This window comes from Helicobacter pylori Shi112 (assembly GCF_000277405.1).
GTDB lineage: Bacteria > Campylobacterota > Campylobacteria > Campylobacterales > Helicobacteraceae > Helicobacter > Helicobacter pylori_C.
Map to the genome: position 1 here is coordinate 1554755 of NC_017741.1, position 57671 is coordinate 1612425.

Consider the following 57671-nt stretch of genomic DNA (forward strand, 5'->3'; position numbering starts at 1 on the left):
AGGTGTCATTGTCATACAACACCGATTGCACCCTAGCATAAGGGCATAAATAAATGCAAAAACGCTCCGCAACCACCACTATATCAAACAGCACCACAGCCGTGCTAAAAAGCCAAAAACCCATAGCAATAGGGTGATCGCTAGGGTTTTTAAGATACATAAAAAAATCTTCAGGGGCGATGAAATAAAAGAAAAATAACATCATTAGCCCCGCCACAACAGGAGCGAACAACAAAACGCTCAATACTTTACGCGCCTTATAGCTTGGGGTGTTTTTAGGGCTTTCTTGCTTGTTGCTGATCTTTTTATGGAGTTTGAAAATCTTAGTTTCAATCACATCTCTATAAAGCACCCTTAAAAAGGTTTGCGGGCAAGCCCACCCGCACCACACACGCCCAAGGCTAGTGGTGATGAAAAAAATCCCTATAAAAAGCAAAATAACCATAAAAGGCATGACTTGCAATTCTTCAGCGCTAAAGATCTTGCCTAAAAAATGCAACTGCTTATGCTCAAAGGAGATCAAAAACAAATGCGCCCCATTAATGCGAATGAAGGGCGTGATTAATAGCGCTAAAGAAATCAATAAAAACCCAATATAGCGCTTCAAGCGAAACGATTTTAAAAAATGGCTAGAAGATTCAAGCATTCTCAATATCCTAAAATTTTTAACCCACTATACCCTAACAACTTAACGCTTTCACTTAAAAAGCAACATGTTATAATGATCGCTATTTTATTTGAAAGGGTACTTATGGAAAGCGTTTTAAATTTCCTAACCAATATCAATGTGATTTTCACCCTTTTGGGCTATCTTATTGGGGGGATTCCTTTTGGCTATGCGTTAATGAAAATCTTTTACGGCATGGATATTACTAAAATCGGATCGGGGGGCATTGGTGCAACGAATGTCTTGCGCGCTTTACAAAGTAAGGGCGTGAGTAACGCTAAACAAATGGCGCTATTAGTCTTAATCTTGGATCTTTTCAAAGGCATGTTTGCGGTGTTTTTGAGCAAATTGTTTGGGTTGGATTATAGTTTGCAATGGATGGTCGCTATCGCTAGCATTTTAGGGCATTGCTATTCGCCTTTTTTGAATTTCAATGGAGGTAAGGGCGTTTCTACGATCATGGGCTCTGTGGTGTTGCTCATTCCTATTGAAAGCCTGATTGGTTTAGTGGTGTGGTTTTTTGTGGGCAAGGTGCTTAAAATCTCTTCACTCGCTAGCATTCTAGGGGTAGGCACAGCGACTGTTCTTATCTTTTTTGTGCCTTATATGCATATCCCAGATAGCGTCAATATCCTTAAAGAAGTCGGCACGCAAACGCCTATGGTGCTTATTTTTATTTTTACCCTTATCAAGCATGCGGGCAATATTTTTAATTTATTAGCCGGCAAAGAAAAGAAAGTCCTATGAAAACCCAACAAGGCGTTCATATCCATAACCTTGTGTTTGAAACGATTTTGGGGATTTTAGAATTTGAACGCTTAAAACCCCAAAAAATAAGCGTGAATTTGGATCTTTTCTACACGCAATTACCCAATAAGGCTTATTTGGACTACATAAAAATCCAAGAGCTTATTCAAAAAATGATGCAAGAAAACCAATACTTACTCATTGAAGACGCCCTGAAAGATTTGAGCCATGCTTTAAAAACGCGCTATAGTGAAATCTCTGAGCTTCATTTAAGAATCAGCAAGTTAGAAATTTCTCCAAATTCTCAAGTGGGAGCGAGCGTGAAAATTCGCTATGAAAACGATCTTTAGCTTCTTTTTCCTTCTTATTGTTTTAAAAGCAAACCCCATAAACCCTTTATTAGAGCCGTTATATTTCCCAAGTTACGCGCAATTTTTAAATTTAAAACCTCATTTTGTCATTAAAAAAAAGCACGCTTATAGACCCTTCCAATGGGGGAATACCATTATTATTAAACGCCATGACTTAGAAGAGCGCCAAAGCAACCAGCCAAGCGATATTTTCCGCCAAAACGCTGAAATCAATGTGTCTTCTCAAACTTTTTTAAGGGGCATGAGCAGCGCTTCTTCACGAATAGTGATCGATTCAGTCGTTCAGTAAAATGCTAAAACTTTTTTAATCATATTTTTCTTGGTATTTTCTTAATCCTAAAACAAATTTAAGGTATTATTAAATAGAATAATGTAATAATAACTTCAGGTTTAAAACTTGACTAAATTTTTAGAAAAAAGTGAATAGAAAGGCTAAAAGAAATGTTTAGAAATAAATTTCGTATCGTGTTTGTCTCTTGTATTGTCGCTAGCAGTTTGCAAGCTGAAGAAAAAACCCACACTTTGGGTAAGGTAACCACTAAGGGTGAAAAGACTTTTGAATACAACAATAAAATGTATATTGAAAGAAAAGAGCTCCAACAACGCCAAAGCAACCAAATCCGTGATATTTTTAGGACCAGAGCGGATGTGAATGTGGCCAGTGGAGGCTTGATGGCGCAAAAGATCTATGTTAGGGGGATTGAGAGCCGTGTCTTAAGGGTAACGATAGATGGCGTCGCCCAAAATGGTAACATTTTCCACCATGACGCTAACACCGTGATCGATCCTAATATGATTAAAGAAGTGGAAGTGATTAAGGGGGCAGCGAACGCTTCAGCAGGCCCTGGTGCGGTGGCGGGTAAATTGTCTTTCACCACGATTGACGCTAACGACTTCTTAAGAAAGAATCAAACTTATGGGGCTAAAGCGGAAGCGGCCTTTTATACCAACTTCGGATATCGCATGAACGCTACGGCGGCCTATCGTGGTAAAAATTGGGACATTCTCGCTTATTACAACCATCAAAATATTTTTTACTATAGAGATGGGAACAACGCTTTTAGGAATCTCTTCCACCCTAACTACGATTTACAAGATCCAAGCAATAGCGAAATGAGCGTAGGGACTCCGAGCGAAGTCAATAGCGTTTTAGCTAAAATCAATGGCTATATCAACGAAACCGATAGCATCAGCGTGAGCTACAACCTCACACGAGACAATTCTACAAGGCTTTTACGCCCTAACACCACTTCAGCGCTCTCTAAAGCTAACGACCCAGGAAGCCAGCCAGCCCCCTTTGTGATTGACTTTGGGAAAGAATTAGCCCATACGATCAACTTCAACCACAATTTGAGCCTGAAATACAAGCATGAAGGCGGCCCTAATTTTAACCAGCCGCACGTTGAATCCACCGCCTTTTTAGGGGTAAGGGGGGGGAATTACAACCCTGTGGTGAATCCCTTCGCTTACAATTCTAACGAGCCAGCCAACCCGGATTATATCCCTGAAGTTAAGGAGTGGTGTAATAACCCGGACAATATCAGCCAATGCACGCAAGGGGCTATCAGGCCTTCTAATGGAGGGTATCAAATAGGCTATGGCGCGCCTAACTCTATTAGTTGGCAAGGGGATAGCGATTCTAGTGGAGGGGCGCAAGCAGGGTATGGGCAGCTTAACGCTACTATGCTTTCTACAAGCGCGAATGTTTATCATGGGCTTGTCCCTAAAAATCCCGATTATGACATGACCCCCCCTAACGCTCAAAACCCTAGTGCAAACGATTGGACTTTAGGGAATGCGGACGCTGAGGGGACTTTAGCCAGAAGGATTTTTCTAATCAACTCGGGCGTTAATTTTAAAGTAACCCACCCCATTAGCGAAGATTATGGGAATGTGTTTGAATACGGCATGATTTATCAAAACCTGAGCGTTTTCTCTGGATTAGATAAAGGCAAAAACGGCTATTATAAAAACAATATTGATCCTAACGACCCTAATGGGCCGGGCTTGCCTTACCGCCATTACTACACTGATCAAAGCTCTCAATACCCTCAAAATCTAAACACGCCTAACCCGCTCTATCGTAACATGCCCCAAAATTCGCATGCGATCGGGAATATCATCGGTGGGTTCATGCAAGCAAACTACAATATTTTAAGCAATGTGATCGTGGGTGCGGGAACTCGTTATGATATTTACACCTTGCTAGACAAAAACGGCCGCACGCATGTAACTTCTGGTTTCTCGCCTTCTGCAACCGTGCTTTATAACCCCATTGAAAGCATTGGCTTGAAAGTGAGTTATGCGTATGTAACTAAGGGGGCTTTGCCTGGCGATGGCGTTTTGATGCGCGATCCTACGGTGATTTATCAAAGGAACTTGCGCCCTGCGATCGGTCAAAATGTGGAATTCAATGTGGATTACAACAGCAAGTATTTCAATGTGCGTGGGGCAGCGTTCTATCAAGTCATCAATAACTTCATCAACAGCTACGGGCAAGACACTTCTAAAAACGGAGGGGGTAATGCGACCGCAAAAAACATGTCAGGGAATTTACCCGAAACCATTAATATCTATGGTTACGAAGTTTCAGGGAATGTGAGGTATAAGAATTTCTTAGGGACTTTCTCAGTGGCTCGCTCTTGGCCAACGGCTAGAGGGCATTTATTAGCGGACACTTACGCTCTAGCTGCAACGACTGGGAATGTGTTTATCCTAAAAGCCGATTATGATATTCGCAGATGGGGGCTTACTTTAACTTGGCTCTCACGCTTTGTAACTAACATGTATTATGAGGGCTATTCTATCTATTACCCGCAATACGGCTTGATAAAAATCCATAAACCCGGGTATGGCGTGCATAATGTCTTTATCAATTGGACTCCTCCTTCTAAAAGGTGGCAGGGTTTGAGGATTTCAGCCGTGTTTAACAATATCTTAAACAAGCAATATGTGGATCAAACTTCTGTGTTTCAAGCGAGCGCGGACGCTCCAGCGAGCGATATGATCCCCAAAGGCAAGCGCATGGCGCTCCCTGCCCCTGGATTTAACGCGCGTTTTGAGGTATCCTATCAGTTCTAAAATTAAAGAAATCCTAGGATTTCTTTTTGAATTTTGAACATGGAAACAAGCATGAATAAGCCCTATAGAAACCGCCAAACTCTATGGAAAAAGTTCCGCTCACTCAATAAACTCATTAAGATACTCTTAAGGATTTTAAAAAAGTAGTTTTATCAAAAATTTAGCGAGTTTAGTTTAAGATAACGCTTTATTTTAACTCTCAAAAAGGAATCAAACGCACTCCACTATGGCTAAAGAAACGCTCCCAATAACCCCGGATCTTTTGAAAAGCCCTTATCAAAAAATCATCAATGCGAGCACGAGCGTTTTTGATGAAAACCATGGGCGATCGTTTTTTAGCGCGCAATTTTATGAAACAATTGAACCTTATTTAAAAGAAGTTTTAACCCATCCCATTGATTTAGAATGCGATTTAAACACCGCTAAAAAAAAGAACCGCTTAACCCCTTTAAAAAAGCTTTTCAAAGCGTGTTTTGACACCGAAGAAATTTTGGTTGTCAATAACAACACCAGCGCGATATTTCTCATTGCTAACGCTTTAGCGCAAGAAAAAGAAATCGTTGTTTCTTATGGCGAATTAGTGGGGGGGGATTTTAACCTTAAAGACATTTTGTTAAGTAGTGGGGCCAGGCTGCATTTAGTGGGAAACACCAATCGCGCTTATTTAAGGGATTACCGCTTAGCCTTGAATGAAAACAGCAAAATGCTATTTAAAACCCACAACCCCCATTTTAAAAAAGACACGCCCTTTAAAGATTTACAAACTCTAGCTAAAGAGCATGATCTCATTGATTATTACAATTTAGGGGATGTGGATTTGTTAAACAGAGCGGCTTTAGAAGAAATTTTAGCTCTCAAACCATCGCTTTTAAGCTTTAGCGCAGATAAACTCTTTAACAGCGCGCAAGCGGGCATTATTATGGGGCAAAAAGAATGGGTTGAAGCGTTAAAAAACCACCCCCTTTATAGAGCCTTAAGGGTGGGTAAAATCACGCTCACCTTGCTTTTTCACAGCCTAAAAGCATGGGCAAGTCATCAAGAAGACATTACAATTCATGCGTTATTGAACCAAACTAAAGACGCATTATTGCAAAAAGCCCTCAAACTCTACGCCCTTTTAAAGCCTTTAGAATTGAATGTGAGCATAGCCTCTAGCTTTTCTAAAATAGGGAATTTGCCCGATAGAGAATTAGAATCCTTTTGCGTGAAAATCCAGCCCAAAAACACCCGCGCTTTAAATGGTGAGAAACTTTATTTAAAGCTTTTTCAAAAAGGCATTATCGCAAGGATTTCATGCGAATTTGTATGCTTGGAAGTCTTTAGCCTGAATGAAAAAGATTTTGAAAAAATCGCTCTAATCTTAGCAGAAATTCTTAACAAAGCTTAAAAATTCGCTATAATAAAATTCCTTTTAAACGCGCCATACCCCCCACAAATAGAGAATGATAGAAAATAAATTTAAAGGAACTTAAGAATGGAAAAAATCAGCGATCTTATAGAATGCATTGCGTATGAAAAAAATTTGCCTAAAGAGATGATTTCAAAAGTGATTCAAGGCTGTTTGTTAAAAATGGCGCAAAATGAATTAGACCCCCTAGCGCGCTACTTGGTGGTTGAAGAAAACAAGCAGCTCCAGCTTATCCAGTTGGTAGAAGTTTTAGAAGATAATGATGAAAGATTGATTAACGACCCTTCTAAATACATCAGCTTGTCTAAAGCCAAAGAAATGGATCCAAGCGTTAAGATTAAAGACGAATTGTCTTACAGCTTGAGTTTGGAGAGCATGAAGCAAGGAGCGATCAACCGCCTTTTTAAAGATTTGCAATACCAGTTAGAAAAAGCGTTAGAAGACAGCCACTTTGAAGCGTTTCAAAAGCGTCTTAACAGCGTTTTAATGGGGCAAGTGATTTTAGTGGATAACAATCAAAACACTTTTATTGAGATTGAGCAGCAATTTCAAGGCGTTCTTTCCATGCGCCATCGCATCAAGGGCGAGAGTTTTAAAGTAGGCGATAGCCTTAAAGCGGTTTTAACGCAAGTCAAACGCACGAAAAAGGGTTTATTATTAGAGCTGAGCCGCACCACCCCTAAAATGCTTGAAGCTTTATTGGAATTGGAAGTCCCTGAAATTAAAGATAAAGAAATTGAAATCATCCATTGCGCGCGAATCCCAGGCAACAGAGCGAAAGTGAGCTTTTTTTCCCATAACGCTAGGATTGATCCCATAGGCGCGGCTGTGGGGGTTAAGGGCGTGCGCATTAATGCGATCAGTAACGAACTGAATAAAGAAAATATTGATTGCATAGAGTATTCTAATGTGCCTGAAATTTATATCACTCTCGCGCTCGCTCCAGCCAAAATTTTAAGCGTTGAAATTAAAAAAATCCCTATAGAAGAATTGAGCGCTGAAGAAAAAGAGTCCATTCAAGAGCGTTTTATTGTCAATAACCATTTGCAAAAGGCTAAAGTGCGTTTATTAGACATTGAAAAATCTAAAGCTATCGGTAAAGGCGGGGTGAATGTGTGCTTAGCGTCCATGCTTACAGGCTATCACATAGAGTTTGAAACCATTCCTAGCGTCAAAGAAAACGCAGAAAATGAAAGCGAAAAAGAAACGCAAAAAGTAGGGGTAGAAGCTTTAGAGTCTTTGTTTAAGAATTAAGGGTATCTAAAATTCAATCTCTAAAAAAGTTTTTAAATGAGTGGTTTGCAGCTTTTATAAAAATCGTTTTTGTAAGGTTAGGATACAATCACCCCCTAGTTTTTGCTAGAGATTAGGGGGGTAATCACCTTCAAAGGATTGTCCAAAAAAGCTCGTATTATATTTAAAAATACTTTTTTAAGTATAGGGTTAAAACCGTTGTTAAAAAACCCATTAAAGGTTTCCCCTATTTAAGGGGTTTTTCTTGCCCCTCTTCAATGGTTTTAATTTCTTCATCGGTGAGGTTGTAGATCTGATAGACTAAGGCGTCAATTTCTTTTTCTAATTTTTGGGTGTTGGCTTTAGGGTCTTTTTCTTTTAGCGCTAAAATCTTATCCACTAAAGCGATAATTCTGTCTGCTGTAGGTTGGTTTGATTTTTCAAGTTCAAACATTGGCAGTTTTTCTAAGTTACCTTTATTTAATCCAAGATAGCCTCCTGACATATGTTTGTCTTTAAAGTTTTCTCTTGCATACCAACTCATAAAACTACTATTCAAAACCCCCAAAATAAGTAATGGATTGATACCACAAAAATCGTATATGGCATATATTCCAACGCCTAGGGCTAATGGAGTTTTTGTGTAATATGCTTCTATAACTTTAGTCATACCGGCGATAACTATTTTTTCATTAGTCCAAAAATCAATTTTTGTTTTAGCAACTGGAACCTTTATTGAAATATGTGGATATTTGAAGCATTTTCTCATATATGGAACTCTTGATGTATCACAAACATATTTATCTATAGATCCACTTACAGCAAACGGAATTGAATCTTGTTGAGAACCACTTTGAATATAACTAAAAATTTTTTGAGCTTCAAATCCTGTTGTTCCTGATTGAAATTTTAAACCATATTGTGCCATTGTGATAAAACGGAGATTAGCAATACTTAGCGTTCTTTCCTTTAGGTTGTTATCACTTAAATCATCTTGGCTTTCTATATAATATTCAGAATATACAGAATTGTTTTTTCCAATCAATAAAATTGGGTAAACTGATGCACTTTCAAATGTCTTTATATACGATACATCTACAATACTTCTGATCTTGTTTTCTGACTTTAATTTCTCAAAAATTGGTCTCCCATATTCTGTTGAAGTGAATTTGTTTGGGATAATCCAAGCAAAATTAGATACTTTTTGTAACCGAAGTCCCATTAAGATAAACAATATAAAAATATCATATGAACCACTAACTTCACGATATATCTGTCTATATTTCTCTTTAGTAACAGAATTATTTTTACTCAATTCACGAGTATTTATATAAGGCGGATTCCCAATGATGCAATCAAAGCCTAAAAAATCCCCCTCATCGTTCAACACTTCAGGGAATTCAAAGCGCCATTCAAGGGTTTTGGAATTTTTTAGATTTTCTAGCGTTTCATAGCATTCTTTGATTTTAATGAGTAGTCTGTTCGCTTCAACGCCTATGGGGCTTGGTTGCTTTTTTGTCAGTGTAGGATTAAATCTATAGTTATTTTTCCTTGCGATCTTTAGCATTTCCATGCCAAAAGCTGCGCTAATATCAAAAATCCCATCGCCGTATTCACTTATAAAAGCCTTGAGCGTTTCTTTAAGGTGTTTGTTTGCTTGGTGTTGCTCGATAAAATAGTTGATGATAAGGGATTTGAGTTTAGCGATATTTTGTAAGATTTTAGCTTTTTCTCCTAAACCTTCTTTATAGAACATTACAGAATTTTTGTATTCTTTGATTTCGGCTTTGAGATTTTTAGAAAACTCTAGCGTCTGTCCTATGGTGAGCTTAGAATTTAAGGGGAAGTTAAAGATCAAGCTGTTACCGCACTTAATGTTAATATCAATGTTGGGGAGGGTTTCAAGCGCGTTAGTGTTTTTGCCCTCTTCAAAAATATAATAGCTGTATTTTAAAAGCTCTATCCATAGCCTGAGCTTGGTGATTTCGCAAGAATTGGGGTTAATATCCACGCCAAAAAGGCAGTTTTCAATGATGGATTTTTTAAGTTCAAAAAGTTCTTTTTGGATGTGGTGGTGGGGGTCGTTTTCGCTATGCGCTTTGGTGTAGTTAAAGATTTCACCCGTTTGCGTGTAATGAATGATGATTTCATCGTTTTCTAATCTGAGAGAGTGGCGATACAAGGAAGTAATAAGCTCTAGCTCATAAGCAATCCACACCATTTCATTGAGCGCTGAAACCAAGAAATGCCCGCTCCCCACCGCCGGATCGCAAATGCGTAAAGTGAGAAGAAGTTGCAAGTATTCTTTGCGTTTATCCTTTTTATAGCTTTTGAGGTAATTTTTTAATTCTTCTAAATCTTCACATTCTATATTATATTTTTGATTGAATTTATCCAACACGATTGGCGTGATACTCTCTTTACACATGTAGCTTGTGATAAAGCTTGGGGTATAAAAGCTCCCCTCTTTATAGCCGTTGAGTTTTTCAAAAACAAGCCCTAAAACGCTAGGGTTAATCAAACGGCTTTCGCTGGTATCCTTATTATCTTTAATGTCTTCAAGGGTGGTGGTGAATTTATAAAAATGCAAAAATTCAAAAAGGTATTCCAGCAAGGGCAAAGGTTTTAAATCTTTTTGATAATTTTCATGTTTTTTGAGAACGGATTTAGGGTGAATCTCTAAAGGCTCGTTATTGAGCAATTTGATTTCATGCCCATTTGATTCTAAAGGCGTTTTATCAAACAAACTGGAATTCAAATAAGGGATTTTTCCTGAAATCTTGTCTTCTTTTTCTAAGGAACGCTCGTTATTTTTCTTGGCTAAAACTTCAAAAAAGAGGGTGTTTAGGGCGTTGAAATCTTTAAAGTTTTCTATGGTTAAAAAAGGTTCTTCAAAATGCTTGAAAGAAATTAAAAGGCTTTCTAAAAGCCGTAAAAACAAGATGCGGTTATTCCAAGCGATGAGTAACGCCATGACTTCTTCATCGTCTAAATTATTGTATTCTTTTTTTAAAGCATCGCTTAGGGAGTTTTCGGTGCGGCTGGGCTTGATTAAAATTTTCCCTTTGTCATTTTGCTCCTCTAACCCTAAAATATAGAGCAATTCTTCATAAAAATCTTTGTTAAGCGTGTTAGCGTCAAGGGTTTTCCTTTGCTTTAAAAGGACTTCGTGGCTCAAAACTTGGTAAATCAAAGGGAGTTCTTTAGGATTATAGCTGCTCAAATTAAAGTGAGTGTAGCGGAGTTCGCCTTCAAAATCCTTTTTTAAATATTCCTCTAAATCGCTGTAGAATCTTTTGGTGCTAGAGTCTGTGCCTTCTTTTTTAACGCAATCTTTATGGAGTTTTTTGATTTTTTTATCGTTTTGGAAAAGGTTGAGCAAATCCTTACAATCAAAGAGGAAAAATTCATGCGCGTTGCAAATAATGGCGTGTTTTAGGGAGTTGTTGTTTTCTATTTCTTCTAAAAAATAAAAAACCATTTGACAAAAGGCTTTACTGAGCGGGTTTTCTCTGTCTTTGGGGAATTCGTTCTTATTGTTTAGGGCTTTGGCTTCAATAAGCACCCAAGCTTCTTTACCCACATAGATCGCGCTATCCACTTTTTTATTGGTATTGCATTCATAGCCATAGGTATTTTCTAAAAACTTATTGATTTTATTTTTTTGAAATTCTTCACTCTCTTGTTTTTTTGCGTTTTCTAATAAGCTGTTTATTTCTTCTTCAAAATTTTCTATAGTTTCCTTTTTGGGTTCTTGGGGATTGTATTTTTTAATAAAATCCTTGAGCGAGATGCGAGCGAACTCAATCATAAAACGCCTTTAAAATGGGATAAAAACGATTATAACAAAAGCGCCATGAATTTTAAATAAAACGCTTTTCTTTAAAATTGTTCCATGTGAAACATTAGGGTAACTCTAATCTTTACGATTTAAAACTTCATTAATCAACGCGCTTAATTGATCTTTTTTAATTTTGGTTTTGTATTCAATATTCACGCCTTGCTTTTTTAAAGCTTTAAAAAATTTCTTAGCGGTTGAAATTTTCCGCTTTTCTTCTTCGCGCAATTCGCTTTCATTTTCAACCCCCTTAGTTTCTACCACTAACAACACTTTTTTATCGTTATTTTCAACCACATACCCAAAATCAGGGCTATAAGTTTGATTTAACCCTATCGGTATCTTAACCCTAGGGAGCTTGCCAAAAACAATGATTTTAGTGTCGTTAGATTCTTCAATCGTGTCTTTTTCAATCTCGCTCTCCACTTGCATGAAATTTTCATACAGGCATTTTTCTTGAGCGCTTGAATTTTTAATTTCATATTTATCCCCCCTCAAACTCCCGTCTAAAAATTCTCTAATTCCACCTTTTTCATCATAAAACGCATCGTTTTTTCTGTTTTTAATCGTCGTTTCGCGCATTTGATAGGAAATTTTATCTTTAATATTTTGATAAATAATTTCCAAAAACAGCTCTTCTAAACGCCTTAAGCTCTCTTGTTCGTTTTTTTTAATTAGCTCAAACTTGTTTTCATCAATGTTTTCCAACACTTTAGCCACGCTTTTAAAACTCAATTTCACCTTATTAGACAAGGCGCTGATAAATTCATGCAAGCTCCACACGCATGCGCTTTTTCGCTCAAAACTCTCTGTTTTAGCGTCATTTCCCATAGTTTCTACTTTTTTATGAGTCGTAACCGAAACGATTTTTGATTTGACATTAAAAGAAGAATCGATCTTTTTGACAATCTCATCAATCAAGCTCTCGCTATCAATGGCATAAGCGATCCGGGCTTGATGATTCAAACCCTCCCATAAGGTTTCAAATTTTTTAAAATTTTCTTTATTGATTTTGATTTTTTCACTCTTTCGCTCGTTTTTGTTCCTCACTCTAAAATGGCCCACTAAACGATCTTTTAAAAAATCTTTTAATTTTTCAAGATTCAGGTATTTCTTGTCTTTTAATTTTTCAAGTTCTGGCTCTTTTTCTAAAAATTCGTTTTGATTGAGAGTGAGTTTAAAGTTTTCATCATCTGTTTTTTCTCCAAAACCCAAACCCTCTAATGTTTCCAATAAAAACCCGTAATACCCTTTTCCAACAATGCCGCTTTTTTCTAACTCTTCTGCACTAAATGCTTGTTTAATCAAGCTATGTTCGCTTATCTCTTGCTGGATCGCTCCCACAAAATCCCCCTCAACTTGCGGCACGATCACCACCAATTCATTGACAAAATCAAAATCAGCATGCTCTTTAGTGATGCGTTCGCCCTTATCATTCACAGCGAGCCTTAACCCCCTACCGATTTGTTGCAATTTAGTGATATTGGAATGGCTAGGGGCTAATTTGCAAATCGTCATCACATTAGGGTTATCCCACCCCTCTTGCAACGCCCATTGCGAAAAAATAAACCTGAGATCGGATTCAAAACTCAGCAATTTTTCTTTTTCTTTTAAAATGAGAGCGATCACTTGGGCTTCATCGCTCTCTTTCTTGCTTTTAGCAAAATACCCTCCATGCACTTTTTGAATATTGTCTTTGGTGCGTTCTAAATACGCTCTATAATTTTCATCTAAATCTTCTTTTTTTAAGACTTCTTCAAGCTTTTGCTGGTAGAGTTTTTCAAATAAAAGGGCTAATTTCGCCGGCTTTTCATTCTCGCTTAAATAGCTATTCACCCCGCTAATAAACACCATGCACAAGGCTTTAATCCCCTTTTTAAAAAGCCCTTCTTCTCTTTCAAAATGGCTTTTTATCGCTTCTTTCAGCATCACTTCTTGCTCGCCCTCTAAAAGATGAGAAAAAGGCTCTTTTTGATCCAGTAACAAATTAAAGCCATTGAGAAAACGAATCTCAGTTTTAGTGATGTTTTCTACAATGCAATCTTCTAAAGCGCTGATTTGAGTTAGCGTGCCTAAATTATCGTGCCTTTTGACCTTGACGCTTTGAGTTTTATTTTCTAAATTCGTGTAGTTAATTGCAGCTTCATAGTCGTTTTGTGTCTTTACAACCCCTTTAAGCTCTAAAAAATACTCGTTACTCTCCCCCACAGACGCCACGCTAATGCTTTTCACTAGGGCGCAATCAAACGCTTTTTTGCTATCTAGCGCGTAAATCAAATTCTTATAATCATCTTTAAAAGTCGCCCCAAACCTGAGCGTGATTAAAGCGTTTAATTGTTCCAAATATTTTTTTGTTTTATCGCCTAAAAATCGGTGCGGTTCGTCCATGATCACTACCGGGCGGATACTCGCTAAAGCTTGCATGTAACTTTTTGCGCCATTGAATAGATGCGTGTTTTCTAAACATGATTTATTAATAACATTACCCTCTTTATTGAAGGCAGAAAAAGTCATCACCAACACGCAGCATTTGTGATTGCTCGCTAGAATAAAGCTCCTTATATCTTCATAGCTTTCCAAATGCGTAGAATACTCGCTTTTAAAAAATTCTCTGGTGATTTCAACGCTCTTTAAAACCCCTAATTTAATGGCGTTGCTTGGCACTAAAACGATAAATTTTGACAAATGGTAGTTTTGGTGCAAGGCATAAACGCCTTCCAAAAAGCAAAAGGTCTTCCCGGTGCCTGTTTCCATTAAAATATCGCAGTTTAACGACTTGTCAATCCCCACGCTTTTCTGGGTTATTTTTTGCTCTGATTGCAAATTTTGGATATTTTCTAATAAAAGATCTTTGAGTTCCCCTATTTCAAAAACAGGGTTAGAAATCCTTTGAGCGTCATTTTCTGGCTCTCTCAAATAGATCCCCTTAAACACCCCTAAAATTTGATTCAAGCATTTTTCTTGATAATCCAATCGTTTGAATTTGATTTTCATCTCTACCCCCTAATCTTTAAATCGCCACTCTCTAATTTCAAATCCAACAAATTACTGCCCAATTCCAAACACAGCCTATCGTTACTGATAGCTGGCATATACACGCTAATTTTTTCCACCCCTTTATCTTTCAAGTTTTCTAAAACTTCGCTCATTTCTATATCCCCCACAATGAAAGCCGTATTTTGAGCCAGATACAAGGCGTTTTCAATCAAGCAAGTTATAGGGGTGGTGAGCTCTAAATTCTCACAGCATAAAAGATTGGTTAAAATCGTTTGAGTTTCTCTTTTTTTTGGGTTAGAATAAGCGAATAAATCCTTTTGATTGGCTTCATCGAGATTTTTATCGTTCGTTTCATCATCAATGATTTCAAACGCTCTAAACCCCACATCTAAATACGCGCAAGCTTCTTTGATTTTGGCCCCCGCTCTTTTAATCCTTTCTTCGGTGATGTCAAAAATGCTCGGGGAGGTGGATTTTAGGGTGTTTAAACAAAAATCATGCGCACTTTTGTTTTTCTTGGGATCAATTTTTTCATCTAATTGGACGAGAATGAACTGTCTTTCTTTAAATGCAGCGTTCAAGCCATTAAATGACCCCCCCCCTCACTTAATTTTTGATAATCGCTCTTATTACTCTCCAACACGGCATGCGCGGTTGTCCCGCTCCCGGCGAAAAAATCTAAGATGATGTCGCCTTTTTCGGTAGTTTGATCTATGAGAAAACTTATCAATTCAACAGGTTTAGAATAATCAAAAATATTCTTAACATTAAAAATTGATTGCAACTTTTTATTTGACATATCATTAGAGTATTTATTATCTAAAAATTCTATACTTGAAATATTTTTAGTGCGGTTAAAATATTCTATTTTATAAGGCTTGCTATCAGATATTTTAGCCTTTGTGTAAGTTTTTGTATAAATTCTATTGTTTTTAACTTCTACAAAACCATTAGCCAATCCAAAGTCAAATTTTGCTTTGCTCCAACGCCAAACCCAATCAATCGTTCCAAAATTACCTTTTTGTCTTTCAGTATAAGTTTCCAATCCGCCAGCATAAAACTTTTCATTACTAATTACAATTTCATAATCCATTTTTTTATTATATTGAAGTGAATTGTAATCCAAATTTTGATTTAATTTATACCCACCTCTTTCATTGTAAAATTCATCTTTTAAAGGGTAATCGTTTTCATCAATATCAATCTGTTTAAAATTGATATTATTCTTTTGATAACACAAAACATAATCATGATTTTTAGCGATTTGATTAGTGGATTTTCCTGCTTTCTTTGTTAATCTTGGCATTTCAGCCACAAAATTCCCCTCCCCAAAAATTTCATCGCATAAAAGTTTGAGTTGGGCGGCTTCGTTATCGTCAATAGAAATGAAAATCACGCCGTCTTGTTTGAGCAAATCTTTAGCGAGCAACAATCTAGGATACATGAAACTAAGCCACCCGCTATGGCATTTTGACCCAAAAAGATTCTTGATATAATCCAGCTTTTCTTTAGAATAATCCAATGTTTTTAAAATTTCTTCGTTGGATTGCGAAAAATCATCGCCATAGATAAAATTCTCATTTTTAGTGTTGTAAGGCGGATCAATGTAAATCATTTTGATTTTTTCGCTATAACTTTGTTTTAAGATTTTGAGAGCGTCTAAATTATCGCCCTTGATGAGAATGTGCTTGCTAGTGGATTCGTTTAAGGGCTTTAAAATCTTATTATTTTTCTTAAAAGCTTGATTTAAGGCGATTTTCTTACCCACAAAATCTAACCCATAGCCCTCTTCTTTTATCTCGCTAAAATCCCCTAGTAACGCTTTTAATCTTCCCACATTTAGCGTGAGCTTGTTATCATTTTCCACACTCAAGCAACCGGGAAAATAACGATTAAAAACCTCTAAATTTTTTTCCTTAACGCTTTTTTCTCCATAAATTTCTTTATTTTGCATCTCTATCCTTTTTTTAAATGATTTAAATTACCCGATTCCACCTTAACTTTCAAATGTTCCCCGTGAAACGCTTCTCAAAAAATCCCGTTTCACTTCAGCGATAATGTTTTCATCTTTGGCTAAGTCAATGTATTCAAAACTATTCCCGCTCTGCTCCCCGCCCTGGAGCAAGTCCCCGCTTTTTCTGTATTCTAAATCCAATTCAGCGATTTTAAAGCCGTCTAATTCATCAGCAAATTTTTCTAATCGTTCGTTTTCTTCTTGGATCGTGCATAAAAAACAATAGCCTTTCAATCCGTTACGAGAAACGCGCCCTCTTAACTGGTGTAAAGTCGCTAAGCCTAACCTTTCGGGCGCTAAAATCACCATCACGCTCAATCGTGGTAAAGAAATGCCCACCTCAATGAGCGTAGTCGCTAAAAGAATGCTCCCGGACTCTCTAAATTCTTCAATCACTTCTTCTTTATTTTTATCCTGCCCTGAAGTGGTATAAACCTTTTTAAAGCGTTTTTGCCAAAAACTCGCCCCCTCACTGAGCGATAAATACGGGATTTTTTCGCTTTCATTCACCAGCGGATAGACGACAATGACTTGATGGTTTTTAGCGATTTCTTCGCTGATTTTTTCCATCACTATTTTAAAATCTCTTTTATGCAAAACTAAAGTTTCAATCTCTTTAGGATAAGGGATTTCTCTAATCATGGTCGTTTTCACGAACGCGCTTTTGGCTAGGGCAAGCGTGCGAGGAATGGGGGTAGCGGAAAATTGCAAGGAATGGGGTTTATTGCCCTTACTGCTTGCCATTTTTTCTAATTGGTAGCGTTGCTTTGTGCCAAATCGGTGCTGCTCATCAGTGATCACTAGAGCGAATTCATTCAAATCGCGCTTATCAAACAACAACGCTTGCGTGCCTATAACCACATGCGTGATTGTTTCAAACAAATGATTGGATCGCTTCTTGTGGCTCCCGCCAAGCAGTAATTCCACTTCAAAATAAGGGGGTAAAAATTTTAAGGCTTCGTTATAAAGCTGTTTAGCGAGAATGGAAGTGGGCGCCATTAAAAGGGTTTTATTAGGGTAAGCTAATACCATGCTCGCTAAAATCACCATCGTTTTCCCGCACCCCACATCGCCTATAATCAAACGCTTGCACGCTATAGGGCTAGCAAGATCGCTTTGGATTTCTTTAATGGCGTTTTGTTGGTCGTTGGTGAGTTGAAAGGGTAAAGAAGCAATAAACGCTTTCAAGCGCTCGCTGTTATTGGGGCATGCGATTTTAGCATTGAATTGCAATTTTTTGCGCTCTAAATTTTTCATATAAAAAAGCATTTCAATGTATTTTAATGCGTTTAAATGTTGTGAAGAAAAATTTTTATGAGTTTCAAAATCCTTGACAAAATGCGGCGTGGGGAAAAAGATTTCTAACAATAAATGCGCGATATTCTCTTTAATGCCTTCCTTTTTTAAATTCTCTAATGAAATGAGTTTTTGTAAATTTTCTTGTATTTTTTTATGATTTTTAACTTTTTTAAAAATTAAAGAAATTTTTCCAAATTCGGTAAGGACTTTAGGCGTGTTAATGATATAAGCCTGATTAAAAGAGCTTTGCTCTAATTTACCATAAATGAACAAACTCTCGCCGGTTTTAAACTGGTTGTGATGGAATGCGCTGTAATTGAAAAAAACAAGCTCTAAATTTTTGTAAAATCGTTTGGAATAGGCAAAAATCTTTAAAACTTTGGCGTAGTTTCTTTTATCTAAAATATCCACTTCTAAAACGCCACTCAAGCCCAGTTCAAAATGTTTTAACAGATTTAAATCTTTATAGCCTTTGGGCGTATAAACAAGCAAGGCTTCTAAGAGCGATTTCACATTCAATGTTTTTAATAAATTAGCTGTTTCTTGCAATTTGTTCTTACCCTAGCCAATCCTTAATCATTTTTATGATAAGATAATCAAATTATACATTGACTTAAGGAAATTTAATTGATGAAATCTAAAATCACTCATTTTATCGCCATCTCTTTTGTTTTAAGCCTGTTTAGTGCATGCAAAGATGAGCCTAAAAAATCGTCTCAATCGCACCAAAACAACCACCAAACCACTAAAAAGACGCAAAACAATCAAGCTAATAACGATGTGGAAAAAATTGAACATGAAGAAGATAATGAAAAAGCCACCAAAGAAGTGAATGATTTGATCAATAACGAAAATAAAATTGATGAAATCAATGAAGAAAACGCTGATCCTTCGCAAAAAAGAACGAACAATGTTTTGCAACGAGCCACTAACCACCAAGACAATCTCAACTCCCCACTCAACAGGAAATATTAAAGTTTGAAATTTTTTTCAAAGGATTTATTTAAAAAAGTAACCCCCTTATTTTTAAGCGTTTATTTTTTAAACCCTACCATTATGCAAGCTAAAAGCCGTTTTTATGTGGCTTCTCAATATCAGGTAGGGAAAATGATCATGAAAAAATACAACGATCTTAAACGCACGATTGAAGGGGCAAGCTTTTCTTTAGGCTGGGAGATTAACCCCACCAATTACTGGTTTTATTCTCGCTATTACTTTTTTATGGATTATGGGAATGTCATACTCAATAAAAGAACAGGCGCTCAAGCGAACATGTTCACCTATGGCTTTGGGGGGGATTTGATCGTGGAATACAATAAGAACCCCTTGTATGTTTTTTCCCTTTTTTATGGCATGCAAGTTGCCGAAAACACATGGACGATTTCCAAACACAGCGCGAATTTCATCATTGACGATTGGCGTAGCATTCAAGGGTTTTCGCTCAAAACTTCCAATTTCAGGATGTTGGGTTTAGTGGGGTTTAAATTCCAAACCGTGCTATTCCACCATGACGCTAGTATTGAAGTGGGGATCAAATGGCCTTTTGCTTTTGAATACAACTCAGCCTTTGTAAGGCTTTTTTCTGTCTTTATTTCGCACACTTTCTATCTTTAAACCAATTCTAACCCTACCGGGCAATGATCGCTCCCTAAAATATCTTTATAGATTAAAGCGTCTTTTAAGCGCGTTTTTAAAGGATTAGAGCATAAAAAATAATCAATGCGCCAACCAATGTTTTTATCCCTTGCTTGTTGCATGTAACTCCACCAGGTGTAAGCCTTTTCTTTGTTAGGGTAAAAATAACGGAAAGTGTCAATAAAACCGGCGTTCAAAAGCTCGTTGAATTTCCCTCTCTCTTCATCGCTAAAGCCCGCATTTTTTCGGTTTGTTTTAGGGTTTTCTAAATCAATTTCATTGTGAGCCACATTCAAATCCCCGCACACAATGACAGGTTTTTTTAACTCTAAAGCTTTTAAAAATTTTCTAAATTCCACTTCCCAACTCATGCGATAACTAAGCCTGGATAGGGCTTGTTGGGAATTAGGGACATAAACATTCACTAAATAAAACGACTCAAATTCGCAAGTTACCACGCGCCCCTCTTTGTCATGCTCTTCTATATTGATACCATAGCTCACGCTTAAAGGCTCTTTTTTAGTGAAAGTTACCACCCCAGAATAGCCCTTTTTAATCGCGCAATTCCAAAAATCAAAATACCCTTTAAATTCAAAGGTGTTTTGATCTTGTTGCATTTTAGATTCTTGAATGCAAAAAACATCCGCATCAACGCTATTGAAAAAATCCATAAAGCCCTTAGTCATGCAAGCTCTTAACCCGTTCACATTCCATGAAATCAATTTCATTGTAATCCTTGTTCCTTTTTGAGTAAATTATATTTTTTAGTCATTTTTTAAAAATTAAGCTTTATTTTACCTTTTTTATGTAATAATTGTCTTTTGCTTGGCTTGATAGCTCAGTCGGTAGAGCAGAAGACTGAAAATCTTCGTGTCGGTGGTTCGATTCCGCCTCAAGCCACCATCTTAAACTTCGTTGAATAAATAATTCCCCTTTTTGACACAAACAACACGAGAGTTTTCAATACTCAAAGGCGTGCTTTTGGCTCGTGGTTGCTCTTCTATTTCTAAAACCATGCACACCCCTTCTTTAAAGCGCACATGGTTTTTAACCCATTCTTTGTATTCACTGCTTTCTTTGACTATATCGTTTAAATAATGCCCCTCATACACTTCCACAAATTCCATGAACTTTTCATTCAAATTCAATTCATTGCGCGTTATTTCGCTTTTTCGTGTGGAAGAATAAGCTAGTTCGCTGGTTTCATAGAAAGTCGGCTCTGTTTGATCGTCTTGTTTGGGGCGCTCATATACAGCTTTCACTAATTGCGTGGTGATTTCATACTCGCTCTCCCACGCTTGTTTTAAAGGCTCTTCTATCAGATAGCATTGCCTAGTCGTGCCGTCTTTTCGCGCTCTGGCCCTTTTGCATTTTTCTGTAGAGCTTCTGGCTTGGAGGATGGTAAAATTGTTTTTAGCTTCAAAAGTTTGCGGCTCTTCTAAAGGCTCTGTTTTTTGAACAGAGATTTTAGTATAGGGGGTAGTGATTTTACCGCTTTTATTTTCAGCGTTGCTGTAATCGCAAGGGGTAATGTCTGTCGCAGTCTGTTTGTTTTCATCAACGCGCTTTAAAATGCTTGGGCGATAGGCTTGTAAATTTTCATCATCATAGACCCACTTCCCGCACGCAAATTCTCTAACATTAGGATCTCTAACGGCTTGTTTTTCCGCATTATCCCTATTCTCATTGCTTTCATTGTGTTCATTAATATCAGCGTTAGGGGTGTTGTTAGGGAGCGTTTTTTCAGTGGGTGGCGTTACAAAGAGGTTGTTTTCTTGATCTTGTGAAGAATGCTTTAAAGGGGGTTTAGTGTCGTTTGTTGGCGTTTTAACTTCATTAGCGGAACTTGTTTTATTAGGAGTGGCTAAAGGCTGTAAAAGGCTGTTTTTAGGGTTTTTAGAGTCTAGTTTGGACTCTGGGTAAGAAAAGTTTTGAAGAGGTTGTTGCGATGGAGTGGGTTTGTTTTGTGGTTTTTGTATGGGCGCGTTTAAAGAAGGCATTTGGTGTGACTCTTTCAATTCTTTTGAAGAAAAAACAATTTGGGTGTTTCTGGGAATAGTAGGGCGGTTGGGGTTTAAGGTCGTTTCTAAAGAAAGTTTTTCATCAAGGGGTTGATAGACAATTGCAGTGGATATGTGGGTGATAGTGAGCGTGAGTTTTTTGTGTGGGGAGATATTATAAACGCCTAAAACTTGTCTTGGTTCTTTAGAATCAAGGACTTTAGCTTTAAAAGTGCCTTTATGCGGCGAAGTTTTGATTTCTTCTAAAAGCTCGATCACAAGGGCTTGAAGAGGGTTAGAGAAAGTCAGAAAGAAAGACAGACAAAGGGTTTTTTTCATGTTGATTCCTTTTTATTTTGGATTATAGCTTAAAAAAGGGTTTAATAAAAGTTATAAATAAGTTATAGATAGGTAACGCTTTGATTAATAATAGTTAGTAACAGTAGTAGGGGCGTGAATGAATGGAATGAAAAATGAAAAAGCTTTAAAGACGCGCGTTTTTAGGGGGGTTGTGGGATGTAAAAAAAGTGAATGAAACGCTTTTTGATAAGCCTTTTTTCATTCACTTGAATTGAAAGCGGTTTTTTTGTCGTTCAATTCGTTCAGGCGGTTTTTGATTTCTTCTCTAAGGCTTAAGATAAAGGGGCTTTTTTCTTCTTCAAGCATTTTTTTAACGCTAGAATGCATTTTAGAAATGCTTGAATGATCCTTTAAATCCAAAAATTGAGCGAGCGAGAGCGTGGGGTTAGGGGTATAAAGCCTGGCGAAATACACGACTAATTTTCTCGCTAGAGCGACATTTTTTTGGCGCGAAGAGATTTTGATTTCACTGGATTTGAGATTTAGGCTTTGCGCGACAGCGATCAAGATATTTTCTAAGCTTGAGCCTTCAGCATGATCTTTTTGCAAATCTTCTAAAACGGTTTTAGCGAGGTTCAAATCAATGGGAGCGTTCATTAAGTTCGCATTCACGCTGATTTTAATGATCGCGCCTTCCATTTGGCGGATATTGTCGCTGATGTGTTGGGCGATGTATTCCATCACTTCTTCAGGCAAAGTGATTTTATTGAGCTGGCATTTTTGTTTGACAATGGAAAGTTTGGTTTCTAAATCAGGGGGCATGACTTTAGCGGTTATCCCCCATTCAAAGCGCGATTTTAAGCGATCTTCTAAGCCGGCGATGTTTTTAGGCGATCGGTCTGAAATCAATACGATTTGTTTGCTGTTGGCGTGCAATTCGTTAAAAGTGTGGAAAAATTCTTCTTCTAGCTTGGGTTTTCCTTGCAAAAATTGGGCGTCATCTAACAAGAAAAAGTCGCAATGGCGGTATTTTTTTTTAAAAGAATCCATGGTTTTGTTGTCTAAATGCTTCAGGAAGTCTGTCAAAAAATCTTCTGAAGTGACTAACACGACTTTTTTATGCTTTTCTAGGGCATGGTTACCGATAGCGTTTAAAATGTGCGTTTTGCCTAACCCTGTGCCGCCATAAAAAAGCACCGGGTTATAAGGGGGGGTATCGCTTTGGGCGACTTTTTTAGCGATTTCATAAACGGTGTTATTGCATGAGCCTACGACGAAATTTTCAAAAGTGTAAGAGTCTTTGACGCTCGTTTTTACCGCTTTGTAATTGATGTTAGGTTGAGCGCTAATTTGGATTTTAGGCGCTACTTCAATACGCACATCCACGCTATGGGCTAAATGCATGCCGACTTTATTCTGACTTAAAATTTCTTTAAGCAACGCGCCGTGTTTAGCCGTAATCCAATTGCATAAGAGCATGTTAGGGGCATAAAAAAAGGCAATGTCGCTCTTGCTCGCATTAGGGTTGTATTTGAGCTGGCTCAAGCAATTTTCATACTCTATGAGGCTAACTTTTTGTTTGATTAGCGCCAAGATTTCTTTTTCAATATTGTTGTTGGTATCCATGGCGTTATTATAGCGTGAATAAGTTGTGAATGAAAAAGGAATAACATGTGAATGAAATGTGAATGAAGCCTTAAAATTAAGGTGTTTCTTTTAAGGGTTTGTCTATAATGCTTACTCATAATAATCTAATAGATGCGAAAAAAAGGATTTTCATGCTGCTTTGCGCTGGAAGGAATGAAACTTTAAAGGGAGCGATTCCTATTGGTGTGGGTTTGATAGAGAGCGCGATTAATTTAACGAGAATGTGCCTAAAAAACCCTGATACAGAAAGCCTTATTTTTATAGGGAGTGCGGGGAGTTATAGCCCAGAAATTGAGCTTTTAAGCGTGTTTGAAAGCGTTTGTGGCTATCAGGTTGAAGAGAGTTTTAGCCATTTAAACAGCTACACGCCTTTGGATAATTTCATTCAAATAGAAACCAAAGAGGAGGCTCTTTTTAAAAGGGTGTGCGTCAATAGCAGTAACTATATCCACACCAGCGAAATATTTGCTAAAAAAATGGCTCAAAAGGGCGTTTTATTAGAAAACATGGAGTTTTTTAGCGTCTTAAGCGTGGCTAGGGCGTTTTCTTTGAAGGCTAAAGGGATTTTTTGCGTGAGTAACTATGTAGGGCTTAATGTGCATAAGGAATTTAAAGAAAACCACGCTAAAGTCAAACAAATTTTAGAAGACACGCTCAAAAGCTTATAAGAATACTTTAGCTATCATGGAACATTCTAAAATTAAAGGCGGTTGAATGTTTGAAAAAATACGCAAGATTTTAGCGGAGATTGAAGACTCGCAAAATGAAATTGAAATGCTTTTAAAATTAGCGAATTTGAGTTTGGGGGATTTTATTGAAATTAAAAGAGGGAGCATGGACATGCCAAAGGGCGTGAATGAAGCGTTTTTTACGCAATTAAGCGAAGAAGTGGAGCGATTGAAGGAGCTTATTAACGCTTTAAATAAGATCAAAAAAGGGTTATTGGTGTTTTAAATGTGCGGGATTGTAGGTTATATAGGGGATAGCGAGAAAAAATCCATTCTTTTAGAGGGTTTAAAGGAATTAGAATACAGAGGCTATGACAGCGCTGGTTTAGCCGTATTGAGCGCTGATCGTTTGGAAGTGTTTAAAACTCAAGGGAAATTAGAAAACCTTACGCTAGAGCTTAAAAATAAAGAGTTTTTGGATTTTGGCGTGAGTATCGCTCACACCAGATGGGCCACGCATGGCAAGCCAAGCAGCGCAAACGCCCACCCGCATTTCACAGAAAATTTAGCCTTAGTGCATAATGGCATCATTGAAAATTACGCCGTTTTGAAAAAGGAACTAGAAGAAAAGGGGCATGCGTTTTTAAGCCAAACGGACACGGAAGTGATTGCACATTTATTAGAAGAAACGCTTAAAAGCGAGATCGATTTATTGAAAGCCTTTGAAAAAAGCATCAGCCTTTTACAAGGGAGTTATGCGGTTTTAATGCTCCATAAAAGGGCTAAAGAGAGCCTCTTTTACGCTAAATCTTCTTCGCCTTTAATCGTGGGTAAGGGCAAAGAAGGGGTGTTTTTTGCGTCAAGTTTGAGCGTGTTAGCCCCTAAAGTGGATCAATTTGTCATTTTAGAAGAAAACAGCGTGGGGCAGATTTCTTTAGAAAATTTTAAAGATTTAAAAAATATTGAAAACATGAAAGACTACGCTTTTGAGGATAAAGATTATTCTAAAGGGGATTTTAGGAATTATTTAGAAAAAGAGATTTATGAACAACATAGCAGTTTGTTAGAGTGTTTAGAGGGGCGCTTGGAAGCTTTGAATGTGTATTGCGAGATCGATCCTAAATTTTTAGAAAATGTGAGCGAGATCACGCTGTGTTCTTGCGGGAGCAGTTACCATGCGAGTTTGGCGAGCGTGTATTTGTTTGAAAGATTGGCCAAAATAAGAGCGAGGGCCATTTTAGCGAGCGAATACCGCTACGCTCATTTTAAAAGCAACCCTAATGAGCTTTTTATAGCGATTTCTCAAAGCGGTGAAACCGCTGACACTTTAGAGGCGTTAAAATTAGCCAAAGCCCAAGGGCTTAAAACCATTAGCTTGTGTAACGCTCCTTTTAGCATGATGAGCCGCATTAGCGATCGCACGCTTTTGATTAGAGCGGGGGTGGAAAGAAGCGTGGCATCCACTAAGGCGTTTTCTTCGCAAGTGATGCTTTTATGGCTTTTGAGCGTGTATATAGGCAAACAGCTAGGGACAATCTCTAAAGAAGAAGAAAGAATCCAGGCTAAAAACATGCTAAATAGCGTGAATGCGATGAAAGTAGAGCCTAAATTGCATGAAAAGATCAAGCGCTTATCCAAACGCTACTTGCATGGGCATGGCTTTTTTTATATCGGGCGCGATGTGTTTTACCCGCTCGCTTTAGAAGGAGCGTTAAAACTTAAAGAGATCAGCTACTTGCATGCTGAGGGGTATGCGAGCGCGGAGATGAAGCATGGGCCTATTGCGTTAGTGGATTCCAACCTTTTTACCATTGCTTTATTGTCTAAGCATCTGTTGTTTGATAAAACCAAAAGCAATATTGAAGAATTGAGCGCTAGGGATTCTACGATTTGCGTGTTAAGCTCTGAAATTTTAGAGATCGCTGATGATTTTATCCAGTTAGAAGAGAGCGAAAGCTACATGGAGGAATTTTTCCGCATGAATTTAGCGATGCAACTTTTAGCCCTAGAAATCGCTATGCGTTTAAATCACGATGTGGATCACCCAAGAAACTTAGCTAAAAGCGTTACCGTGGAATAAAAGCGATATAGGAGTAAGATAATGGAAGTGATTTGTAAGCACTACACCCCTTTAGACATTGCAAGCCAAGCGATCCGCACTTGCTGGCAGAGCTTTGAATACAGCGATGGTGGAGGCTCTAAAGATAAGGAATTGATCCACAGAGTGGGGAATATTTTTAGGCATTCTTCCACTTTAGAGCATCTTTATTACAATTTTGAAATCAAGGGTTTGAGCAGGGGAGCGTTGCAAGAATTGAGCCGGCACCGCATAGCGAGCTTGAGCGTGAAATCAAGCCGCTACACTTTAAGGGAATTGAAAGAAGTGGAGAGCTTTTTACCCCTTAATGAAACGAATTTAGAAAGAGCCAAAGAGTTTTTAGTGTTTGTGGGTAATGAAAAAGTGGATGCAATGAGCGTTTTAGCTTTGGAAAATCTTAGGGTTTTATTGAGCGAGCATAACATTAAAAACGATTTGGCCAAATACGCCATGCCGGAGAGCTATAAAACGCATTTAGCGTATAGCATTAACGCTAGGAGCTTGCAAAATTTATTGACTTTAAGAAGCAGCAATAAAGCCCTAAAAGAAATGCAAGATTTAGCCAAAGCCTTATTTGACGCTTTACCTTGCGAGCATCAATATTTGTTTGAAGATTGTTTGAAGCACTAGTTTTAAAAAATACCGCTTCAATAACGCTAATTCTTTAATGTTTTAAAAACGCCTTGTTTTTAGCGTTTGGTTAGATGAAGTTTTAAGGGGGTTTGTTGTAGGATTTCATCACGCCCCATAAGTTCGCTTTATGGGGCAGACCAACATTGTAAGGAGCATGTTATGCCTAAGACACATAACAAACGCTCTTGGAAATCATTATACTTTGAGTTTGCTTTTTTAGGGCTTAAAGTGATCGTTTCTGTGAAACGCTGATTTTTCTAAGAGCGTTCCCCTGAGCTTAAAAGCTTAGGGATTTGCTTTGCGAAGTGGGTTTGTCCTTGACTTTTGGGGCGTTTATTTTTTTAAAACCCTGATTTTAGCGCTCATTAAATCGTGGTTTAAAGCTTTTTTGATGTTTTCAAATTGGCGTTTTTTGTTTTTAAGGCTGGTGATCTCATTATCCAAAGCGCTTAAAATGTTAGCGATAGCGATTTGTTCGTTTAGGGGGGGTAAAAAAATAGTCTTTTCTTTATAATCTTTGAAATAAATATGCGGTATTATGCTACCGCTTGTGAAATTTTTAAAATCAAAATTAGATAACAAATAAAATAAAAACTCTGTTGTTGTTCTATGATTAGCAATTAACGCTCCCATAGTAGATAAAATATTTGTTTTAGGTGGCAAAATCCTTACTCTGCCTACACTTCCATCTTTGACAATAGAAATATAAGGCTTATCACTAATGAAAGTTGTATCTGTATAGCCTATGAAATTATTCACATCATAGACTTTAATTTTTCCTTGTTGCGTGATTTGTTCTACACTTAAATTTGATGTTAAATAGTTGGCAATATCCCCAAGCCTCACTCTTTGCCAAGCTTGATTAAAGCCTTTCAAGCGTTTTCTTTGGCTCAATAGTTCAAAACTTAAAGCTTTTTTAACGCCCTCTTTTTTAAGAATGAGAGCGTCTAATGCATAAAGATAACGATCCAAAGCGCTTAAAATGTTAGCGATAGCGATTTGTTCGTTTAGAGGGGGTAGGATAACTTTGCATTTTTTTAATTTATCCATGTTAATTTTACAAGGAATAGCTTGTAATAAAGAATTATCTTTTAATTCCTTTTGAAAAAAACTTGATTGAATAAAATAATGCAAATAGTAAGAATTAAAATATTTTGACTGCTTAATCACTGCTAGAGTTACATAGATACTAAAAGGGTAAGTCCAGCTGACAACTTTTGAAATTCCAATAGCCCCTATTCGTGTTAATAAAATATCATTATATTCAGGTTTGTTTTTGCTAGTAGCTATCAAATAATCTTGTTGTGATATAAATTTGTTAGGCTTATTATTTGCGATATTTTCTACACTAAAAAAAGCAACACCATGATGTGTGTATTGTGGAGTTTGATGTGTGCCATCAAAGATGTGAGTTATATCTAAAAGCCTAACCACTTCCCACTCTTTAGGTAAATCATAGAATGCTGTTAATGTGTTCACGTATTTTCCTAAATATATTTAAAAGAGACCACATGCTCTAATTGTAGGGTATTGTGAAAAGCGTTCTTAGGGTTAAAATCCAGCCTTAATAGCAGGATTTCAATATTTTTGACTAGCGAACTTGTTTTGATTTTAGAAGGGTTGTTGTGGAATAAGTCATTCCTAGCTTTTCGTATCAAGCTGAAAGCCTTTAAAAAATGCTCCCAAGTGCCATAGGCTGGCAAAACATGCTCGTTGTATGTTTTGTAATCTGCAAATAAGGGTTTAAAATCGCTCCAATACATTTTGATAATGGTTTTTAAAGCGCCAAGAGTGAATAAATTTAAGATTTGAAAGCCATTGTATCCTTTTAAGCTTTCTAAATGGTGGGTTTTTTTTAAGCGTTCAATCTCATGGCTAAGCTTTTTAGATAAAAACCAATCGTCAATATCCTTGCTGCTGTGTCTTTGAGCCAAAATAACCGCCATTTTAGAACGCAAAGCCGTTTCAAAAAAATGTATCCATAAAAAAAGCATGTGGTGCGTTTTAGTCCGTTTGTTGTAAAAATGCATTAAAAAATCAAAAAGGTTATTGATTTCATTTTCTTTATTGGGGTATTTTTGTAACATAATACCTAACTCCTTACTAGCGCCTATGAGATAGTCATAGTGTAACACGCTAATAGATTTTTTTAATTGATCTAAACCCTTATTTTTGAAAGCAAGGGGGTTTTTTAGGGCTAGATGCTTTAAAATACGATTAAAAACTTCATTTTCAAGATCCATTAAATTTCCTGTGCTATAATCGCTTTCAGTTTGGGGGTCTCATAGCGAAGGATACGCTAGTCAAAAGGCACTCCAAACTTTTTAATGTCAAATTACAACCCCCAAATCTTTCAAATGCTCTAAAACTTTTGATTCGCTTTCTTTGACTTCTTTGTCTAATTCTAACAAGCTGTTAGAGTAGTTTGAAATGATTTTATTAAGGGCGCTAGTAAAAGCGTTGATGCGTTTTAAAATTTTGTTTTCTAGGGCGTTTTTTAGGCTCTTAAGCCATTTGTCTTGGATGATGAGATCCTTAATTTCGCCTAATTTCAAGTTTTTATACTGGTGGAACGCTTTTAATTCCAGCTCCTCATGGGCTTTATTTTTCATTTTTAGCGCCTTGTTTTTAGCTTCTAGCAATTCTAAAGCGGTTTTTAGGATTTCTTTATCTTCTAAATCGGTGGCGTTTTTTAGCTCTTTTTTCAAAACGCTTTCATTGATTTTCAATTCATAAAAAAGCCCTTCTTCGTTAGAATGCTCTTCTATAAATTCTTCAAAATCAGCCTCTTTTTCATTGAGGGCGTTTTCTAATTGTTCTAATTCTTTTGCTTCTTTTTCAAAAAAGCGTTGTTTGATCAAGTTTTTAGGGATTAGATCGCTTTTATAGTAGGTTTTTTGAATGACAAAATCCGGCTCTTCTAAATAGTTGGCTTTTTTGTTTTTGTCTTTTAGGGGGTTTAATTCCCTTAATTCTTTAGCGCTCAAAAAATCATTGAATGAAAGAAGGAACCAATCGTCTTGTAAAACTTCATTGTAGTAATCTTTAAAGAGCTGATACACGCCGTATTTGTCTAAAATTTCTACCTTTTCAAATTCTTTTAAAACCTTTGAACAAACGCTCTCTATGAGGGTTTTTGGGTTAAAACCTGGCTTTAAATGATCAAAAGTTTCAAACAGATTCAATCGGTCAAAAGCGTTTAAAACACAAGCGTGGAAAGCTTGGAATTCTGAGCTTTGGGTGATTAGATCTTTAATGTTTTTGCATTCTGTTTTTAAAGCGTAATAACCCTCTTTATCGCTCTTTTTAAAAAGCGTGTTTTTAAGCTCTTTAAACACTTGAAAATAAGGGGCGTAGGCTTCACAATTTCGTTTTTGGGCAAATAACTAGCCTTGTGGCTGTTGATTAAAGCGAACAAGTCTTTTTCTGATTCTTGTTTGGCGGCAATGTAGCGCGCGATATTCAAGTTATAGCCGTTAGCGCTAATTTCTTCTAGGCTTACCATTTTGGAATAATAAGGGATTTCTTTTAAAGCGTTAAAAGTGTCTATCATTTTTTGGACATCTTGCTCTCTCAAGCGGTTTTTATTGCCGTCTTTTTTAAAATCCTTGCTCGCATCTATCAAAAAAACGCCCTTTCTGGCGTGCGCGTTTTCTTTGTCTAAAACAATCACGCATGCAGGAATGGAAGTGCCATAAAAAAGATTAGGGGCTAGGCCTATCACGCCTTTAATATAGCCTTTTGTTAAAAGATTTTTTCTAATTACTCCCTCAGCATTCCCTCTAAATAGCACCCCATGGGGTAAAATCACTGCCCCTTTGCCTGTGTCTTTTAGGGATTTAATGATATGGAGCAAAAAAGCGAAATCGCCATTTTTTTCAGGGGGCGTGCCGTCTTCAAAACGATTGAAACTATCGTTAATGACTTGCTTGCTTTTAGGGTCTATATTTAGCCCATCAGTCCAGTTTTTCAAGCTAAAGGGAGGGTTAGCCACGACATAATCAAAGGTTTGCAGCATGCCGTTTTTAATAAAAAAGGGGTTAGAAAGGGTGCTAGAACCCCCTTTAGCAATATCAGCATCAGCGCTATTGTGTAAAATCATATTCATTTTACAAAGGGCTGTTGTGGAAATGTCTTTTTCTTGACCATAGATAGTTAAGCCGTTTTTGCCCGCCAAGCTAGAAGCTTTTAACAATAACGAACCGCTCCCGCAAGTGGGATCATAGATGCTTTTATCTTGTCTGGTGTTTGCATCAATGCCAAGCAAAAGGGACAATAAAAGCGAAACTTCGCTAGGGGTGTAAAACTGCCCTTTGGATTTACCGGATTCGCTGGCAAAGTGGCGCATTAAATATTCGTAAGCATCGCCCAATAAATCATCGTCTAAAGCCCCATGCGCGCCCAAACTCAAATCGGCAAAGATTTTAACCAAATTAGAAAGGGTGTCTGTCATCGCTTTACCCTCTCCAAGCTTAGTGTTATCGTTAAAATCCACGCTGTCAATCACGCCTTTTAAGTCGTTTTGCTCTGCGATTTCTGCGATGATTTTATTGAGCTTGTCGCCTATTTCTTTATCGCCCTCTAAAGCGAGAATGTCTTCATAAAAACACCCTTGCGGCACTTCTATTTCGCTATAAGTATTGTTTTTAGCGTCATTTCTGGCTTTATCGCTGATGTATTTTAAAAAAAGCAAGTTCAAAACATAGTTTTTATACTCGCTCGCATCCATTCCGCCCCTTAAACTATCCGCCCCAGCCCATAAAGAGCTATACAATTCGCTTTTTTTGATCGCCATTTTAATCGCCCTATTTTGTTTTTAGGATTATAATATAAAGCGATAAAAAGCGCTCTTAAGGGGTTTTATGGTGAAAACAGAAAAAGAAGTTCAAAAACAAGTCATAGAAACTTTTAAAAGCATGGGCTATGCGTATTTAGGGGATTTAACAAAGAGCGATAATGAAAACATTAATAAAAAAAGCTTGAAAGCATGGCTAGTTAAAAACCAAAAAATCAATGATAAAAGGTGGCAAAGAATTGAGCATGAAATCCATAACGCTTTAGAAAACGATTTATACGAAGCGAATCAAAAATTTTACGAGCTTTTAATTTATGGCGTGAAAACCAAAATAAGCCAAAATGAACCAACCCAAACAAGTTGGCTCATTGATTGGAAAGATGTTTCTAAGAATGAATTTAGCGTGGCTGAAGAAGTGAGCGTTAAAGGGCTAAACACGAAACGGCCGGATATGGTGCTTTATGTTAATGGGATCGCTTTAGGGGTGTTAGAATTAAAAAATTCCAGCGTGAGCGTAGAAAGCGCTATCAGGCAAAATTTAGACAACCAAAAGAAAGAATTTATTAGAGATTTTTTTAAAACGATCCAATTGGTTATGGCGGGCAATGAAAGCCAAGGGCTAAGATATGGCGTCATAGAAACTAAAGAAAAATACTACCTTTCTTGGAAAGAATGGGGCGTTCAAAAAAATTTGTTTGAGACGATTGAATGCTTTTTAAAAAAAGAAAGGTTTTTAGAATTTATCCATGATTTTTTGATTTTTGATAAGGGGCAAAAGAAATGCGCCAGGTTCCATCAGTATTTTGCGATTAAAAAAACGCAAGAATTTATCAAAAGAAAAGAAGGGGGGATTATCTGGCACACGCAAGGCAGCGGTAAGAGCCTTACTATGGTGTGGCTTGCTAAATGGCTAAGAAAGAATATCAAACAAGCAAGGATCTTAATCGTTACAGACAGGAGGGAATTAGACGCTCAAATTCAAGGCGTGTTTGAGGGAATAGGCGAGGCTATTTATCGCGCCGACAGCAAGAAGGATTTGTTGAGCGTGCTGTTTGAAAATAAGGAATTTTTGGTCGGATCGCTTGTCCATAAATTTGATGACAACGACTTAGAATATTTAAAAAAGCAACCTGTTTTAAAAGAATGGATTGTTTTAGTGGATGAATGCCACAGAACCCAAAGCGGCAAATTGCACAACGCCATGAAAAGCCTGCTCCCTAATGCGATTTTTATCGCCTTTAGCGGCACGCCTTTGTTGAAACAAGATAAAAAGACAAGCCAGGAAGTGTTTGGGAATTATATCCATTGCTATAAATTTAATGAAGCCGTTAGCGATAAAGTGGTGTTAGATTTAAATTATGAAGCCAGGAGCGTGGATCAATATGTCAGTAGCCCTAAAAAGTTAGACGAATATTTTGAATTAAAAACCCAAAACTTGAATGATACGGCTAAAACAGAGCTTAAAAAGAAATGGGCTAATTTGCAAAAAGTTTTTTCCACTAAAAACAGATTGGAACATATTGTGCAAGATATTGTATTGGATATGGCAAAACTCCCAAGATTAAGCAATGGAAAGGGGAATGCCATGCTGGTGGCTGAAAGCGTGTATAACGCATGCCGGTATTTTGAACTCTTTTTAGAAACAGAATTAAAGGATAAGGTGGCTGTGATCACAAGCTATGAGCCCAATATCGCTGATCTTAAAGATTGCGGGAGCAATGAGAGCGAAGAGAGTTACAAATACCGCACTTATTGCAAAATGCTGCAAAACTTTTTTAATGAACAAGATGAGAAAAAAGCCCTTAATAAAACCAAAGAGTTTGAAGAAGAAGTTAAAAAGCGTTTTATTAATGAGCCTGCTAGAATGAAGCTATTGATCGTGGTGGATAAGCTATTGACCGGTTTTGATGCGCCAAGCCTCACTTATTTATATATTGATAAGAAAATGCAAGATCATGGGCTTTTTCAAGCGGTGTGTAGGGTGAATAGACTGGATGGCGAAGATAAGGATTTTGGCTGTATCATAGACTATAGCGATTTGTTTGATAGCCTGCAAGAAGCGCACAGCGATTACACTAATAAAGCGTTTGAAAACTATGAAAGAGAAGACATTCAAGGGCTTATCTCTGACAAAGCCCAAAAGATTAAGAAAAAATTAGAAGAGGCTAGAGGGCAGTTGAGATCGCTTTGTGAAAGCGTGAAAGAGCCAAAAGATGAAATGGATTATATCGCTTATTTTTGCGGGAGCGATTTAGAAAAAAACGCTCAAAAAAGGCGGTTGTTTTACCAGCTTGTTGGCGCGTTTTTAAGAATGTTTGTGGAATTGAACCATTTAGAAAAGCCCATCTATTCTAAAGAAGAAATGCAAAAAATCAAACAAGAAGCGGAATTTTATAGGCACTTACAAAAGATGATTGGCTTAAGTAGTGGGGATAGCGTGGATTTAAAAAGCTATAGCGAAGACATGCGCAGGATTTTAGACGCTTACATTAAAGCCACAGATAGCAAGACGCTAATCAAAATAGAAGATCAAGGGCTGTGCGAAGTTTTAGCCCAAATGGATATTAATGATTTTAATAAGGAGCTTTCTCAAGTGTTTAAAAATGAAAGCTCTATGGCAGAAAGCATCGCCAACAACACTAGGAAACGCATTATAGAAAAAGAAGCGATCGATCCTAAGTATTACGAAAAATTATCTTCGCTTTTAAACGATTTGATCAACCAGTTTAGAGAAAAGAAATTAACCTATTTAGAATACTTGCAACAAATCCACAATCTAGCCCAACAAGTTATCCATAAAGAAGATAAAAATTACCCTAAAAAGATCAACACTAACGCTTTAAAAACCCTCTATGATAATTTAGATCAAAATGAAGCCTTAGCCCTAGAAATAGACGCATGCATAAGGGATAATAAAAAAGATGGTTGGGTGGGGCATAACCAAAAAGAAAAAAACCTTAAAATCGCTTTAAGAAAAACCATAAACGATGAGGGTTTGTTAGAAAACATCTTTAATTTAGCCAAACACATAGATGAGTATCGTTAATGAACGCTTATTGTTTGACTTTAAATGATACCAACATCGCTATAGAAAAAAAGGATATTAAGCATTTACACATTAGCGTTTGCCCGCCTGATGGCTCTGTGCGTGTGTCTTGCCCCCTAGCTTTAAACGATGAGAGTCTTAGGCTTTCTTTGGTTAAAAGACTCCCTTGGATAAAAGAACAGCAACAAAATTTTTTAAACCAAAACAGACAAAGCAAAAGAGGGATGCTAGAGAGAGAAAGCCATTATCTTTTTGGGAAACGCTATTTGTTAAAGATTGAGCATACTACGCAAAAACACTTCGTCCTCCAAAGCCCTAAATATTTAATCTTGCATGTCCATCAAAAAACAAGCTTAAAAAACCGCTTAAAAGTGTTAGAAAACTATTACAGACAAGTTTTAAGAGAAAAAATACAAACTTACATCAACCAGTATGAAAAGATTTTAAACGAAAGCATACAAGGCTTTAAAATCCAAAAAATGAAACGGATATGGGGGAGTTGCAACATTGCTAAACGCGCCTTGCTTTTTAATTTGGAATTGGCTAAAGCGCCTAGCGAGGGCATTGAATATGTGGTTGTGCATGAATTATTGCATTTAAAAGCGCGCCACCATAACGAATATTTCAGGGATTTGCTGAGTTTGTATTTGCCTAATTGGCAAAGGGCTAAGGCCAGCCTCAAAGAAACTTATTTGGAGCGCTCTTAAATGAATATTCCATCATTTCAATCAAACCGCTAAGCGGCTCATTTGAGCGGCCCATCATAGAGCAATAATCCCCCTCCTTTTTAAAGCCTTTAGAAAGTGTAGTTCAAATACGCTGTAACCGATCTTCCAGGTCCAGGTTGTAAGCCTGCAGGGCTAGAGCCAATCCCTGTAAAATAATACTTCATGTTGAAGATATTATTGATTTGCAAACTTCCTGTAACTCTGTGTCTTCCGTTTTCCCAGAAAATTTGGCTCACTTGGATATTCCACACCCAATACCAAGGCAATAGCCCTTCATGTTGGGTCATACACCAAGCTTCGCATTGATAACCGCTATTGAGAACGCTTTCATAGTTGTTCCCCCCACTATAATATTGCATCCCATAATAGCCTCCTGCTGCGCTGTTGCTAATCCCGCTATAAGCGCGGCTATAAAAATAGCTAGAAATACCAATGGTGGTTTTACGCCAATTGTAACGAGCGTCAAAAATGAACTGGAAAGGGCTTACAAAAGGGAAATGCTTGTTATAGCTAGTCCCTTTTAGCACATCCCCATTCAAGTCTGTTAAAGGGCCATGGCTGGTTACACGAGTGTCAATGTAGTTGAAAGCGGCATGGAATTGCAACCCTCTAATAGGCCTGTAATACAATTCCAGCTCCACGCCTTGAGAATAGCCATTAACGGGGCGCACATTACCTTTCATAGGGCCGCTTGTATAGACTGAATACTGCCCGGTGGCAAAATCGCGCGCCCAAATCCTAAAATAGTCCGCATTGAAGCTAAACTTATCCTTATAGGTGTAGCGCGCTCCTGCTTCTACAGTGTCAAAGTGTTGGGTAAAATACTCCGCTCCTCCATAGCTCAAAATATCTAATTGAGGCGGGACAAAAGAGCGTTGGTAGTTAAAGTAGGTAAGCACATTGTGATCGCCTTGCACAGGGATAAAGCCAATGTTGGTTGAGGGCATCCAATTGTTCATGTGCTTGATTTTTCTTAAATCCTTCTCAGGGATTTGCATCCAGTTAGCCGCATTTTCGTTGTTGTATTGCACAAAAGCGTAGCGCAAACCAGGCACGATGAAAAAGCGCCCGTCCCAAGCTTCAATGCGATCGCTCAAATAAACTGCTGTGTAATTGTTGCGCCAGTTATTCCAGTTTCTATAAACGCCATGCTTGATGTGGGGTTTCCAACCGCTCATCACATTAGCGCCCTCACACAAGAATCCTGCCCCCTCACCGCTCGTTTTGGTGGGGCATTCATTGGTGTTTAAGTATTGGCGTTGTAAAAAAGTGGTGGTCATGAAACGCAAGCCCATGATAAAGGTTTGCCTGACTTTCCCGGTATTGACGATCAAACTCACTTTAGGCTCAAAAGCGTTGTTAATGGAGCGCACAGGGTTTTCTACTTCTGCCCAACCATTGTAGTTGGTGGCATAATAAGGCACAGCCAAGTTATACCCTGCCGGAAGTCCCGCCGCCCTACATGCCGCTTCGCTAAAACAAGTAACCGTGTTAGCGCTATTGTAGCTAGAGCTCACCTGAAAGTCCCTAGTCATCAACTGCCCATAGTAAGTGAAGCTGAAAGTCCCGCCCACTTTGTCTAAATCCCCAAAGCGGTTTTCATACACAGCCCCAAAGCGTTGTGAGCGCCCGCCTTTTTGGTTGAGAGGGCGTAGATTAGCGAAGCGGTTTATTTTGTAATCTTGCTCGCTGAGTGATCCCGGTTGAGCGATAGCAAAATCGTAGTATTGGTAATAGGCTTTAATCCCGTTGTTTTCGTTGATGTCATAGACCCCATCTAGCCAATAGTTTGAAATATTAGAAGGGCTATTGTCTCTAAAGCCTTGCCCTCTAACCCAGTTAGCTTGCGCTTGGATACCCACATGCTTATTGATCATCCCTCCCGATCTCACATAAGTGTTATAGAGGAGGTTATTGCCTAAAGACTTGATGAAAGAAGGATCGCCGGTTTTATCAGGGGGAGCGGCAAACCCGGCGTTTCTAGCCTTAGCCCAATAAGTGATCCTTTCAGCCGCTTGGTTTTCCCATTGATTAGGGATAGGCTTAGTGATGATATTGACAATACCCCCATAAGTGTTAGGCCCATATTGCACGCTGCCTCCACCTTTGATCACATCAATGCGATCAATGGCTTGAAAGGTAACAGGGAAAATGTCTAACTCAATGTGAGCGTAGGGGGCCATATAAACAGGAATACCATTAACTAACATAAGCGTCGCATCGCTATGCCCTGAACCCCCAGCCCCAAAGCCACGGATTTGGATAGTAGGCATAGCCCCTACACCTGTCGCATTCCTAATTTGCAGACCTGGGACATTCTGTAAAGCTTCTTCAATGCTTTGGTTAGCTTGTTGGGTGAGCGCTTTATTAGAGATCACCGTGCGGCTTCCTGTGTATTTTTTCACTTCTTCATCTTGCCAACTCTTAGGCGCGGTGATCCCGCTATAACCCAAATTGACTTGCCCAGAATAATCAGATTTATCCTTTTTCCCGGCAGTAGAAACCTTGCCCAAAGTGTAGTCTTTATCTTTAGCGGACAAAGACTCTTGGCAAATCAAGCTGGCAGTTAAAGCCAATAGAACTTTTTTATGCAACACAAACTCCTTATATTTTGAGAGGTTAAAAAATGGTTTAAATTTTTTAAGTAAAATCACACTAGTAACAAACGCCATATTAAGTAATAAAAACAAAAGAAACTTAATAACGCACTAGAATTTTGTCATAAAATTCTTAAAATTTTATTAATCCCATGAAAATCTTTTTTTTTTTTTTTTTTTGATTTTGCTGATTTTGCCCAATTTTTGCTCAATCTCTAGTGAAAAATCCCCATTTTGACACACAACGAGCCTATATGCGTTCTCAAAACACACAAGACATTCTTTGACGCTAAAAGCGGTTTAATTTTTCATCTAAACACCGCCCCTTATAGAACAAAATCATAAACTGATAATTTAGGCCTAAGCTTTGATTTTAAACGGCTTCAAAGCGCTTGACCTAAATTATTACTTTTTGGTTTTTGTGTATATTACAACATTTAGTCTTAAAATTCTTTATCAAAAGAATTTTATGATCGTTTTTTCTTGGCATTTCTTGTTGTTGGTTTCATTTTCCAACTTTTTTTAACTTTTTATCGTTGTGTTTGAAAAGCGATCAGCGACTCATTATAAAAGATGGCTTCTTATCTTTAATTTTACAGCTATTGATGATGAGATCTAAGATCTCTAAAACCTGCCTTTCTTCTTCGTTGGTGTGTTTTGCACTCACCGTGGGGTTATATTCGGTTACCTCAACGGCTTTTAATCTGTCTTTAAAGCTTTCTAAAAGCAAGCCCAGTAATTGCTTCAACTCATTAAAACTCAGCCCGTTATTTTCACGCACGCCAGTAGAAGTGAAAAGCTTGCCATCCATAATATCTAAATCTAGACTAAGGTAAATAATATCCACCGCTTTTAATAATTCTTTGGTTTTTTGAACCACTTCTTGCATGTTTTCTCTTATCGCTTCCACGCTAAATAAAGGGATTTGCAATTCCTTAATCACATCTCTTTCGCTCTGTTCGGTGCTTCTTACCCCAAAATACACCAAACATTTAGGATCAACTTCTAACCCTCCCTTTTCTAACCCCAAAGAGCAAAGCTTTTGCCATGCCTTTTCTTCGCTCTCGCTCATGCGATTAAACCCGCTACGGACACGATTTAAAACCATGCCCAAAGGCATGCCGTGGATATGCTTTGAATCGCTGTCATAAGCCGTATGAATATCCGCATGCGCGTCTAAATACAAAATCCCTATTTTTTTGTCCTTATGAACGCTCCTAAAGGCTTGGAAAATCCCAAACATGTTCGCATGCTCTGAGCTTAAAATCAAAGGAAATTCTTTTTTCTCAAACACTTCTCGCATGCAAGGGATCAAATTTTCTTTACAAAAAAGGTAGTAATCTTCAAAATTCTTAGCGTATCTAAACTCTTTATAAAGCACGCACCGCTCTTGAACGATCGTTTGCATGCCTTTAATCACATCGCCATGCGTTGCGCTTAAGGCTTCTCTCAAACGCCTAACCCCTTTATCAGTGCCTCTTTTTGACGCTCCTAATTCCGCTTCCAATCCTACTAAAATCATTTTATAACTCCTTTAAATCCCCACTCGTATTCCCCATTCTAAACCAAAATTAACAACCAATTATTAATAAACAAATGAATAATAAATAGAACAATTTCATTGTGTAAAAGAGTAAAACCATTCAAGTTTTTGATAGAAAAACACTCAAATAGTCTTATTGAGCGAATATAATCATAACTGACATTACTATTTAAAGGATTAACATGACTATTGGGCTAGTCAAAGAAAGCATGGATTTAGAATCACGAGTGGCTTTGGTGCCTGATGATGTGGCGCTAATCATTCAAAAGGGCGTGGGGGTTTTAGTGGAAAATCAAGCCGGCGCTAATAGCGGTTATAGTAACGAAGCGTATGAAAGCGTGGGGGCTAAAATCGTGGATACTAAAACAGCGTGGGGGCAGGATTTAGTGGTCAAATGCAAAGAACCTTTAGAGCATGAATACCCTTTATTGAAAGAAAAAGCTGCACTGTTTAGTTATTTGGATCTAGCGTATCAAAAAAGCTTGTGCGAAATGTTTATAGATAAAAAAATCACTTCCATTTGCACTGAAACCATTGCCGGGCCTAAAAACGACTACCCTATTTTAGCGCCTATGAGCGTGGTGGCTGGGAGGTTGGCTGCGCATTTAATCCAGCATTATTTGCTGGCTATAGAGCATGTTAAGGGCTTTATGGGTAAGGGGGTCATGCTTGGGGGGTTATCGGGCGCGCAAAGGGCTAAAATCGTCGTAGTTGGGGGCGGTGTGGTTGGCATGGAGAGCGCGAAGGTGTTGAGCCAAATGGGGGCTAAAGTAACGATTTTAGAATTAGACTACGCTAAATTGCAAAACCACCCCTATTACCATTTGTATGATTTAGAAGTTTTAAGCGTGAATGAAGCCAATATCATTCAGGCTTTAAGCGGAGCGGTGGGGCTAGTGGGAGCGGTGCTAGTTACAGCGAGCCAAACCCCTAAAGTGATCTTAAGAAGGCATTTAAAGTGCATGCAAAAACAAGGGGTAGTGATAGATGTGGCTTGCGATTTAGGGGGGTGCATAGAAACCATACACCAGACAAGCCATTCTAACCCGGTGTATGTGGAAGAGGATTTGTTGCATTATGGAGTGCCGAACATGCCAGGGATTGCCGCTAAAACAAGCTCTGTAGCTTATAGCCATGCGAGCGCGCCGTATTTGTTGTATTATTTAGAGCATGGCTTGAAGGGCTTTTTAAAAGCCAACACTAAAATCGTGGCAAACACCCTTGGAGGCTTGAGCGCTTATAACGGCTATATCACCCAAGAAGGCATCGCTAAAACTTTCAATCTAGCGTTCAAGTCGCCCCTAGAGGTTTTAAAGGAGCTTTAAAAATAGGCTGTAAAAAAGGGCATGGCGATAAACCATGCGTCTTAATGCGTGGGAATATTTCAAAAAAAAAAAAAAACACTTTTTAATGTTATAATCTATCCCAAAACAATACAAGGGGTTTTTATGGCAAAAATTGAAAGCAAAGATTCTCACTTAAGAGATATTTTAAAAGACGAACTCTACTATCAAATCCCCATCTACCAACGCCCTTACCAATGGACAGAAGAAAACTGCGAAAAGCTTTTAGACGATTTGTTTTTTAATTATGAAGACGACAGAGAAAGCGATTATTTTTGCGGCTCATTAGTCTTAATTGCAATCAGCGAAGATTCTAAAGCCAAAACCTATGACGTTGTTGATGGCCAGCAACGCTTAAGCACTTTCATTCTGCTTGCAAAAGTTTTAGCCACTCTTTATTCTGAGCGTTTAACTGAAGAGAGCAAAGACTATTTACAAGAGAGTTTGAATGGTAGGTATGGGAAAAAAGATCGGTTGAATTTTAACGCTATAGGGTTTAATTCTAAAAAAGATTTTCAATACGCCTTAACTTCTTTCAATGATGCTCCTGCAAGCAATAATAAGAATAATTACCTAAAAAATGCGATTTGTTTAAAAAACTATCTCAAAAAAAAAGAGATTGAAGACATTAACGATTTCATTGAGTGGCTGTATTTTAAGGTCGTATTCATCACCATCACTTGCCCTGATGCAGACAAAGCGTTAAGGATTTTTAATGTTTTAAACGCTAGGGGTTTGGCTTTGAGCGCAACTGATATTTTTAAGGGGGAATTGTTAAAACACGCTAAAGAGCATGAGCGAGAAGAATTTGTTTCTCGTTGGGACGCCTTAAGCCAAAAATGTTCAGACAATGATTTAAAGATAGAAACCTTATTCAGCTGGTATTTAACCTATCTCAATCCGGTAACTTCTAAAGAAAAAATGGAAAAAAGGCTCGTTACTTGGTTTAAAAATCTTAATAAAACCCCATTAGAATACCTTGAGAGCGTAGAAGATTTTTATAACGCTTATTGCGAGGTGTTAGAAATGCAAGACCGACACGCCCATTTGCTCTCGTATAAAGACGATGATTATTTATGCGTTATTTTGTGTGCCAGTTTGTTGCACCGCTATAGCGATCAAGACATAGAGGCTTTAAAGGAATTGTTAGTCAAGTTTTATTACCAAGATTGGGTTGCAGGGAAGACAAAATCCACACGCGAACAAACTTGTTGCAATATCATTAATGCCCTAAAGGAAAAGAAAAGCGTAGAAGACATCGCTTCTATTGTGAAAAAATATTTAAATGAAAAAAATATCACGCAAGACTTCAAGAGAAGCCTGCAAGACAGCAACTTATACACAAAATTCTACTTCGCTGGTAAATCTGTCAAAAAAATTCATGGCTCAGACCCATTCTCATTTTAGTGGAATATTTCATGAGCGATGATCCTAGACCTAAACGCATTGAAGAAAAGAACGATTTTCATGTTGAACGCATTTTGCCCCAAAAACCCACTCTCTCAAGCCAATGGGCGAAGGACTTTAGCGAAGAACAAAGGGAATTATACACGCATTCTTTAGCCAACCTCACGCTTTTAGGGGGCAATAAAAACACCAAAGCTTTAAATTTGGATTTCAAAGATAAAAAGCAAATCTACATGGGAGAAGAAATCAGGTTAAGCAAAAAGAAAACTTTTAGAGTGATGACTTGCTATAAGATGACCATAGATATTGCACACCATTACACAGAATGGACGCCCAAAAGCCTAGAAAAAAGAGAAAAAGACTTGATGAGCATCATTGAGAGCGCGTTTGAGCTCTAGGGACGCGCCCCTAGAAAGTGAATATATAATTCACATACCATGAATACACGCGCCTAAACCCTATATCCAAATTTTTTGCAGTGATATAGGGGTTTTTCTTCAGCATGGGGAATTTCACGCCCGCTTCAATGCTAGAATGCTTTAAGATTCTTAAGCGAGCCCCCACATTGAATAAAAATTGGAAAGAAGTGGCTTTTTTGCTCACAAGGGCTTGCTCCACTAAAATACCCTCAAAGCTCGGCGTCGCCATAAGCCATGAATTGCCGGCTAATTGCACCCCACCAAAAGCCCCCAAACTCATGATGCCGTTATTGATGACATTGACCATCAAATCCATAGCCCCCCCATAAGTGAGCATGTTTGGCTCAAAGGTTTTGGGATCGGCAATATTCGTTAAACGATTGATTTCTTGTTTCCCAAGAATTTGACCCGCTATTTGCGCCGCTTCGCTGTTATAGTTGGGGTTTTTAAGCCTAATAGAATTGGCATGGGCGTAGTCAAAAAACCCATAAAGGCGCAAGCCAAAGTGTTTTTCAAAGAAAAATTGATACCCTAAAAGCGCATCAAAGCCCTTGATAGTAGCGTTAGTGGCTTGTTTTTGAGAATTAATATCCGCATGCATTTGGGCTTGTCCTTGCAAATAACCCGCCCCTAAAAAAACGCCATTACCATCCATGGCTAGTAGCGCATTTATAGAAACAACCAAAGCTAACAAAGGTTTAGAAAAAAATCTCTTCATGTATAATTCCTTAACATAATGCTTACATTCTTAAAAAGAATACCCAAAAAACAATTAAAAACGATTAAAGAATGAAACATTAATAAAAATAAAAACTCCTTATGAATTTCACATAAGATTAATAAAAAGCGGCTAAAACCCCTTTTTTTTAAAATTTTGTTTCAAGCTTTAAGCTACAATACACGCATGAAAGATTCACATCAAACTATCGGCGTGTTTGTGCGGCCTACTCATTATCAAAACCCTCTTTTTGAAAAGCTAGAGCGAGCTAAAGAATGGGTTTTAAAGCTTTTAGAAGATGAGGGGTTTGAAAGCTTTATGATTGATGGCCTTGATGGAGCAAAAGATGAACGATTAATAGAAAAAGCCTATGCGTTTTTATGTTTAGGGGGCGATGGCACGATTTTAGGGGCTTTAAGAATGACGCATTCTTACAATAAGCCATGTTTTGGGGTTAGAATAGGGAATTTAGGGTTTTTGAGCGCGGTTGAATTGAATGGTTTGAAAGGTTTCTTACAAGATCTCAAGCAAGATAAGATCAAATTAGAAGAGCATTTGGCTTTAGAGGGTCGTATTGGAAAAACCTCTTTTTATGCGATCAATGAAATTGTGATCGCCAAAAAAAAAGCTTTAGGGGTTTTAGACATCCAAGCTTATGTGGGCCATACGCCCTTTAACACCTATAAAGGCGATGGGCTTATCATTGCCACGCCTTTGGGTTCAACCGCTTATAATTTGAGCGCTCATGGGCCTATTGTGCATGCTTTAAGCCAGAGCTATATTTTAACGCCTTTGTGCGATTTTTCTTTAACGCAACGCCCTTTAGTGTTAGGAGCGGAATTTTGTTTGAATTTTTGCACTCATGAAGACGCTCTTGTGGTCATTGATGGGCAAGCCACCTATGATTTAAAGACCAACCAACCCCTATACATTCAAAAAAGCCCCACGACTACCAAGCTCTTACAAAAAAATTCAAGGGATTATTTTAAAGTGCTTAAAGAAAAGCTCTTATGGGGGGAAAGCCCTAGCAAAAAAAAATAAAAAGGGTAAAACATGCGAGATTTTAATAACGCTCAAATCACACGCTTAAAAGTGCGTCAAAACGCTGTTTTTGAAAAATTGGATTTGGAGTTTAAAGACGGCTTGAGCGCGATTAGTGGGGCTAGTGGGGTGGGAAAAAGCGTTCTTATTGCGAGCCTTTTAGGGGCGTTTGGGCTTAAAGAGAGCAACGCTTCAAGCATTGAAGTGGAATTGATTGCGCCTTTTTTAGACACTGAAGAATACGGTATTTTTAGAGAAGATGAGCATGAACCCTTAGTCATCAGCGTGATCAAAAAAGAAAAAACGCGCTATTTTTTAAACCAAACAAGCCTGTCTAAAAACACGCTCAAAGCGTTATTAAAAGGTTTGATCAAACGCCTATCTAACGACAGATTCAGCCAGAATGAACTCAATGATATTTTAATGCTCTCCTTACTGGATGGCTATATCCAAAACCAAAACAAGGCGTTTAGCCCCCTTTTAGGCGCGCTTGAAGAAAAATTCACCCGTTTAGAGAAGCTAGAAAAAGAAAGGCGATTATTAGAAGATAAAAAGCGTTTCCAAAAGGATTTAGAAGAGCGTTTGAATTTTGAAAAAATGAAATTAGAGAAACTGGATTTAAAAGAAGATGAATACGAACGCCTTTTAGAGCAAAAAAAATTGCTTTCCAGTAAGGAAAAATTGAACGATAAAATCGCTCTGGCGTTAGAGGTGCTAGAAAATACCCACAAAATCACGCATGCTTTAGAGAGCGTGGGCCATAGCGCTGAATTTTTAAAAAGCGCTTTATTAGAAGCGAGCACTCTATTGGAAAAAGAGCAGGCTAAATTAGAAGAGTGCGAGCGTTTGGATATTGAAAAAGTGCTAGAAAGGCTTGGCATGCTAAGTGGGATCATTAAGGATTACGGGAGCATTACGCATGCTAAAGAACGATTAGGGCATGTTAAAAACGAATTGCATAACCTAAAAGAAATTGATAACCATTGCGAAACTTACCACAAAGAAATAGAGCAACTAAAAACCGAATGCTTGAAATTGTGCGAAGAAATAAGCGGCTTTAGAAAAGAGTATTTAGTCGGTTTTAACGCTCTTTTAAGCGCTAAAGCGAAAGATTTGCTCCTAAAAAGCCCTAGTTTGGTTTTAGAAGAAGCCCCAATGAGCGAAAAAGGCGCTCAAAAACTCGTTTTGAATTTGCAAAATTCCCAATTAGAAACCTTAAGCTCTGGAGAATACAGCCGTTTGAGGTTGGCGTTCATGCTTTTAGAAATGGAGTTTTTAAAGGATTTTAAAGGCGTCTTGGTGTTAGATGAAATGGATTCTAATTTGAGCGGCGAAGAGAGTTTGGCGGTTTCTAAAGCCCTTGAAACCTTAAGCAGCCATTCCCAAATCTTTGCCATTTCGCACCAAGTCCATATCCCAGCGCTCGCTAAAAACCATATTTTAGTCTTCAAAGAAAACCACAAAAGCCTCGCCAAAACCCTTAATAACGAAGAAAGGGTTTTAGAAATCGCGCGCATGATAGGGGGGAGCGAGAATATAGAGAGCGCGATTTCTTTCGCTAAAGAAAAATTAAAGGCGCAAGAATGAAATTTTTTCTTTTAAAGAAATTCAGCGAATTTTTAAACGCTCAAACGCATTTTAACCTCAAACGCTTGAGCGCATCTAGTTTTTTATTAGAGACTTTTTCTAAAGAAAAACACACCTTTGTTGTAGATTTGAATGAGCCTTATATCGGTTTGTCAAAAAAACCCCCAGAGAGCGTTTTAAAAAACACCCTAGCGTTAGATTTTTGTTTGAATAAATTCACTAAAAACGCCAAAATCTTACAAGCAAACATCGTTGATAACGATCGGATTTTAGAAATCACAGGCGCTAAAGATTTGGCTTATAAGAGTGAAAATTTTATTTTGCGTTTAGAAATGATCCCTAAAAAAGCCAACCTCATGATTTTAGATAAAGAAAAATGCGTGATAGAAGCCTTTCGTTTTAATGACAGGGTCGCTAAAAACGATATTTTAGGGGCATTGCCTCTTAATACATATGAGCATCAAGAAAAGGATTTGGATTTTAAGGGATTGTTAGACATTTTAGAAAAAGATTTTTTATCCTATCAGCATAAAGAATTAGAACACAAAAAAAATCACATCATCAAGCGATTGAATATGCAAAAAGAACGCTTGAAAGAAAAATTAGAAAAACTAGAAGATCCTAAAAATTTACAATTGGAAGCGAAAGAATTGCAAACTCAAGCTTCGCTATTGCTCACTTACCAGCATTTAATCAATAAGCATGAAAGTCGCGTGGTTTTAAAGGATTTTGAAGATAAAGAATGTGCGATTGAAATTGATAAGAGCATGCCCTTAAACGCTTTTATCAATAAAAAATTCACTCTCAGCAAAAAAAAGAAACAAAAATCGCAATTCTTGTATTTAGAAGAAGAGAATCTAAAAGAAAAAATCGCTTTTAAAGAAAATCAAATTAATTATGTTAAAGGAGCACAAGAAGAAAGCGTTTTAGAAATGTTTATGCCGGTAAAAAATTCTAAAATCAAACGCCCGATGAGCGGGTATGAAGTGCTGTATTATAAGGATTTTAAAATCGGTTTAGGGAAAAACCAAAAAGAAAATATCAAACTCTTACAAGACGCAAGAGCGAATGATTTATGGATGCATGTAAGAGATATTCCTGGATCGCATTTGATCGTTTTTTGCCAAAAGAATACGCCCAAAGATGAGATCATTATGGAATTAGCCAAAATGTTGATTAAAATGCAAAAAGATGTGTTTAATAGTTACGAAATTGACTACACGCAACGAAAATTTGTCAAAATCATCAGAGGAGCTAATGTCATTTACTCAAAATACCGAACTATTAGTCTAAAGGACACTTAAACACTTAAGGAGGTTAGCATGGGTGTTTCAGCTTTAGGCAATGTAACTTACATCAACCAAAACGCTCCTTTAAATTCTGCTATCCAACAGGGTGCAAGAAGTGATATGCTGGATTTAGCGCAAAGCTTTCAAAATAAGCTTGAATTAGCCCAAGAAACAAGGGCGTTAGAAAACATGCAAGCTATTAGCGATAAAGACCCTAAGGAAGGCTCTAAAAACCGCTATCAAAACAGCCGAAGGGCTAAGGCGTTTGGCTTGGAAGAAGAAGAAATTGAATTGTGGCATGAAGAGCATTTGTTGGATATTGTGGGGTAGGATTAAACTAAAAGGTTAAGATATCTTAAATGGATTTTTTTAATTTGGTTTAAGTAAAACTTGATGTAGGTTTTACTTAATTATTATATTATATTTATACTTTCTTTCTGCTATTAAAATAATTTAAACAATAAACATAAAAATATTTTTTATGTTGACTTACTATTATATTTATGATATTGTAGAACTTATGTCAATGGAAGCTATAACTTTAAAAGCATATAGCAAAGGCTTTCTAAAGGAGATTATGAAACGCTCTTTAGGGTTACAAACAGAAACTAAAATCCTATAATAACCTATAAAATACTATAATTTTTGTATAGGTTATTAAGTTTTGTGTTATACTGCTTGCATGAATAAAAGAATGCTATCAATCGGTCAAGCGAGTAAGCTTTTGGGTGTAACTATCCAAACCTTACGCAATTGGGATAAAAAAGATTTGTTAAAACCTGATGAACTCACTAAAGGCGGTGAAAGGCGTTACAAGTTAGAAAGTTTAAGGCGTATCAATAGAAACGCAGTCTTTAATCAAGATGAATTAAAAACAATAGCTTATGCTAGAGTAAGCTCGCATGACCAACAAGAGGATTTAATCAGACAAGTTCAAGTTTTAGAGCTTTATTGCGCTAGATGCGGCTTTAACTATGAAGTGATACAAGATTTAGGGAGTGGCATGAACTACTATAAAAAAGGCTTAACCAAGCTTTTAAACTTAATCTTAGACAATCAAGTCAAGCGCCTTGTATTAACGCATAAAGACAGATTATTACGCTTTGGAGCTGAATTGGTATTCAGTATTTGTGAAGCTAAAGAAGTAGAAGTGGTTATCATCAATAAGGGTGATGAGAATGTGAGGTTTGAAGAAGAATTAGCCAAAGATGTTTTAGAAATTATAACCGTCTTTAGCGCTAGATTGTATGGCTCTAGGTCTAAGAAAAACAAAAAACTCTTAGATGAAATGCAAGAAGTCATAACTAACAATGTCAGCTATCTCAATCACGCATAAAATCGCTTTAAAGCCTAATAACAAGCATATTACTTACTTTAAAAAAGCTTTTGGGTGCGCTAGGTTCGCTTATAATTGGGGGTTAGCTAAATGGAAAGAAAACTACCAACTGGGTATTAAAACTAACCATCTACAGCTTAAAAAAGAATTTAACGCTCTTAAAAAATCGCAATTTAATTTCGTTTATGAAGTAACTAAATACGCCACCCAACAGCCTTTTATCCACTTAAATCTAGCCTTTAATAAGTTTTTTAGGGATTTGAAAAAAGGTTTAGTGAGTTACCCTAAATTTAAAAAGAAAAGAGAGTTTCAAGGTTCTTTTTATATAGGGGGCGACCAAATTAAAATCATTCAAACAGCTAATACTGGTTATTTAAAAATACCTAACTTACCACCAATCAAACTCACTGAAAAACTAAGATTTCAAGGCAAAATCAATAACGCTACCATCACTCAAAAGGGCGATCATTTCTATGTTTCAATCTCTTGTGGTGTTGATGAGAGTGAATACAAACGAACCCATAAACTCCAAGAGAGTCATAATAAACTAGGGGTTGATATAGGGATTAAATCCTTTGTGAGTTTGTCTAATGGCTTAAATATCTATGCCCCTAAGCCCTTAGATAAGCTTACTAGAAAGCTTGTAAGAATTAGCAGACAACTGAGTAAAAAAATCCACCCAAAAACCAAAGGGGATAAAACCAAGAAATCTAATAATTACTTAAAGCATTCTAAAAAGCTTACCCACTTGCATGAAAAAATCGCTAACATCAGACTTGATTTTTTACACAAGCTCACAAGCTCTCTTATAAGACACTCAAACTCGTTTTGTTTAGAGAGTTTGAAAGTCAAAAACATGTTTAAAAATCACAGGTTGGCTAAATCTTTAAGCGATGTTTCTATGTCTGTGTTTAACACGCTATTAGAGTATAAAGCTAAATACTCTAATAAAGAAATTCTAAGAGCTGACACTTACTATCCAAGCTCTAAGACTTGTTCTAATTGTCAAAAGGTTAAACAAGATTTAAAACTTAAAGATAGGATTTATCAATGCCTAGAGTGTGGCTTTGAATTAGATAGAGATATAAACGCTGCTATCAATCTTTTAAAGCATTTAGTAGGTAGAGTTACTGCCGAATTTACGCCTATGGACTTGACAGCTCTGTTGAATGATTTATCCAAAAATCGTTTAGCAACTAGCAAGGTTGAACTAGGAATACAACAAAAACCCTAAATTAAGAGAATTTTATAGCTCTTTATAGGATTTTATAGGTTTGTAGTAACGGACAGAGACACCCGAAATTCTATTGACAACTCAAAGCTAAACATACTAGACTTAAAGGATACAAAGATGCAACAAGCCTTACAAGACAAAAGCATAAGCCCATGTTTAGTGGATGATTATCGTTATCTAAATAAGGGCATACCGAACTTTTTTGATTATAATATCAAAGACAAAAACGAAGCAAAGGAAAGACAAGATGAAAAAGAAAAACTAGCCGATAAGATAGAAAAAGATGAAAAAGACAGCGATGAGTTAAAACACAGCGAAATTGATACAAAGGACACAACCATGAGCGATGCACCATTTCGCTTTTTAGCATGTTCTACTAAAATTACCCAAAAGAGATTAAAATACTTCTGCGGTAGGAATAGAAAAAGTCAGCTGTAATTTGTTAAGTCAAAAAAGACTAATACTAGGAGAAAACAATGAAAATTAAAGCGATTGCTATGGTGCTATTGTTAAGTGGGGCGTTTTGTTTAGCACATGAAAAAGTGAGCAAGCAAGAATTAGAACACCCCATCACCCAACCGATATACACAGAAGCGCTAATAGACACTTATACTTTTGACTTATCAAGTCAGCAAACTATAAGAGATATTTATAAGGCAATGTATAGAAACAATGCCATTGCGGTCAGCAATTTGGATAGGGTTACTAAAAATGATGCACTTATTAAGAATGCTTATAAAAAAATTGACAACTTGGAAAAAAGAATAAGACAGCTAGAGCAACAGCTAAAACAAGCTAAAAAGTAAGCAAAAAAACCCCTATTAACTAGGGGCGTTTTTATCTTAAAAAACAAACTATGCGGTTATTATAACATAATTTTTTATTTCTGTTATAATGTAGATATGAGCATGAATAATAAAGATAACGACGAAGTCAATATCATACAAGAATACAAAAAGATATACGATGAGTGCGAAGTCCAAGACAAGATAAAAGTGCTAGGCAATATTCAGAAGTATCAAATGGATATGCTAAAGATTATCCGTAATCAAACCCAATTAAACAATTTTCGTTTAACTGGTTGCTTTTATGATATTTAACAAACCCTTTGTCCTCTCAAAAAGAGGAAATGGCGCTAGAGTCTCCTGGTGTCTGGCTCTTGGGGGCCTTTTGATCAAGGTGTTAGCGCATTTGGAAAAATCAATCAAATCCATTGTTGTTTTGATGTAACTGGGCAAGTTTAATAAGCATATTTCAAAGAGCTTATAGCTCGCTAAAGCGTCCGCGTAGGCTCTGTGGCTGACTTCTATACCAAACCCTAAAAGCTCTTTTAAAAAGCTCAAAGAATAACGCATGGACAAAATGGCTCGTTTGGATAAATCCAAAGTGCAAAGCTTTAAATTCAATAAGGGGCAATGCAATTTTTCTACAAAATAACGCCCTAAAAAATTGTAATCAAAATTAGCGTTATGGGCTACAAACACGCTATTGCCTAAAAAAAGCCGCAATTCTTGCAAGGCTTCATGCACGCTTGGGGCGTTTAGGGTGTCTTCATAAGTGATGCCTGTAAGCTCAGCGATATAATCAGGAACGCTTTTGACTTTCACAAGGGTTTCAAAACGATTGATGATTTCCCCCCCCTTCACTTGCACAGCTCCGATTTCTAAAATCTCATGTTTTAGGGGGCAAGAGCCGGTGGTTTCTAAATCAATAAAGGAAAAAACCTCATCTTTAAGGGGGGTTTTAAGGTTTTTGAGCGTGATTAAATTTTCACTCGTTTCTACGAAATTAAGCCCGCACGCTTTTAAATATTCCAAATTGACTTCATCATAAATAAGGCGAGAGAGCGATTTTTCTAGCATGCCCAAGCTTAAATCCTGGTGCTTTAAGCGAGCGATTAGGGCTTGAATGTCTTTATGCAAGAGGCTGTCTGACATTCTGTAAGCCTTCAATAGCCAGCTTACGATCTTTAGATTTAAAAATATAACTCCCTGAAACCACCACATCCACGCCCGCTTGCTGGAGTTCAAAGATATTTTTATCATTCACGCCCCCATCCACTTCTAAAAGACAGCTAGGGTTGTAACGCTTGATCAATTCTTTAACTTTTAAGCATTTTTCTAGCACCAGATCTAAAAACTTCTGCCCGCCAAAGCCTGGATTCACGCTCATTAAAAGCACTAGCCCCACGCTTTCTAGCAAGTATTTAAGGCTTTCTTCATGCGTGTGGGGGTTTAGAACAACACCTGGCGTGATGCCTGCATTTTTAATGAGTTGCAACACCCTATGGGGGTGTTTTTCATTTTCTGCATGAATGCTAATGATTTGCGGGTTTAAAGGGGCGAACAATCCCACAAAAAAGCTCGCATTTTCTACCATTAAATGCACATCTAAAGGCACTTTGCTTATTTGAGTAACCTTCTCTAAAACCACAGGTCCCATGGTTAAATTAGGCACATAATGCCCATCCATCACATCCACATGCAAAAAATCAGCGTTACTCACGCTCTCTATCTCTTTGGCTAAATGCATAAAATCAGCGCTCAAAAGGCTCGGAGCTACTTTCAAAATACTTCCCTATTTCCAATGTTTTCAAGTAAAATATTAGCATCTTTAATCAAATCATAAAAGGGTTTTTATGGATTACAAACATTTTAAAGGCAAGCATGCAAACATCGTTATAGAAATCATTAGTCTTTTAGAAAAAGGGGTTAAAAAAGCCCAAGAGATTTTAGAAAAGCCAGACGCTGGGAGTTACACCAAGCTAGAAAACAGCAGCGGGGATACGCCCATTAAAGCGGATTTAGCCCTAGACAAATTTTTAGAAGAAAATTTTTTGAGTTTAGAAAATGTGAAAAGCGTTTTTAGCGAAGAAAAAGAAACGCCCGTTACTAAAGAAAACGGCTCTTATTTGATCGCTTATGATCCCTTAGACGGGAGTTCAGTGATGGAGGCGAATTTCTTAGTGGGCACGATTATAGGGGTTTATGAAAAGGATTATAAGGCGCAAAATTTAGCCGCCAGCCTTTATGTGGTTTTTGGGCATAAAGTAGAACTAGTGGTGGCTTTAGAAGAAGTTTATCGTTACGGGTTTTACCAGAACAAGTTTCATTTTATAGAAACCATTGTTTTAGAAAATAAGGGTAAGATCATCGCTAGCGGAGGCAATCAAAAGGATTTTTCTTCGGGCTTAAAAAAGGCTTTAGAAGGGTTTTTTGCAGAAAATTACCGCTTGCGATACTCAGGATCTATGGTGGCTGATGTCCATCATGTGTTGATTAAAAAAGGCGGAATGTTTTCCTACCCGCAAAAGAAATTGCGAAAGCTTTTTGAAGTCTTTCCTTTAGCCTTGATGGTTGAAAAAGCTAGAGGGGAAGCGTTTTATTTTGATAAGGGGGTTAAAAAGCGCCTGCTAGATCAAAGCGTAGAAAGCTATCATGAAAAAAGCGAATGCTATTTGACTAGCCAGCATGAAGCTCACATTTTAGAAAAATATTTAAAGGGAGAATGATGCCAAATAGCGCTAAAAAATTAGAATATGAAGAGCGTTTTAATGACGCTCTTTTGAAATTGCAAGCATGCCAAGAAGAAAAACAAGTAGCGAGTTGCTTGAAATGCGAGAAGGTTTTAAATTGCGAGATTCGCAACAGCTATGTGAATGCGGCTTATGAGAGCATGAGTTTGGGCGAAGCGGGCGGGTTTGATTTTAATTAAAATGGGCTTAAAATGGTTAGTAACACTACCTTGCAAAAGAATTTAGACGCTTTTTACACCCACCCCAAAATCGCGCGATTTTGTTTGGATTTATTAAAAGATCTCATCAATCAAAATCTAGGGCTAGGCTTAAATGCATTCCATTTTTTAGAGCCAAGTGCAGGGAGTGGGAGCTTTGTTGGCGCGTTAAAAGGATTAGGGATTGCTGATTGTCTCGCCCTTGATATTGCCCCTAAAGCTCAAGGCATTCAACAAAAAGATTATTTGTTGGAATTGATTGAGTTTAACAAAAAGCGTGTCATTATTGGCAACCCTCCTTTTGGGCACAGAGGGAAATTAGCCCTAGATTTTTTAAACAAATCTTTGAATGAAGCGCCTATTGTAGCGTTTATTTTGCCCAATTTATTCAAACGCTATTCTGTTCAAAAACACATTGATAAGCGTGCAAAATTGGTTTTAAACGCTGATTTAGAAAAAAACGCTTTTATTTTTAATGAACGACCCTATGATGTGAAATGCGTTTTTCAAATCTATATGCATAAAAATATCGCCCTAAATCTTAAAGACGAACGGATCGTTGCACCCCCAAAAATCCGCCATAATGACTTCATCACTTATATTCATAACAACACGCCACACACCCTTAAATATTTCAACAAAGAAAAATACCAATGGGATTTTGCGGTGGTAAGGCAAGGCTTTTATGATTACAACGAAAAGATCACCAATGCAAATTTACTGATTAAAAACCGACAATATTTTTTTATTAAAGCCCACTCTAAAGAAGCTTTAAGGATTATCCACAAAATTGATTTCAACAAACTTGCTCACAAAAACACGCAAGTTTTAGGGTTTTCTACTTATGATTTTGTGGAAGAATATTGCAAATTAAAGGAAATGCATGCTTGAAAAAGTGTTTCAAGAAATTACCAATAAAAGAAAGTTTTTTGCAAGTTCTAGCACAGGAGAGCAGTTTGAAAACAAATTTAGGAATGAATTAAAAAAACACTTTAGCGAAATCAACGGCGATTTAATAGAAGGGTTAAGCCATATTGAAGAAAAGCCTAATAAGGAAATCAAAACCACTTTTAACCAACTCAAAAAGCAAGTTTTAGAGAAAAATCACCCAGAAACCCTTAAAAACCCTTTTTCAAAGCTTACAAGCCATTTTTTATACCAACCTTTTGGCTCACAAAATTACCCTGATTTTTTAGTTTTTCTTTTTGATGATGTGGTGGGGATTGAAATCAAGTTTTCTAAAAACGATAAGGGTGAAAAAAATCTTCAAACATCTCGCCCCATGTGGAATTCAAACCTGCCTAAACCCAATGCGATTTATGTGTATGGAGTCGCTAATGCAAACATCACTTTTTTTAAAGGCTCAGATATTTTGAGTTATGAAACCAGAGAGGTCTTGCTCAAGTATTTTGATACTTTAGATAAAGATGAAGAAAGTTTGAAAAACGCCTTAAAGGATTTAGAAAACCCTTTTGGGTTTGCCCCCTACATCAGAAAAGCTTATGAGCATAAAAAGGAATTTTCTAACCACTACCAGATTGAAAGCTTCTTTTCGCCCACCCGCATTTTAAGAGAGCAGAATGTCTTGAAATTTTTGAAAACGCTCACTCATTAGCATATTTGCACCCATTTATTTCTTGTAAAATACAAGTAATTTTAGTTTAGCATGGATTGGTTAAAGTTTAGATATAATGGGCTTACAATGATTGTTTAATACAAGGAGATGAGATGTTAAAAGATGCAGAAATAGGAGTTAAATTTTATAAAGAATTTGGCAAATTAGAAAAACAATTAGTTAAATATCAAAATAAGGTTTTAGAAATTAAAAAACAAATGAGAGAGATTAAAAAGCAATATTCTCAAGCCAAGAAAGATGAGAAAAAGGCTAAAAATCTAGAGACTTTACAAGCGATTAGAGATGTAGAAAGTGGGGCTAATTTTACAAAAATTGATAGTTTAGATGAACTTACTAATGAGTTAAAAAGAGAGATACATGCTGGATATTGAATACCACAATATGTTTAGAAAAGACTACAAAAAGTATCTCAAAAATGGCTTTGATAATAAGCTACTTGATGAAGTAGTTTTAAAATTAAGACAACAAAAACCACTAGATCCAAAGTATAAAGACCACATATTAAAAGGTGAGTGGTATCCTTGTAGAGAGTGCCACATTAAGCCTGATGTTTTGTTGGTTTATATAGTCAAAAATAACGCTCTTTGGCTGCTTAGGTTAGGTAGCCATAGCGAGTTGTTTTAAGGTTCGGATCGCGCTAATTCTGCTGTTAAATCCACTCATAGTCCGCCTTTAAATCGTTTTTGAGCGTGATTTCTTGCTGATCTAATGTTTTTGTAATTACTTGTTTTAATCCGGCTCTCTGTCGCTTCCAAATAAGGCAACCTAAAATGTGGCAAGTAAATTAAATCTGTTCTATTTTTTCTATCAAAAAATCATAAGCGTTTGAAGAAAGTTCTTTATAGCGTGAAACAGGTTCTACTATTTCTATTTCCAAACAATAACGCTTTTTGTCTAGCTCTTTTAGAGAATTTTAAAAAATCAGTAAGTCTTGTTTGGTTATCTTTTGATCGTTTAAGAGCTGATCAAACAAGCCATCATTATGATGTAAAGCCACTGATATGTCAAAAATATCCCTTGTTTTATTGTCAGTTTTTCTAAAAGTAATCTTTTTAGCGATAATGTTTTCTAGACTTTCCACATAAATATCAAAAGAGAAAATCTTTTTAGAATCATCAATATACCCCTCATTACTAGTGCAATCTAACAGAATGTCTATTTTAATGTTGTCCTTATTGGTTACACCTATGTGATTGTGTTGATCTATATATCTAGCGCTGTCAAAATGACTGCAATCATCTATCCATAGCTTAGGGCTAAAAAATCCTAAGTATTGAGCGTCATTAACAAACAAATCAATATCAAAACTTAGTCTATGTTGGAAGTAATACATGCTCAAAGCTGTGCCACCGCCAAACTTAATCATACTAGGCTTAAGCCCTAAATTCAAAGCATTTTTAATGATAGGATAAAATTGTTCTAAGGCTTTTATTTGAGTTTGGAAGTTATTTTTAACAAAATTAATCTCACTGATAGGGATTGATGGATAGAACATACTGAATATTTTCCATAGGGATATGATAATCTTGTGAAAACCACTCTATTTCTTGTTCTAGGGCCTCTTGCTGAATCGTGCCTATGATGTATTTGTCAATGTTGCTCAAATTAGTGGTTTTCTTCTTCATAAAAAGATCTATAAGATATTCTAGGCTCACATGGTTATTTTTATTCCCAATAGAGTTATTGATGGTGGCTAGTAGCATAGGGGAAAATGGCATTTTACTCTCCCTAGTAAATTATCGTGGTAATCCATTATATTGCGAGCAACTTTAAAACCATTCTCATCTTGTAATAAATTACTATATGATTATAGTTTAAAATCTCCATGCATTTATTAACTAACTCTATTTTCTTTTCCATTCTTATTCTCCTAAAAAAATCCTTTAAAAATGGCTAAAACTTGGAGTAAAAAATACACTTCAAAAAGTCTAATATCACGCGCATAATAGGGCGAAATTACCTTAAAATCCCTGTGTTTTATCTCCCTTAACTTTTCTTATCATTGATGTGTCTGACGGCTAAATTATGCGAATTGATTTCTAAAATTTTCTTGCTTTTAGGGTATTTGAAAAGCCCCACATTAAAATCGTTGTTTTTAACACGCTTTCAGGAAAACCAACACGCTGTTAAAATTTTGGCAAAATCCATAATTTTTAAGGCTTAAATGGTTTTCAAAAAAATATTCGTATTGAAAAATTTGACCGATACCACGCGCATACTCGATCACCCCGATAGCTCCGCTTTTACACTCTATAATGGCTCTAACTTTATTTTTTTCAAAAAGCGTGAAATCTGCGGTAGTGCCATTGATATAAGTGTCCTCTCTTAACAGCTTAAAATCTTTATAATCCATTTCTAAAACAGAGCAAATATCTTTTTGAATATTGCTATTGCTAGAAATTAAGTCTTGGAAGTCTTTTTCTAATCTGTAAGGCATGTTAGTTTATTGAAAGTTAGTTTTTTAAGCGCAAAAACGCGCTTAAAAAACCCTATTTCATTTGCAAAGCCACTTCTTCAGCAAAATTTTCTGCCTTTTTCTCAATGCCTTCGCCCAATTCAAAACGCACATACTCAGTGATTTTTA

47 protein-coding genes, 1 tRNA gene and 5 pseudogenes (2 of these 53 running past the window's edge) are annotated in these 57671 nt (G+C 37.1%); 32 read left to right on the forward strand and 21 right to left on the reverse strand.

Features of this window, described 5'->3' with window-relative positions:
• Positions 1-646, reverse strand: the start of a protein-coding gene (gene ccoG, locus HPSH112_RS07525) for a cytochrome c oxidase accessory protein CcoG (protein WP_000894227.1). 731 nt of this gene lie to the left of the window's left edge; the window shows 646 of its 1377 coding nt (coding positions 1-646); the start codon lies at positions 644-646; the stop codon falls past the left edge of the window.
• Between the two features lie 105 nt (positions 647-751).
• On the opposite strand from ccoG, the gene plsY reads away from it, so the two are divergent.
• The 6 genes from plsY (at position 752) to nusA (ending at position 7528) form a co-directional block, all read left to right on the forward strand.
• Complete coding sequence (gene plsY / locus HPSH112_RS07530; protein WP_014533860.1) at positions 752-1414, forward strand: glycerol-3-phosphate 1-O-acyltransferase PlsY; 663 nt, start codon at positions 752-754, stop codon at positions 1412-1414.
• The gene (locus HPSH112_RS07535; protein WP_000857003.1) at positions 1411-1764 is read left to right on the forward strand and encodes a dihydroneopterin aldolase; all 354 of its coding nucleotides are present in this window, start codon (positions 1411-1413) and stop codon (positions 1762-1764) included. Before plsY ends, HPSH112_RS07535 begins: the two co-directional genes overlap by 4 nt.
• Entirely contained in the window at positions 1748-2074 is a 327-nt protein-coding gene (locus tag HPSH112_RS07540; RefSeq protein ID WP_000848465.1) for a hypothetical protein, read from the forward strand. The genes HPSH112_RS07535 and HPSH112_RS07540 overlap by 17 nt, the downstream gene beginning before the upstream one ends.
• A gap of 152 nt (positions 2075-2226) precedes the next feature.
• Positions 2227-4866: a TonB-dependent receptor gene (locus HPSH112_RS07545; RefSeq protein WP_000489506.1), complete on the forward strand. Its 2640-nt coding sequence runs from the start codon at positions 2227-2229 to the stop codon at positions 4864-4866.
• A 226-nt stretch (positions 4867-5092) separates the two neighbouring features.
• Positions 5093-6253, forward strand: a complete 1161-nt coding sequence (locus tag HPSH112_RS07550; RefSeq protein ID WP_001051185.1) for an aminotransferase class V-fold PLP-dependent enzyme — start codon at positions 5093-5095, stop codon at positions 6251-6253.
• An 87-nt stretch (positions 6254-6340) separates the two neighbouring features.
• Entirely contained in the window at positions 6341-7528 is a 1188-nt protein-coding gene (gene nusA / locus HPSH112_RS07555) for a transcription termination factor NusA (RefSeq protein WP_000411655.1), read from the forward strand.
• A 226-nt stretch (positions 7529-7754) separates the two neighbouring features.
• Here nusA and HPSH112_RS07560 read toward each other — a convergent pair whose 3' ends face one another.
• From HPSH112_RS07560 to recG, 5 genes are all read right to left on the reverse strand, one after another.
• Positions 7755-11318 (reverse strand): DUF7149 domain-containing protein, encoded by a 3564-nt coding sequence (locus tag HPSH112_RS07560; protein ID WP_000568904.1) that lies wholly within the window; start codon positions 11316-11318, stop codon positions 7755-7757.
• Between the two features lie 105 nt (positions 11319-11423).
• Positions 11424-14339, reverse strand: coding sequence for a type III restriction-modification system endonuclease (locus HPSH112_RS07565; RefSeq protein WP_000693684.1), 2916 nt, complete (start codon positions 14337-14339; stop codon positions 11424-11426).
• 2 nt (positions 14340-14341) lie between these two features.
• Positions 14342-14923, reverse strand: coding sequence for a hypothetical protein (locus tag HPSH112_RS07570; protein WP_000990460.1), 582 nt, complete (start codon positions 14921-14923; stop codon positions 14342-14344).
• Complete coding sequence (locus tag HPSH112_RS07575; protein ID WP_014662296.1) at positions 14920-16296, reverse strand: site-specific DNA-methyltransferase; 1377 nt, start codon at positions 16294-16296, stop codon at positions 14920-14922. Before HPSH112_RS07575 ends, HPSH112_RS07570 begins: the two co-directional genes overlap by 4 nt.
• Before the next feature lie 42 nt (positions 16297-16338).
• The gene (gene recG / locus HPSH112_RS07580; protein WP_001158333.1) at positions 16339-18204 is read right to left on the reverse strand and encodes an ATP-dependent DNA helicase RecG; all 1866 of its coding nucleotides are present in this window, start codon (positions 18202-18204) and stop codon (positions 16339-16341) included.
• Between the two features lie 81 nt (positions 18205-18285).
• Here recG and HPSH112_RS07585 point away from each other — a divergent pair, with 81 nt between their 5' ends.
• Together HPSH112_RS07585 and HPSH112_RS07590 are read left to right on the forward strand one after the other, a co-directional pair.
• On the forward strand, positions 18286-18630 hold the full coding sequence (locus HPSH112_RS07585; protein ID WP_000837020.1) for a hypothetical protein: 345 nt from the start codon (positions 18286-18288) through the stop codon (positions 18628-18630).
• Positions 18631-18633: 3 nt separating this feature from the next.
• Positions 18634-19269, forward strand: a complete 636-nt coding sequence (locus HPSH112_RS07590; RefSeq protein ID WP_000668049.1) for an outer membrane protein — start codon at positions 18634-18636, stop codon at positions 19267-19269.
• On the opposite strand, the gene HPSH112_RS07595 is transcribed toward HPSH112_RS07590, so the two are convergent.
• On the reverse strand, positions 19266-20018 hold the full coding sequence (locus HPSH112_RS07595; protein WP_000767499.1) for an exodeoxyribonuclease III: 753 nt from the start codon (positions 20016-20018) through the stop codon (positions 19266-19268). The two genes, HPSH112_RS07590 and HPSH112_RS07595, sit on opposite strands and share 4 nt — an antisense overlap.
• A 99-nt stretch (positions 20019-20117) precedes the next feature.
• Here HPSH112_RS07595 and HPSH112_RS07600 point away from each other — a divergent pair.
• Positions 20118-20193, forward strand: a tRNA-Phe gene (locus HPSH112_RS07600).
• Between the two features lie 2 nt (positions 20194-20195).
• Here HPSH112_RS07600 and HPSH112_RS07605 read toward each other — a convergent pair.
• Both HPSH112_RS07605 and dnaA read right to left on the reverse strand, forming a co-directional pair.
• A complete protein-coding gene (locus HPSH112_RS07605) occupies positions 20196-21629 on the reverse strand; it encodes a hypothetical protein (protein ID WP_000751670.1) in 1434 nt (477 codons plus the stop codon).
• A gap of 219 nt (positions 21630-21848) precedes the next feature.
• Entirely contained in the window at positions 21849-23216 is a 1368-nt protein-coding gene (gene dnaA, locus HPSH112_RS07615) for a chromosomal replication initiator protein DnaA (RefSeq protein WP_000380573.1), read from the reverse strand.
• 152 nt (positions 23217-23368) lie between these two features.
• Between dnaA and HPSH112_RS07620 the strand changes: the two genes are divergently transcribed.
• From HPSH112_RS07620 to thyX, 4 genes are read left to right on the forward strand one after another with little or no spacing between them, the layout of a single operon-like run.
• A complete protein-coding gene (locus tag HPSH112_RS07620) occupies positions 23369-23905 on the forward strand; it encodes a nucleoside phosphorylase-I family protein (protein WP_014662167.1) in 537 nt (178 codons plus the stop codon).
• A gap of 46 nt (positions 23906-23951) precedes the next feature.
• Positions 23952-24191 (forward strand): DUF2443 domain-containing protein, encoded by a 240-nt coding sequence (locus HPSH112_RS07625; RefSeq protein ID WP_000461845.1) that lies wholly within the window; start codon positions 23952-23954, stop codon positions 24189-24191.
• Positions 24192-25985 carry a glutamine--fructose-6-phosphate transaminase (isomerizing) gene (gene glmS, locus HPSH112_RS07630; RefSeq protein WP_000334329.1) on the forward strand — a complete coding sequence of 598 codons (1794 nt, stop codon included), beginning with the start codon at positions 24192-24194 and terminating at the stop codon, positions 25983-25985.
• A gap of 21 nt (positions 25986-26006) precedes the next feature.
• Entirely contained in the window at positions 26007-26633 is a 627-nt protein-coding gene (thyX, locus tag HPSH112_RS07635) for an FAD-dependent thymidylate synthase (protein ID WP_000451953.1), read from the forward strand.
• Positions 26634-26969: 336 nt separating this feature from the next.
• Here thyX and HPSH112_RS07640 read toward each other — a convergent pair whose 3' ends face one another.
• The 3 genes and pseudogenes from HPSH112_RS07640 to HPSH112_RS07650 form a co-directional block, all read right to left on the reverse strand.
• Positions 26970-28115 (reverse strand): restriction endonuclease subunit S, encoded by a 1146-nt coding sequence (locus HPSH112_RS07640; RefSeq protein ID WP_001094783.1) that lies wholly within the window; start codon positions 28113-28115, stop codon positions 26970-26972.
• 8 nt (positions 28116-28123) lie between these two features.
• Entirely contained in the window at positions 28124-28879 is a 756-nt protein-coding gene (locus HPSH112_RS07645) for a hypothetical protein (RefSeq protein ID WP_000362654.1), read from the reverse strand.
• Positions 28880-28966: 87 nt separating this feature from the next.
• A pseudogene (locus tag HPSH112_RS07650) lies at positions 28967-31431 on the reverse strand (type I restriction-modification system subunit M).
• Positions 31432-31501: 70 nt separating this feature from the next.
• Between HPSH112_RS07650 and HPSH112_RS07655 the strand changes: the two are divergent.
• Together HPSH112_RS07655 and HPSH112_RS07660 are read left to right on the forward strand one after the other, a co-directional pair.
• Positions 31502-34477 (forward strand): type I restriction endonuclease subunit R, encoded by a 2976-nt coding sequence (locus HPSH112_RS07655; RefSeq protein WP_014662297.1) that lies wholly within the window; start codon positions 31502-31504, stop codon positions 34475-34477.
• On the forward strand, positions 34477-35184 hold the full coding sequence (locus HPSH112_RS07660) for a YgjP family zinc-dependent metalloprotease (protein WP_000995193.1): 708 nt from the start codon (positions 34477-34479) through the stop codon (positions 35182-35184). Before HPSH112_RS07655 ends, HPSH112_RS07660 begins: the two co-directional genes overlap by 1 nt.
• Before the next feature lie 89 nt (positions 35185-35273).
• On the opposite strand, the gene HPSH112_RS07665 is transcribed toward HPSH112_RS07660, so the two are convergent.
• Positions 35274-37799: a TonB-dependent receptor family protein gene (locus HPSH112_RS07665; RefSeq protein ID WP_014662298.1), complete on the reverse strand. Its 2526-nt coding sequence runs from the start codon at positions 37797-37799 to the stop codon at positions 35274-35276.
• Positions 37800-38355: 556 nt separating this feature from the next.
• Positions 38356-39324 (reverse strand): arginase, encoded by a 969-nt coding sequence (gene rocF / locus HPSH112_RS07670; protein WP_000604424.1) that lies wholly within the window; start codon positions 39322-39324, stop codon positions 38356-38358.
• Positions 39325-39527: 203 nt separating this feature from the next.
• Here rocF and HPSH112_RS07675 point away from each other — a divergent pair, with 203 nt between their 5' ends.
• Positions 39528-40670, forward strand: coding sequence for an alanine dehydrogenase (locus tag HPSH112_RS07675; protein WP_000152059.1), 1143 nt, complete (start codon positions 39528-39530; stop codon positions 40668-40670).
• 123 nt (positions 40671-40793) lie between these two features.
• Positions 40794-42493 (forward strand): annotated as a pseudogene (locus HPSH112_RS07680) (DUF262 domain-containing protein).
• Positions 42494-42503: 10 nt separating this feature from the next.
• On the opposite strand, the gene HPSH112_RS07685 reads toward HPSH112_RS07680, so the two are convergent.
• A complete protein-coding gene (locus HPSH112_RS07685; protein ID WP_000819284.1) occupies positions 42504-43232 on the reverse strand; it encodes an outer membrane protein in 729 nt (242 codons plus the stop codon).
• 186 nt (positions 43233-43418) lie between these two features.
• Here HPSH112_RS07685 and HPSH112_RS07690 point away from each other — a divergent pair, with 186 nt between their 5' ends.
• The 9 genes and pseudogenes from HPSH112_RS07690 to HPSH112_RS08845 all read left to right on the forward strand — a co-directional run bounded on the left by HPSH112_RS07690 (position 43419) and on the right by HPSH112_RS08845 (position 50819).
• The gene (locus HPSH112_RS07690; protein WP_014662299.1) at positions 43419-44273 is read left to right on the forward strand and encodes an NAD(+)/NADH kinase; all 855 of its coding nucleotides are present in this window, start codon (positions 43419-43421) and stop codon (positions 44271-44273) included.
• A 12-nt stretch (positions 44274-44285) separates the two neighbouring features.
• The gene (locus HPSH112_RS07695) at positions 44286-45860 is read left to right on the forward strand and encodes a DNA repair protein RecN (RefSeq protein WP_001204497.1); all 1575 of its coding nucleotides are present in this window, start codon (positions 44286-44288) and stop codon (positions 45858-45860) included.
• Entirely contained in the window at positions 45857-47164 is a 1308-nt protein-coding gene (locus HPSH112_RS07700; RefSeq protein WP_000667821.1) for a DUF814 domain-containing protein, read from the forward strand. Before HPSH112_RS07695 ends, HPSH112_RS07700 begins: the two co-directional genes overlap by 4 nt.
• Before the next feature lie 18 nt (positions 47165-47182).
• Positions 47183-47479, forward strand: a complete 297-nt coding sequence (locus tag HPSH112_RS07705; protein WP_000539083.1) for a hypothetical protein — start codon at positions 47183-47185, stop codon at positions 47477-47479.
• Between the two features lie 352 nt (positions 47480-47831).
• On the forward strand, positions 47832-48485 hold the full coding sequence (locus HPSH112_RS07710) for an IS607-like element IS607 family transposase (RefSeq protein WP_001042542.1): 654 nt from the start codon (positions 47832-47834) through the stop codon (positions 48483-48485).
• Positions 48460-49719 (forward strand): RNA-guided endonuclease InsQ/TnpB family protein, encoded by a 1260-nt coding sequence (locus tag HPSH112_RS07715; protein ID WP_001274344.1) that lies wholly within the window; start codon positions 48460-48462, stop codon positions 49717-49719. Before HPSH112_RS07710 ends, HPSH112_RS07715 begins: the two co-directional genes overlap by 26 nt.
• Positions 49720-49836: 117 nt before the next feature.
• Positions 49837-50064 (forward strand): annotated as a pseudogene (locus HPSH112_RS07720) (hypothetical protein); the annotation flags it as partial.
• 131 nt (positions 50065-50195) lie between these two features.
• Positions 50196-50525: a hypothetical protein gene (locus HPSH112_RS07725; protein WP_000692551.1), complete on the forward strand. Its 330-nt coding sequence runs from the start codon at positions 50196-50198 to the stop codon at positions 50523-50525.
• Positions 50526-50621: 96 nt separating this feature from the next.
• Complete coding sequence (locus HPSH112_RS08845; protein ID WP_202170296.1) at positions 50622-50819, forward strand: hypothetical protein; 198 nt, start codon at positions 50622-50624, stop codon at positions 50817-50819.
• Here the strand turns inward: HPSH112_RS08845 and HPSH112_RS07735 are convergent.
• Positions 50793-51656, reverse strand: coding sequence for a 3'-5' exonuclease (locus HPSH112_RS07735; protein ID WP_014662301.1), 864 nt, complete (start codon positions 51654-51656; stop codon positions 50793-50795). The genes HPSH112_RS08845 and HPSH112_RS07735 overlap by 27 nt on opposite strands.
• Positions 51634-52287, reverse strand: coding sequence for a ribulose-phosphate 3-epimerase (rpe, locus tag HPSH112_RS07740; RefSeq protein WP_000861441.1), 654 nt, complete (start codon positions 52285-52287; stop codon positions 51634-51636). Before rpe ends, HPSH112_RS07735 begins: the two co-directional genes overlap by 23 nt.
• 70 nt (positions 52288-52357) lie before the next feature.
• Between rpe and HPSH112_RS07745 the strand changes: the two genes are divergently transcribed.
• The 6 genes from HPSH112_RS07745 (at position 52358) to HPSH112_RS07770 (ending at position 55711) form a co-directional block, all read left to right on the forward strand.
• Positions 52358-53230 carry a class 1 fructose-bisphosphatase gene (locus tag HPSH112_RS07745; RefSeq protein WP_000384783.1) on the forward strand — a complete coding sequence of 291 codons (873 nt, stop codon included), beginning with the start codon at positions 52358-52360 and terminating at the stop codon, positions 53228-53230.
• Positions 53230-53433: a hypothetical protein gene (locus HPSH112_RS07750; protein ID WP_001864762.1), complete on the forward strand. Its 204-nt coding sequence runs from the start codon at positions 53230-53232 to the stop codon at positions 53431-53433. Before HPSH112_RS07745 ends, HPSH112_RS07750 begins: the two co-directional genes overlap by 1 nt.
• 12 nt (positions 53434-53445) lie before the next feature.
• Positions 53446-54342: a type II methylase gene (locus tag HPSH112_RS08665; RefSeq protein ID WP_000254499.1), complete on the forward strand. Its 897-nt coding sequence runs from the start codon at positions 53446-53448 to the stop codon at positions 54340-54342.
• A complete protein-coding gene (locus tag HPSH112_RS07760) occupies positions 54335-55066 on the forward strand; it encodes a hypothetical protein (RefSeq protein WP_000891081.1) in 732 nt (243 codons plus the stop codon). The genes HPSH112_RS08665 and HPSH112_RS07760 overlap by 8 nt, the downstream gene beginning before the upstream one ends.
• Positions 55067-55179: 113 nt before the next feature.
• Positions 55180-55458 (forward strand): hypothetical protein, encoded by a 279-nt coding sequence (locus HPSH112_RS07765; protein WP_000910085.1) that lies wholly within the window; start codon positions 55180-55182, stop codon positions 55456-55458.
• On the forward strand, positions 55445-55711 hold the full coding sequence (locus tag HPSH112_RS07770) for a type II toxin-antitoxin system YafQ family toxin (protein WP_000884099.1): 267 nt from the start codon (positions 55445-55447) through the stop codon (positions 55709-55711). Before HPSH112_RS07765 ends, HPSH112_RS07770 begins: the two co-directional genes overlap by 14 nt.
• A gap of 160 nt (positions 55712-55871) precedes the next feature.
• On the opposite strand, the pseudogene HPSH112_RS07775 reads toward HPSH112_RS07770, so the two are convergent.
• The 4 genes and pseudogenes from HPSH112_RS07775 to tsf form a co-directional block, all read right to left on the reverse strand.
• Positions 55872-56582, reverse strand: a pseudogene (locus tag HPSH112_RS07775) (nucleotidyl transferase AbiEii/AbiGii toxin family protein).
• Positions 56554-56805 (reverse strand): hypothetical protein, encoded by a 252-nt coding sequence (locus HPSH112_RS07780; protein ID WP_001116807.1) that lies wholly within the window; start codon positions 56803-56805, stop codon positions 56554-56556. The pseudogene HPSH112_RS07775 and the gene HPSH112_RS07780 overlap by 29 nt, the downstream one beginning before the upstream one ends.
• 164 nt (positions 56806-56969) lie before the next feature.
• A pseudogene (locus HPSH112_RS07785) lies at positions 56970-57524 on the reverse strand (hypothetical protein); the annotation flags it as partial.
• Between the two features lie 52 nt (positions 57525-57576).
• Positions 57577-57671 carry the 3' portion of a translation elongation factor Ts gene (gene tsf / locus HPSH112_RS07790; RefSeq protein WP_000014384.1) on the reverse strand. Its footprint extends 973 nt past the window's final position, so the window shows 95 of its 1068 coding nt (coding positions 974-1068); the start codon falls outside the window, past its right edge; the stop codon is at positions 57577-57579.

Bases quoted from the DNA above. Each gene is read 5' to 3' on its own strand.
- plsY (WP_014533860.1), top strand. From the start codon at position 752: ATGGAAAGCGTTTTAAATTTCCTAACCAATATCAATGTGATTTTCACC.
- HPSH112_RS07535 (WP_000857003.1), top strand. From the start codon at position 1,411: ATGAAAACCCAACAAGGCGTTCATATCCATAACCTTGTGTTTGAAACG.
- HPSH112_RS07540 (WP_000848465.1), top strand. From the start codon at position 1,748: ATGAAAACGATCTTTAGCTTCTTTTTCCTTCTTATTGTTTTAAAAGCA.
- HPSH112_RS07545 (WP_000489506.1), top strand. From the start codon at position 2,227: ATGTTTAGAAATAAATTTCGTATCGTGTTTGTCTCTTGTATTGTCGCT.
- HPSH112_RS07550 (WP_001051185.1), top strand. From the start codon at position 5,093: ATGGCTAAAGAAACGCTCCCAATAACCCCGGATCTTTTGAAAAGCCCT.
- nusA (WP_000411655.1), top strand. From the start codon at position 6,341: ATGGAAAAAATCAGCGATCTTATAGAATGCATTGCGTATGAAAAAAAT.
- HPSH112_RS07560 (WP_000568904.1), bottom strand. From the start codon at position 11,318: ATGATTGAGTTCGCTCGCATCTCGCTCAAGGATTTTATTAAAAAATAC.
- HPSH112_RS07565 (WP_000693684.1), bottom strand. From the start codon at position 14,339: ATGAAAATCAAATTCAAACGATTGGATTATCAAGAAAAATGCTTGAAT.
- HPSH112_RS07575 (WP_014662296.1), bottom strand. From the start codon at position 16,296: ATGCAAAATAAAGAAATTTATGGAGAAAAAAGCGTTAAGGAAAAAAAT.
- HPSH112_RS07585 (WP_000837020.1), top strand. From the start codon at position 18,286: ATGAAATCTAAAATCACTCATTTTATCGCCATCTCTTTTGTTTTAAGC.
- HPSH112_RS07595 (WP_000767499.1), bottom strand. From the start codon at position 20,018: ATGAAATTGATTTCATGGAATGTGAACGGGTTAAGAGCTTGCATGACT.
- HPSH112_RS07605 (WP_000751670.1), bottom strand. From the start codon at position 21,629: ATGAAAAAAACCCTTTGTCTGTCTTTCTTTCTGACTTTCTCTAACCCT.
- dnaA (WP_000380573.1), bottom strand. From the start codon at position 23,216: ATGGATACCAACAACAATATTGAAAAAGAAATCTTGGCGCTAATCAAA.
- HPSH112_RS07620 (WP_014662167.1), top strand. From the start codon at position 23,369: ATGCTGCTTTGCGCTGGAAGGAATGAAACTTTAAAGGGAGCGATTCCT.
- HPSH112_RS07625 (WP_000461845.1), top strand. From the start codon at position 23,952: ATGTTTGAAAAAATACGCAAGATTTTAGCGGAGATTGAAGACTCGCAA.
- glmS (WP_000334329.1), top strand. From the start codon at position 24,192: ATGTGCGGGATTGTAGGTTATATAGGGGATAGCGAGAAAAAATCCATT.
- thyX (WP_000451953.1), top strand. From the start codon at position 26,007: ATGGAAGTGATTTGTAAGCACTACACCCCTTTAGACATTGCAAGCCAA.
- HPSH112_RS07645 (WP_000362654.1), bottom strand. From the start codon at position 28,879: ATGGATCTTGAAAATGAAGTTTTTAATCGTATTTTAAAGCATCTAGCC.
- HPSH112_RS07660 (WP_000995193.1), top strand. From the start codon at position 34,477: ATGAACGCTTATTGTTTGACTTTAAATGATACCAACATCGCTATAGAA.
- rocF (WP_000604424.1), bottom strand. From the start codon at position 39,324: ATGATTTTAGTAGGATTGGAAGCGGAATTAGGAGCGTCAAAAAGAGGC.
- HPSH112_RS07675 (WP_000152059.1), top strand. From the start codon at position 39,528: ATGACTATTGGGCTAGTCAAAGAAAGCATGGATTTAGAATCACGAGTG.
- HPSH112_RS07685 (WP_000819284.1), bottom strand. From the start codon at position 43,232: ATGAAGAGATTTTTTTCTAAACCTTTGTTAGCTTTGGTTGTTTCTATA.
- HPSH112_RS07690 (WP_014662299.1), top strand. From the start codon at position 43,419: ATGAAAGATTCACATCAAACTATCGGCGTGTTTGTGCGGCCTACTCAT.
- HPSH112_RS07695 (WP_001204497.1), top strand. From the start codon at position 44,286: ATGCGAGATTTTAATAACGCTCAAATCACACGCTTAAAAGTGCGTCAA.
- HPSH112_RS07700 (WP_000667821.1), top strand. From the start codon at position 45,857: ATGAAATTTTTTCTTTTAAAGAAATTCAGCGAATTTTTAAACGCTCAA.
- HPSH112_RS07705 (WP_000539083.1), top strand. From the start codon at position 47,183: ATGGGTGTTTCAGCTTTAGGCAATGTAACTTACATCAACCAAAACGCT.
- HPSH112_RS07710 (WP_001042542.1), top strand. From the start codon at position 47,832: ATGAATAAAAGAATGCTATCAATCGGTCAAGCGAGTAAGCTTTTGGGT.
- HPSH112_RS07715 (WP_001274344.1), top strand. From the start codon at position 48,460: ATGTCAGCTATCTCAATCACGCATAAAATCGCTTTAAAGCCTAATAAC.
- HPSH112_RS07725 (WP_000692551.1), top strand. From the start codon at position 50,196: ATGAAAATTAAAGCGATTGCTATGGTGCTATTGTTAAGTGGGGCGTTT.
- HPSH112_RS08845 (WP_202170296.1), top strand. From the start codon at position 50,622: ATGAGCATGAATAATAAAGATAACGACGAAGTCAATATCATACAAGAA.
- HPSH112_RS07735 (WP_014662301.1), bottom strand. From the start codon at position 51,656: ATGTCAGACAGCCTCTTGCATAAAGACATTCAAGCCCTAATCGCTCGC.
- HPSH112_RS07745 (WP_000384783.1), top strand. From the start codon at position 52,358: ATGGATTACAAACATTTTAAAGGCAAGCATGCAAACATCGTTATAGAA.
- HPSH112_RS07750 (WP_001864762.1), top strand. From the start codon at position 53,230: ATGCCAAATAGCGCTAAAAAATTAGAATATGAAGAGCGTTTTAATGAC.
- HPSH112_RS08665 (WP_000254499.1), top strand. From the start codon at position 53,446: ATGGTTAGTAACACTACCTTGCAAAAGAATTTAGACGCTTTTTACACC.
- HPSH112_RS07760 (WP_000891081.1), top strand. From the start codon at position 54,335: ATGCTTGAAAAAGTGTTTCAAGAAATTACCAATAAAAGAAAGTTTTTT.
- HPSH112_RS07765 (WP_000910085.1), top strand. From the start codon at position 55,180: ATGTTAAAAGATGCAGAAATAGGAGTTAAATTTTATAAAGAATTTGGC.
- HPSH112_RS07770 (WP_000884099.1), top strand. From the start codon at position 55,445: ATGCTGGATATTGAATACCACAATATGTTTAGAAAAGACTACAAAAAG.
- HPSH112_RS07780 (WP_001116807.1), bottom strand. From the start codon at position 56,805: ATGCCATTTTCCCCTATGCTACTAGCCACCATCAATAACTCTATTGGG.